The 55,451-nt window shown below is 70.8% G+C and carries 57 protein-coding genes and 2 pseudogenes (2 of these 59 cut by a window edge); 20 read left to right on the forward strand and 39 right to left on the reverse strand.

The window, feature by feature from the left end; all coding sequences use genetic code 11:
- On the reverse strand, positions 1-117 hold the 5' portion of the coding sequence (locus tag ABZ801_RS20085) for a hypothetical protein (RefSeq protein ID WP_360699626.1). Its footprint begins 51 nt before the window's first position; 117 of the gene's 168 nt are visible here — the first part of the coding sequence; its start codon is at positions 115-117; the stop codon falls past the left edge of the window.
- 80 nt (positions 118-197) lie between these two features.
- The gene (locus ABZ801_RS20090; RefSeq protein WP_360699628.1) at positions 198-503 is read right to left on the reverse strand and encodes a DUF6204 family protein; all 306 of its coding nucleotides are present in this window, start codon (positions 501-503) and stop codon (positions 198-200) included.
- Between the two features lie 1,214 nt (positions 504-1,717).
- On the opposite strand from ABZ801_RS20090, the gene ABZ801_RS20095 reads away from it, so the two are divergent.
- From ABZ801_RS20095 to ABZ801_RS20105, 3 genes are read left to right on the forward strand one after another with little or no spacing between them, the layout of a single operon-like run.
- Positions 1,718-2,944, forward strand: a complete 1,227-nt coding sequence (locus tag ABZ801_RS20095) for a cysteine desulfurase-like protein (RefSeq protein WP_360699630.1) — start codon at positions 1,718-1,720, stop codon at positions 2,942-2,944.
- Positions 2,941-3,450 carry an organomercurial lyase gene (gene merB / locus ABZ801_RS20100; RefSeq protein ID WP_360699632.1) on the forward strand — a complete coding sequence of 170 codons (510 nt, stop codon included), beginning with the start codon at positions 2,941-2,943 and terminating at the stop codon, positions 3,448-3,450. Before ABZ801_RS20095 ends, merB begins: the two co-directional genes overlap by 4 nt.
- 4 nt (positions 3,451-3,454) lie before the next feature.
- A complete protein-coding gene (locus tag ABZ801_RS20105) occupies positions 3,455-3,646 on the forward strand; it encodes a hypothetical protein (protein WP_360699634.1) in 192 nt (63 codons plus the stop codon).
- A 324-nt stretch (positions 3,647-3,970) separates the two neighbouring features.
- Here ABZ801_RS20105 and ABZ801_RS20110 read toward each other — a convergent pair whose 3' ends face one another.
- Positions 3,971-4,468 carry a GNAT family N-acetyltransferase gene (locus ABZ801_RS20110; RefSeq protein WP_360699636.1) on the reverse strand — a complete coding sequence of 166 codons (498 nt, stop codon included), beginning with the start codon at positions 4,466-4,468 and terminating at the stop codon, positions 3,971-3,973.
- A gap of 186 nt (positions 4,469-4,654) precedes the next feature.
- Here ABZ801_RS20110 and ABZ801_RS20115 point away from each other — a divergent pair, with 186 nt between their 5' ends.
- A complete protein-coding gene (locus tag ABZ801_RS20115) occupies positions 4,655-5,605 on the forward strand; it encodes a MerR family transcriptional regulator (protein WP_360699638.1) in 951 nt (316 codons plus the stop codon).
- A 55-nt stretch (positions 5,606-5,660) separates the two neighbouring features.
- Here ABZ801_RS20115 and ABZ801_RS20120 read toward each other — a convergent pair whose 3' ends face one another.
- From ABZ801_RS20120 to ABZ801_RS20135, 4 genes are all read right to left on the reverse strand, one after another.
- Positions 5,661-6,056, reverse strand: a complete 396-nt coding sequence (locus ABZ801_RS20120) for a hypothetical protein (RefSeq protein ID WP_360699640.1) — start codon at positions 6,054-6,056, stop codon at positions 5,661-5,663.
- Between the two features lie 281 nt (positions 6,057-6,337).
- Positions 6,338-6,847, reverse strand: coding sequence for a hypothetical protein (locus ABZ801_RS20125; RefSeq protein WP_360699642.1), 510 nt, complete (start codon positions 6,845-6,847; stop codon positions 6,338-6,340).
- Between the two features lie 42 nt (positions 6,848-6,889).
- The gene (locus ABZ801_RS20130) at positions 6,890-7,129 is read right to left on the reverse strand and encodes a hypothetical protein (RefSeq protein WP_360699644.1); all 240 of its coding nucleotides are present in this window, start codon (positions 7,127-7,129) and stop codon (positions 6,890-6,892) included.
- A gap of 235 nt (positions 7,130-7,364) precedes the next feature.
- Positions 7,365-8,126 carry a class I SAM-dependent methyltransferase gene (locus ABZ801_RS20135; protein ID WP_360699646.1) on the reverse strand — a complete coding sequence of 254 codons (762 nt, stop codon included), beginning with the start codon at positions 8,124-8,126 and terminating at the stop codon, positions 7,365-7,367.
- Between the two features lie 633 nt (positions 8,127-8,759).
- On the opposite strand from ABZ801_RS20135, the gene ABZ801_RS20140 reads away from it, so the two are divergent.
- Positions 8,760-9,407, forward strand: a complete 648-nt coding sequence (locus tag ABZ801_RS20140; RefSeq protein ID WP_360699648.1) for a hypothetical protein — start codon at positions 8,760-8,762, stop codon at positions 9,405-9,407.
- Positions 9,404-9,829, forward strand: coding sequence for a DUF6210 family protein (locus ABZ801_RS20145; protein ID WP_360699650.1), 426 nt, complete (start codon positions 9,404-9,406; stop codon positions 9,827-9,829). Before ABZ801_RS20140 ends, ABZ801_RS20145 begins: the two co-directional genes overlap by 4 nt.
- A gap of 94 nt (positions 9,830-9,923) precedes the next feature.
- Here the strand turns inward: ABZ801_RS20145 and ABZ801_RS20150 are convergent, their stop codons facing one another.
- The 9 genes and pseudogenes from ABZ801_RS20150 to ABZ801_RS20190 form a co-directional block, all read right to left on the reverse strand.
- Positions 9,924-10,208, reverse strand: a complete 285-nt coding sequence (locus tag ABZ801_RS20150; RefSeq protein ID WP_360700387.1) for a hypothetical protein — start codon at positions 10,206-10,208, stop codon at positions 9,924-9,926.
- Positions 10,181-10,399, reverse strand: coding sequence for a biotin carboxylase N-terminal domain-containing protein (locus ABZ801_RS20155; RefSeq protein WP_360699652.1), 219 nt, complete (start codon positions 10,397-10,399; stop codon positions 10,181-10,183). The genes ABZ801_RS20150 and ABZ801_RS20155 overlap by 28 nt, the downstream gene beginning before the upstream one ends.
- Before the next feature lie 67 nt (positions 10,400-10,466).
- Positions 10,467-10,589: pseudogene (locus ABZ801_RS20160) on the reverse strand (SAM-dependent methyltransferase); the annotation flags it as partial.
- A 208-nt stretch (positions 10,590-10,797) separates the two neighbouring features.
- The gene (locus ABZ801_RS20165) at positions 10,798-11,583 is read right to left on the reverse strand and encodes an arginase family protein (RefSeq protein WP_360699654.1); all 786 of its coding nucleotides are present in this window, start codon (positions 11,581-11,583) and stop codon (positions 10,798-10,800) included.
- A 182-nt stretch (positions 11,584-11,765) separates the two neighbouring features.
- A complete protein-coding gene (locus tag ABZ801_RS20170; protein WP_360699656.1) occupies positions 11,766-12,119 on the reverse strand; it encodes a hypothetical protein in 354 nt (117 codons plus the stop codon).
- A gap of 252 nt (positions 12,120-12,371) precedes the next feature.
- On the reverse strand, positions 12,372-12,671 hold the full coding sequence (locus tag ABZ801_RS20175) for a hypothetical protein (RefSeq protein ID WP_360699658.1): 300 nt from the start codon (positions 12,669-12,671) through the stop codon (positions 12,372-12,374).
- Positions 12,668-13,135, reverse strand: coding sequence for a hypothetical protein (locus ABZ801_RS20180; protein WP_360699660.1), 468 nt, complete (start codon positions 13,133-13,135; stop codon positions 12,668-12,670). Before ABZ801_RS20180 ends, ABZ801_RS20175 begins: the two co-directional genes overlap by 4 nt.
- Positions 13,132-13,467 (reverse strand): hypothetical protein, encoded by a 336-nt coding sequence (locus tag ABZ801_RS20185; protein ID WP_360699662.1) that lies wholly within the window; start codon positions 13,465-13,467, stop codon positions 13,132-13,134. Before ABZ801_RS20185 ends, ABZ801_RS20180 begins: the two co-directional genes overlap by 4 nt.
- A 37-nt stretch (positions 13,468-13,504) precedes the next feature.
- Entirely contained in the window at positions 13,505-14,191 is a 687-nt protein-coding gene (locus tag ABZ801_RS20190) for a DJ-1/PfpI family protein (RefSeq protein ID WP_360699664.1), read from the reverse strand.
- 366 nt (positions 14,192-14,557) lie between these two features.
- Here ABZ801_RS20190 and ABZ801_RS20195 point away from each other — a divergent pair, with 366 nt between their 5' ends.
- On the forward strand, positions 14,558-14,926 hold the full coding sequence (locus ABZ801_RS20195; RefSeq protein ID WP_360699666.1) for a hypothetical protein: 369 nt from the start codon (positions 14,558-14,560) through the stop codon (positions 14,924-14,926).
- A 555-nt stretch (positions 14,927-15,481) separates the two neighbouring features.
- Here the strand turns inward: ABZ801_RS20195 and ABZ801_RS20200 are convergent.
- The 6 genes from ABZ801_RS20200 to ABZ801_RS20225 form a co-directional block, all read right to left on the reverse strand.
- Entirely contained in the window at positions 15,482-16,519 is a 1,038-nt protein-coding gene (locus ABZ801_RS20200; protein WP_360699668.1) for a hypothetical protein, read from the reverse strand.
- 469 nt (positions 16,520-16,988) lie between these two features.
- Complete coding sequence (locus tag ABZ801_RS20205; RefSeq protein ID WP_344939926.1) at positions 16,989-17,249, reverse strand: DUF4235 domain-containing protein; 261 nt, start codon at positions 17,247-17,249, stop codon at positions 16,989-16,991.
- The gene (locus ABZ801_RS20210) at positions 17,246-17,707 is read right to left on the reverse strand and encodes a DUF3618 domain-containing protein (RefSeq protein ID WP_360699670.1); all 462 of its coding nucleotides are present in this window, start codon (positions 17,705-17,707) and stop codon (positions 17,246-17,248) included. Before ABZ801_RS20210 ends, ABZ801_RS20205 begins: the two co-directional genes overlap by 4 nt.
- The gene (locus tag ABZ801_RS20215) at positions 17,704-18,168 is read right to left on the reverse strand and encodes a phage holin family protein (RefSeq protein ID WP_360699672.1); all 465 of its coding nucleotides are present in this window, start codon (positions 18,166-18,168) and stop codon (positions 17,704-17,706) included. The genes ABZ801_RS20210 and ABZ801_RS20215 overlap by 4 nt, the downstream gene beginning before the upstream one ends.
- A 1,075-nt stretch (positions 18,169-19,243) precedes the next feature.
- Positions 19,244-20,260, reverse strand: a complete 1,017-nt coding sequence (locus ABZ801_RS20220) for an alpha/beta hydrolase family protein (RefSeq protein WP_360699674.1) — start codon at positions 20,258-20,260, stop codon at positions 19,244-19,246.
- Positions 20,253-20,501 (reverse strand): hypothetical protein, encoded by a 249-nt coding sequence (locus ABZ801_RS20225; protein ID WP_360699677.1) that lies wholly within the window; start codon positions 20,499-20,501, stop codon positions 20,253-20,255. The genes ABZ801_RS20220 and ABZ801_RS20225 overlap by 8 nt, the downstream gene beginning before the upstream one ends.
- A gap of 85 nt (positions 20,502-20,586) precedes the next feature.
- Here ABZ801_RS20225 and ABZ801_RS20230 point away from each other — a divergent pair, with 85 nt between their 5' ends.
- Positions 20,587-21,186, forward strand: a complete 600-nt coding sequence (locus ABZ801_RS20230; RefSeq protein WP_360699680.1) for a TetR family transcriptional regulator C-terminal domain-containing protein — start codon at positions 20,587-20,589, stop codon at positions 21,184-21,186.
- 756 nt (positions 21,187-21,942) lie between these two features.
- On the forward strand, positions 21,943-22,305 hold the full coding sequence (locus tag ABZ801_RS20235; RefSeq protein WP_360699682.1) for a hypothetical protein: 363 nt from the start codon (positions 21,943-21,945) through the stop codon (positions 22,303-22,305).
- Positions 22,306-22,634: 329 nt separating this feature from the next.
- Here the strand turns inward: ABZ801_RS20235 and ABZ801_RS20240 are convergent, their stop codons facing one another.
- On the reverse strand, positions 22,635-23,168 hold the full coding sequence (locus ABZ801_RS20240; protein WP_360699685.1) for a hypothetical protein: 534 nt from the start codon (positions 23,166-23,168) through the stop codon (positions 22,635-22,637).
- An 85-nt stretch (positions 23,169-23,253) separates the two neighbouring features.
- On the opposite strand from ABZ801_RS20240, the gene ABZ801_RS20245 reads away from it, so the two are divergent.
- Together ABZ801_RS20245 and fmdA are read left to right on the forward strand one after the other, a co-directional pair.
- Positions 23,254-23,532, forward strand: a complete 279-nt coding sequence (locus ABZ801_RS20245) for an FmdB family zinc ribbon protein (protein ID WP_360699687.1) — start codon at positions 23,254-23,256, stop codon at positions 23,530-23,532.
- A 96-nt stretch (positions 23,533-23,628) separates the two neighbouring features.
- Positions 23,629-24,873, forward strand: coding sequence for a formamidase (fmdA, locus tag ABZ801_RS20250; protein WP_344939950.1), 1,245 nt, complete (start codon positions 23,629-23,631; stop codon positions 24,871-24,873).
- 81 nt (positions 24,874-24,954) lie between these two features.
- Here the strand turns inward: fmdA and ABZ801_RS20255 are convergent, their stop codons facing one another.
- Both ABZ801_RS20255 and ABZ801_RS20260 read right to left on the reverse strand, forming a co-directional pair.
- Positions 24,955-26,097 carry an alpha/beta hydrolase gene (locus tag ABZ801_RS20255; protein ID WP_360699689.1) on the reverse strand — a complete coding sequence of 381 codons (1,143 nt, stop codon included), beginning with the start codon at positions 26,095-26,097 and terminating at the stop codon, positions 24,955-24,957.
- Positions 26,094-26,471 carry a DUF6069 family protein gene (locus ABZ801_RS20260; protein ID WP_360699691.1) on the reverse strand — a complete coding sequence of 126 codons (378 nt, stop codon included), beginning with the start codon at positions 26,469-26,471 and terminating at the stop codon, positions 26,094-26,096. Before ABZ801_RS20260 ends, ABZ801_RS20255 begins: the two co-directional genes overlap by 4 nt.
- A gap of 131 nt (positions 26,472-26,602) precedes the next feature.
- Here ABZ801_RS20260 and ABZ801_RS20265 point away from each other — a divergent pair, with 131 nt between their 5' ends.
- Together ABZ801_RS20265 and ABZ801_RS20270 are read left to right on the forward strand one after the other, a co-directional pair.
- On the forward strand, positions 26,603-27,733 hold the full coding sequence (locus tag ABZ801_RS20265; RefSeq protein ID WP_360699694.1) for a histidine kinase: 1,131 nt from the start codon (positions 26,603-26,605) through the stop codon (positions 27,731-27,733).
- Positions 27,721-28,374, forward strand: a complete 654-nt coding sequence (locus tag ABZ801_RS20270; protein WP_360699696.1) for a response regulator transcription factor — start codon at positions 27,721-27,723, stop codon at positions 28,372-28,374. Before ABZ801_RS20265 ends, ABZ801_RS20270 begins: the two co-directional genes overlap by 13 nt.
- Before the next feature lie 31 nt (positions 28,375-28,405).
- On the opposite strand, the gene ABZ801_RS20275 is transcribed toward ABZ801_RS20270, so the two are convergent.
- The 5 genes from ABZ801_RS20275 to ABZ801_RS20295 all read right to left on the reverse strand — a co-directional run bounded on the left by ABZ801_RS20275 (position 28,406) and on the right by ABZ801_RS20295 (position 35,218).
- Complete coding sequence (locus ABZ801_RS20275) at positions 28,406-30,274, reverse strand: ATP-binding cassette domain-containing protein (protein WP_360699699.1); 1,869 nt, start codon at positions 30,272-30,274, stop codon at positions 28,406-28,408.
- Entirely contained in the window at positions 30,271-31,254 is a 984-nt protein-coding gene (locus tag ABZ801_RS20280; protein ID WP_360699702.1) for a Nif11-like leader peptide family natural product precursor, read from the reverse strand. Before ABZ801_RS20280 ends, ABZ801_RS20275 begins: the two co-directional genes overlap by 4 nt.
- 5 nt (positions 31,255-31,259) lie before the next feature.
- Positions 31,260-34,478: a type 2 lanthipeptide synthetase LanM family protein gene (locus tag ABZ801_RS20285; protein ID WP_360699705.1), complete on the reverse strand. Its 3,219-nt coding sequence runs from the start codon at positions 34,476-34,478 to the stop codon at positions 31,260-31,262.
- Positions 34,479-34,559: 81 nt separating this feature from the next.
- The gene (locus ABZ801_RS20290; protein ID WP_344939977.1) at positions 34,560-34,799 is read right to left on the reverse strand and encodes a cinnamycin family lantibiotic; all 240 of its coding nucleotides are present in this window, start codon (positions 34,797-34,799) and stop codon (positions 34,560-34,562) included.
- A gap of 35 nt (positions 34,800-34,834) precedes the next feature.
- Complete coding sequence (locus tag ABZ801_RS20295) at positions 34,835-35,218, reverse strand: DurN family substrate-assisted peptide maturase (RefSeq protein WP_344939979.1); 384 nt, start codon at positions 35,216-35,218, stop codon at positions 34,835-34,837.
- 343 nt (positions 35,219-35,561) lie between these two features.
- On the opposite strand from ABZ801_RS20295, the gene ABZ801_RS20300 reads away from it, so the two are divergent.
- Positions 35,562-36,833 (forward strand): cytochrome P450, encoded by a 1,272-nt coding sequence (locus tag ABZ801_RS20300; RefSeq protein ID WP_360699709.1) that lies wholly within the window; start codon positions 35,562-35,564, stop codon positions 36,831-36,833.
- Between the two features lie 75 nt (positions 36,834-36,908).
- On the opposite strand, the gene ABZ801_RS20305 is transcribed toward ABZ801_RS20300, so the two are convergent.
- Positions 36,909-37,832 carry a DoxX family membrane protein gene (locus ABZ801_RS20305; protein WP_360699712.1) on the reverse strand — a complete coding sequence of 308 codons (924 nt, stop codon included), beginning with the start codon at positions 37,830-37,832 and terminating at the stop codon, positions 36,909-36,911.
- A gap of 1,117 nt (positions 37,833-38,949) precedes the next feature.
- Between ABZ801_RS20305 and ABZ801_RS20310 the strand changes: the two are divergent.
- Positions 38,950-39,630: pseudogene (locus ABZ801_RS20310) on the forward strand (glycoside hydrolase family 11 protein); the annotation flags it as partial.
- A 736-nt stretch (positions 39,631-40,366) separates the two neighbouring features.
- On the opposite strand, the gene ABZ801_RS20315 reads toward ABZ801_RS20310, so the two are convergent.
- A complete protein-coding gene (locus ABZ801_RS20315; RefSeq protein WP_360699715.1) occupies positions 40,367-42,259 on the reverse strand; it encodes a glycerophosphodiester phosphodiesterase family protein in 1,893 nt (630 codons plus the stop codon).
- Positions 42,260-43,426: 1,167 nt separating this feature from the next.
- On the opposite strand from ABZ801_RS20315, the gene ABZ801_RS20320 reads away from it, so the two are divergent.
- From ABZ801_RS20320 to ABZ801_RS20330, 3 genes are all read left to right on the forward strand, one after another.
- Positions 43,427-44,617: an FAD-dependent oxidoreductase gene (locus ABZ801_RS20320; protein ID WP_360699718.1), complete on the forward strand. Its 1,191-nt coding sequence runs from the start codon at positions 43,427-43,429 to the stop codon at positions 44,615-44,617.
- Between the two features lie 89 nt (positions 44,618-44,706).
- Positions 44,707-45,240, forward strand: a complete 534-nt coding sequence (locus tag ABZ801_RS20325; protein ID WP_344939993.1) for a DUF4396 domain-containing protein — start codon at positions 44,707-44,709, stop codon at positions 45,238-45,240.
- Positions 45,241-45,515: 275 nt separating this feature from the next.
- Positions 45,516-47,120 carry an adenylate/guanylate cyclase domain-containing protein gene (locus ABZ801_RS20330; RefSeq protein ID WP_360699721.1) on the forward strand — a complete coding sequence of 535 codons (1,605 nt, stop codon included), beginning with the start codon at positions 45,516-45,518 and terminating at the stop codon, positions 47,118-47,120.
- A gap of 58 nt (positions 47,121-47,178) precedes the next feature.
- Here the strand turns inward: ABZ801_RS20330 and ABZ801_RS20335 are convergent, their stop codons facing one another.
- From ABZ801_RS20335 to gdhA, 4 genes are all read right to left on the reverse strand, one after another.
- Complete coding sequence (locus ABZ801_RS20335) at positions 47,179-48,189, reverse strand: SDR family oxidoreductase (RefSeq protein WP_360699724.1); 1,011 nt, start codon at positions 48,187-48,189, stop codon at positions 47,179-47,181.
- A gap of 210 nt (positions 48,190-48,399) precedes the next feature.
- The gene (locus ABZ801_RS20340) at positions 48,400-48,981 is read right to left on the reverse strand and encodes a TMEM165/GDT1 family protein (RefSeq protein ID WP_360699727.1); all 582 of its coding nucleotides are present in this window, start codon (positions 48,979-48,981) and stop codon (positions 48,400-48,402) included.
- A gap of 364 nt (positions 48,982-49,345) precedes the next feature.
- A complete protein-coding gene (locus tag ABZ801_RS20345; RefSeq protein WP_360699730.1) occupies positions 49,346-49,795 on the reverse strand; it encodes a nuclear transport factor 2 family protein in 450 nt (149 codons plus the stop codon).
- Between the two features lie 164 nt (positions 49,796-49,959).
- Positions 49,960-51,336, reverse strand: coding sequence for an NADP-specific glutamate dehydrogenase (gdhA, locus tag ABZ801_RS20350; protein ID WP_344940007.1), 1,377 nt, complete (start codon positions 51,334-51,336; stop codon positions 49,960-49,962).
- Between the two features lie 226 nt (positions 51,337-51,562).
- On the opposite strand from gdhA, the gene ABZ801_RS20355 reads away from it, so the two are divergent.
- On the forward strand, positions 51,563-52,345 hold the full coding sequence (locus ABZ801_RS20355; RefSeq protein WP_360699734.1) for a cytochrome P450: 783 nt from the start codon (positions 51,563-51,565) through the stop codon (positions 52,343-52,345).
- Between the two features lie 416 nt (positions 52,346-52,761).
- Entirely contained in the window at positions 52,762-53,514 is a 753-nt protein-coding gene (locus ABZ801_RS20360; RefSeq protein WP_360699737.1) for a hypothetical protein, read from the forward strand.
- Between the two features lie 22 nt (positions 53,515-53,536).
- Here ABZ801_RS20360 and ABZ801_RS20365 read toward each other — a convergent pair whose 3' ends face one another.
- From ABZ801_RS20365 to ABZ801_RS20375, 3 genes are all read right to left on the reverse strand, one after another.
- Positions 53,537-54,250, reverse strand: coding sequence for a sulfotransferase family protein (locus ABZ801_RS20365; protein ID WP_360699740.1), 714 nt, complete (start codon positions 54,248-54,250; stop codon positions 53,537-53,539).
- A gap of 89 nt (positions 54,251-54,339) precedes the next feature.
- Positions 54,340-55,251, reverse strand: a complete 912-nt coding sequence (locus ABZ801_RS20370; protein ID WP_360699743.1) for a sulfotransferase — start codon at positions 55,249-55,251, stop codon at positions 54,340-54,342.
- A gap of 92 nt (positions 55,252-55,343) precedes the next feature.
- Positions 55,344-55,451, reverse strand: the 3' portion of a protein-coding gene (locus ABZ801_RS20375; protein ID WP_360699746.1) for an AMP-binding protein. The gene runs 1,518 nt beyond the window's last position; only the last 108 of its 1,626 coding nucleotides appear in the window; its start codon lies beyond the right edge, outside the window; the stop codon is at positions 55,344-55,346.

The raw sequence follows: 55,451 nt of genomic DNA on the forward strand, positions 1-55,451 counted from the left end.
CCGGTCGAAGTCGTGCTGGGTAGCGTCACACCAGTGCATCAGGTCCGCCAGCAGTACCTGCAGGTTCTCGCTCGGGCTCGTTCTCCATCCGTCGGCCGAGAGCGTGTAGGCCTGCATAGCCTCACCTGCACGCTCCGCACTTCGGTCGATTGTCGCCACGGTGTCAGCCCTTTCATCATCACGCGGGGTCCTTGTCATCACCGCCGCCGACCTTTCCGGCGGATCTTGATGTCGCGCATGTCCGTCACCGCCACACGGAGGATCCGGTACGGGTACCCGTGTGCGTCCAGCGCCGCGATGGCCCGCTGGGTGGCCTCCTGATCGCCGTCTTCGGGGTCCGCGGGCACCTGGCAACGGAAGGTGAAGGCCGAAAGACTGCTGTCGCAGGTGAAGGTCCCGGCCTCGGTGAAGGCGGCCCCGAAGGAATCGGCCGCGGTGCGCAGGGCTGCACGGTCGGCATCACTCAGCCCAGCGAACGTGCCCCGAATCGTCACCCTGAACACGGCTGCTCCTCTCGTACGGCATAGGCAGGAAAGCGATCACGCACGGCAACGACTCGTCCGGGGAGCGCGGCGGCGAGCGCCTCAGCCATGCGTGAGCATAACGAACCCCAAACTTGCAGTGCATCTCATTTTTAGAGCGGAGTTCAGATACACAGGGACCTCCTGACCGCCTCGGTCACGCCGCCCCTGGCAAGTCCGCGCCGCGTGAGAACGGCCTTCGAGTGGACTGCCTCCCCGGTCAAGCACGCCAGCGGCCGCACGTTTCGTCCGGGCCTGCACCTGCGCGAATCCCTCCCCGACGAGCGGTCATCGCGTTGGCCTCTGGGGCGCTGGCGTGGTATGTCGCCAGGAGGTTGGAGTTTGTGGCCGGTGCGTGAGCCTTGGGGCGTTCCTGTGACAAGCCAATGGAAACCAACTCTCGCGGCACTACCTGGCGACCTGGTGCAGCACCTCAACGATGACCAGCAAGCGTGGCCACGAATGCGCTGCCCATAGGAGTGTGGACGTCGGCGGACGAGCTTCGCTGCGATCGCTACGTTCAGCGCCGTCCGTCCTGACGCCGGTGCTAGCGCCTGCCCCGCCCGCCCGTCCGCTCGCCGCTGGGCGAGGCTCCGCCGGGTCACCAGACGCGATGTCGTCCTCACCGTCGCGTCGACCACGGCGGGCAACCTGGAGGTCGCCACGCCTTCCACTTCCTGGCACCGCTGGCCACGAGACCAGCGATTTGCCCGATGAGACAGTGTCGGTACTACTCCTGGTGACCGTCCTGCGTTCCCAATCACCCAGGCACGCACACCCGCGTGCCGACCACCATCCACGCCGACACCCACCCCCGCCGTCCCCGCCTCCGGCCCCCTCTTCGCCGTCCGTTTCCTCTACCCCGCCGCCACGCTCACCAGGCAGGCCACGTGGTCGTGCGCGTCCGACTGCGGTGCGGCCACTGCCGCTGGCACGCACACGTTCAAGGAGCCCGACCGCCGCGCGCGCTGGTCACTTCCGTTGCGTCGCGCACAGCCTCGTTTTTAGGAGAGCGGTCGGTGCCGTTGGCGGCGTTTACAGCGGTCGGTCATTGCTTCTGCGGGCGGCAATGGCTCGGCTTGGTGGCTGCGCCCTGCGTTGGGGGCCTGGACGCGGTCCGCGGCGCCGTGTCGACTACGGTGACCAGCACCGAGACCATGTGCCGCGATGCGGCCCGACCGTTGACGGAGCCTCGCATGACCTCCCCTGGATCCACCGGTTTCGACGTCGCGGCGCTGCGGGCGCAGTTCCCGTCCCTGGCGTCCGGGATCGCGCACTTCGACGGTCCGGGCGGCACCCAGACCCCGCGGCCGGTCGCCGACGCGATCACCGCCACCCTCACCGGGCCGTTGTCGAACCGCGGCCGCGGCGCCGCGTCGGAGGTCAACGCCGAGTCCGCGGTCGCCGCGTTCCGGCAGGCCTACGGCGACCTGCTCGGCGTTCCCGCCCGCGGAATCGTCCACGGCCGCAGCGCCACCCAGCTCACGTTCGACTTCTCCCGCGCGATCGCCAAGCAGTGGCGCCCCGGTGACGAGGTCGTCGTGTCCCGGCTCGACCACGACGCCAACGTCCGGCCCTGGGTGCGGGCGGCCGAGGCCACCGGCGCCGTCGTGCGGTGGATCGACATCGACCCCGCCACCGCGGAGATCGACCCCGCGTCCGTCGAGGCCGCCATCACCGAGCGGACCCGGCTGGTCGCCGTCACGGCCGCGTCGAACCTGCTCGGCACCAAGCCTTCGGTGCGGGCGATCGCGGACGCGGCGCACGCCGTCGGCGCGTTGGTCTACGTCGACGGCGTGCACTACACCGCGCACCAGTTCGTGGACGTCCCGGCGCTGGGCGCGGACCTGTTCGTCTGCTCCCCGTACAAGTTCCTCGGCCCGCACTGCGGAGTCCTGGCCGCCGACCCCGAGCTGCTGGAGACCCTGCACCCGGACAAGCTGGTGCCGTCGACCGACGTCGTCCCCGAACGCTTCGAGCTCGGCACCCTGCCGTACGAGATCCTCGCCGGCGCCACCGCCGCCGTCGACTTCCTCGCCGGCATCGCGCCCGGCGGAGGCGCGACCCGGCGGGAGCGGCTGCGCGCGTCGCTGCACGCCGTCGAAGAGCACGAGTTGCGGCTGCGCGGCCTGCTGGAGGACGGCCTGGCGGCGCTCGGCGCCGACGTCGTCGTCCACTCCCGTGCCGCCGACCGCACGCCGACCCTGCTGGTCACCCTTCCCGGACGCAAGACCTGGGACGCCTACGAGTTCCTCCTCGGCCGTGACGTCCTGGCTCCTGCCGGGTCCTTCTACGCCTACGAGCCGTTCCGCCGCCTGAACCTCGATGACGAGCACGCGCTGCGGCTCGGCCTGGCCCCCTACAACGACGACACGGAAGTCGCCCGCGTCCTCGACGGCCTGGCCGCGTTCCTCGCCCGATGACCGCCCTCTCGCGTGACCGCACCGGCGGCTTCGATGTGGAACGGCTTCGGCTGGCCGTCTACCGCGCCTTCGCCGACGACGGTCGCGTCCCCGCCTCGGACGGCCTGGCCGAGCGGATGGGGATGGCGGAGGGCGAGGTCAGGACGGGGCTGCGGCAGTTGGCTTCGGCGCGTCACCTCGTCCTGGACGACCAGGACCGGATCCTCATGGCGCACCCGTTCTCCGCGGTCCCGATGGGTTTCTCGGTGATGGGCGAGCGAACCCTGTGGTGGGGCGGCTGCGCCTGGGACTCGTTCGCCCTCCCGCACCTGCTCGGCGTCGAGCAGGGGGTCCTGGTCGCGACCAGGTGCCGATGCTGCGACCGGCCGCACGCGTGGAACGTCAGCGACCAGGCGCCCCCGCCCGGCGACCAGGTCGCCCACTTCCTCGTGCCACGCAGCGGATCTGGGACGACGTCGTCTACGCCTGCGACAACCAGCGGATCTTCTGCTCACCCGAGTGCGTGAACCGGTGGCTGGCCGACACGGCAACGAGCGCGGCTACGTCATGACCCTCGACATGCTGTGGCACCTGGCCGCGCGCTGGTACGAAGGCCGTATGGACTACGGCTACGTCCGCCGGGAACCGGCGACGGCGGCTCAGTACTTCCGCGAGGTGGGGCTGTCCGGGCAGTTCTGGGGACTGCCGGCTTCTCGCCCGTGAACGGCCGGGCTCGGGAGCCTGCCGTGCACATCTCCGGCCCGTGGGCGGGCCATGCCTGGGCCGCGGCTGAGCTGTGCGGCTCGCCGCGGCCGGGCGCCTCGCTGTAGGTACAACGATGCCGTGGGCGGGGACGGGCAGAGTCAATCGGCCGCCCGGACGACCCTCGCCGAGGCGCGGGCGTCGACCGATCGGCCACCGGGTGTCTCGCCCGGCCCCTCCTGCGGCCTCTCGAAACGCTTCAGGCGGTACCGAGCGGTTGGCCCATCCGACGCGAGCCTTCTGACGGTGCGGGGGCGGGTGCGGGAGCCTTGGCCTGCTCCGGGCTCACCCGACAGCGTCGAGGTTCACCCACGCCGTAACCGTGTCGTCTTCGCGGACGAGGTCCACGCCGAGTGTCGTGAGAAGCCTGTGGACGGCCGTGTTGTCCGGCGTAGTGCTCACGAAGATCGATTCGAGGCCGTCCGCACGCGCGACGGTCAGCAACTGCTTCAGCACCGCACCGCCGACGCCGGCACCGCGATGGGAACGTCCGATCCACACCCCGGCCTCGGCCGCCCTCTTCGCATCCTCCACCGGGCACAACCGGGCGGCTCCCACCACCGTCGTCCCCACGACGATGGCGTACGTGGTCTCGCCCGGGGGAACCGCCAACGTCCTCGACCGGTGGAACCGCAGGAAGGCGCTGCGGCGCTCGGGCGTCCATCCCGGCGGGCCCGCCACGGGCGGCATCACCTCAAGCGGGTCCGCGTCCGCGACCGCCGCGTCCAGCAATTGCCGCAGTAGTTGCTCGTCGAGCCGCCGAAGTGTGACATCAGAACGCATGACTTGATCCTTTCACCCGCATGGCAGCGTTCTCGAGAGGTTTTTGTCGTCGCCCCGAGTAAGGTCGCGATCCTGCGACCGTTCCTCGTCGAGGCGTCGAATTCCGAGTTGTTCCGTTGCGCGTCGCGTCGGCTTTGGGAACGGGAGATTGAGTTTCCAGCGGCTGGAAGGTGCATAGTCGTCCTCATGAGCACCAGCGCGGAACTGTTCACGATCGGGCAGCTGGCGGATCGGTGCGGCGTGTCGGCACGGACGATCCGGTTCTGGTCGGATGCCGGCCTGGTGCCGCCCGCGGGCAGGTCCGCCGGGGGATATCGCCTGTACGACGCCGAGGCGGTGGCCCGGCTCGATCTCGTCCTGACGCTGCGGGAGCTGGGACTCGGGCTGGACGTGGTACGGGCGCTGCTGACCCGGGCCGTCACCGTCGCGGAGGTGGCGTCCACGCAGGTCGCCGCGCTGGACGCGGAGATCCGGATCCTGCGGCAGCGTCGCGCGGTGCTCAGCACCGTCGCCCAACGAGCGGGCACGATCGAGGAGACACTGCTCATGCACAGACTGGCCCGGCTGTCCGCGCAGGAACGGCAGCAGATCATCGACGAGTTCGTTCAGAGCGTCGTCGAGGGCGTCGATCCCGACGCACCCGCGACGGGCATCGCGCGGAGCATGCGGAAGATGCCCGCGGAACTGCCCGATGACCCGGCCCCCGAACAGGTCGACGCGTGGATCGAACTCGGGGAGCTCGTCGCGGACGAGGACTTCCGCGACCGGGTTCGTGCCATGGCGGTCGCCGGCGCGGGGGCCGACGAACTGGAGTTCGGCCCCGACTACTACGCGGTCGTGGAGCACGCGGGACGGGCCCTGGCCGAGGGGACGGCGCCAGACTCGGCCCAGGGAAAAGCCGTTCTGGATCGCATCGTCCCGCCGGACACCCCGGCCGCACACCGGGCAAGAATGCTGGAGCAACTCGAGACGGTCGTCGACGCCCGGATAGAGCGGTACTGGCAGCTGCTTTCGATCATCAACGGCCGGCTGCCGCAGCCGCCGGCCGTTCCCAGCTTCGAGTGGTTGATCGCCGCTCTTCGCACGGACAACGGTACTCGGCCGTCCTCCCAGTGGGAGACCGAAGTCTCCGCGTGACCGTCCGCGCAGTGGGGCCACGCACGTCATACGACGCGAGAGGACGGACACATGGTCACAACCCCGGCCGATCGCAGGACCCATCGGCTGGGCCGCCCCACATCACCCACAACCCGATCAGGATCAGCAGCGTGGCGATCCCGGCCAGCGTGATCAGGCTGGGCACGACGTCACCGAGGTGGCGCAGGTTCCTGGAACGAGCGATCCACCTGTGGGACGCCGCGGCCATCGCTCCGGTCAGCACGCCGACCGTCGGCATCACGAACAGGCCGGCGACGCCCAGAAAGTTCACGGCGAAGCGTCCGCCGGCATCCAGGTCCTCCTCGCAGCCCGACCATGCCGCCGCCATCCCGAGGTAGGCGGCGACGGCACCGCCGATCCCCAGCACGAGGCACAGCACCACGAATCGCCCAGCCCATCTGCGCCTGGAAGTCCCGCGGTCATTGATCACCTCGTCCTCCTTCCAGAGCGGTGGTCGCGACAGCGCCAAATCCCGAATCGGTATCCGTCATATGGCCTGCTCGTTCATCTCGGCGCGTGAATGCCGCCGCCGAGGAGGCGCCTTCACCGAATCCGGATGACGACAAACGCCTCATGCTCGCCTCAAGCGGCCCGCCGAGAATAGGAGGAGGTGATGACGGATCACCTACAGATGACTTACGACCCGCTTAGCGGCGCGAATGTCGCAGGCCGCACGCGATTACGCTTGATCGGCTCCCGCCGCCTGACCGGTCAGGGGACGACGCGGTAGTGGGTGGTCAGCCGCTGCCCGTCGAAAAGGTGGAACGCCACCGCGGGCGGTGCCTGGTGGTCGACGACGGAGTCGCCGTGTTCCCATGGCAGCACGAGCGTGGAGACGACACCGGGCGCGACCAGGAGCGGCCGCCCCGCGAAGACGGTGGACGCCGGTGTGTGCGCGTGCCCGCACAGCACCGCCACGACCTGCGGGTGGCGCGCGAGGACGGCTGCGAGCCGCCGCTCGCCGAACTGCCGGATCCCGTCGACGTAGGGGCTGCCCAGGCGCACCGGCGGATGGTGGAAGCACACGAAGGCCGGTGTGCCGGCGTCTTCGGCGAGCGCGGCGTCCAGCCAGGCGAGCGTCTCGTCGGCGAGCCGCCCGTCGTCGCGGCCGGGGACGGTGGAGTCGCACAGCGCGAAGACCGCTCCCTCCGTCCGGTGAATCTGGTTGACGGGGGCATCGCCGCCGGCCTCGTCACCGGGTTCGTCGGCGCGGCCGCGCACCTGGCCGCCGCCCAGCGCGCCACCGACCGACCACCACGCTGGTCAAGAAGCGACGCCGGGCTTACGTTTGGCGTCGGTGAAGTAGGGCGCGTCCTGCCAGGACGCCACGGCGGCCTCGGCCAGGGAACCGAGCATCCGGTAGGCGCCCCAGATGCGCCCGGTGGCCGCGCGGGGCGGGGACCTGGTGCTACGCGCCGACGCGGTCGGCTGCGCGGGCGGCACCAGCGACGACGCAACGACGGGGGCGCCCTGGTGGAGGCCGTGCTGACACCCAACCCTCACGGTGAACGGGTCCCCGACGACCAGGACTTACCGGCTCTGACTTGACCTCAGCCGCCGCCCGTCCGGGACCGGGATCACGCCGCGCCCTCCTTGGGCGTCGCCACGCCCTCCTTGGGCGTCGCCACGCTGGCCGGCCGCCGTCGGCGCCCGGCAGCAACGGCCTCCCTGGGTTCGGTCACGACCACAGGCCGCACATTCTGCCGGGGCCAGGGGCGGTCGACGGTACCGCCGCAGATCAGGACGGCTTTCTGGCCTCGATGAGGAACCGGGACGAATGAGCGACGAACAGTCCGTCCTTCTGGATCTGTTCGTGCAGCTCGCGCAGCCGGTCGCGGTAGCGGTCGACGGAGAAGTCCGGGACGGTCCAGATCACCTTGCGCAGGAAGTAGACGACCGCACCGATGTCGAAGAACTCCATCCGCAGCCGCTCCATGCGCAGGTCGACGATCCGCAGGCCGGCGGCCCGGGCCTCGGCGCTCTCGTCATCGGGGTGGCGTTTGCGCCGCACGTCCTCCGGCTGCGGCCCGAGGAAGTACTCGACCAGTTCGAAGACGGTGGCGGGCCCGACATGCTGGGCGAAGTACGTTCCGCCGGGCCGCAGGACCCGGGCGATCTCGGCCCACCACACGGTCGCGGGATGACGGCTTACGACCAGGTCGAACGCCTCGTCGGCGAACGGCAGCGGCGGCTCCTCCGAGGTCTCGACGACCACCGCGCCCCGAGGGTGCAGCAGCCTGGTGGCCCTGGCGACGTTCGGCGGCCAGGACTCGGTGGCGACCATGGTCGGCGGCAGCTTCGGCGCACCCGCCAGCACCTCCCCGCCGCCGGTCTGGACGTCCAGCGCGGCGGCGGCCTCGGCGAGCCGTTCGCTCATCAGCCGCTGGTATCCCCACGACGGGCGCTGTTCGGTCGCCCGGCCGTCCAGCCAGGAGAAGTCCCACCCTTCGACCGGCGCCGCCTCGGCCTCGGCCACCAGTTCATCAAAATCGCGCATCACACCGGCATTCTCGCGCCCCACCCCCTTGGGGATCCACTGATTTTGGCGGCGGACACGCCACGAGCTCAGAGCGGGATGCCCCACGCCCGGCTGCTGAGCGGATTGCACCTTTCCTCTGAGTTGAGCCCCTGACACTGGAGCGAATCCACCGGGTACGCGCTTCCCCGCTTGCATATCACTTACATCGCCCATAAGACGACTACATGCCCTCCAAGCCTCGAACGAAATGAACCTGCACCCAAATAGTCACGCATATTGCGTCACCTCAGGCTGATGTCGGAGGCAACGCCGGGATCGTGCCACGGCAGGGGTTCCAGAAACCGGAAACGATCTCCTTGGGCACGCCGCCCCTGCCTGCTACTCGTGGTGCAGGTCATGGCCCCGTCGCCACCACCACAGTCCCGACAAGATCACCGCCGCTCCCCCCCCGCGACCAGACCGAATCACACGTCCAGGACGGGCACTCCTCAGCGCACCGGGGGTTGGTCGGCGCCGCCGCACGGGGCGGAAAGACTTTGACAGCGTGGTTCGTGCTTTGCCACTCTCGGCCCCATGCTGAGACGGCCGGTCCGCGACGTGGATGCCAGTGACAAGAGGCAGACCGGTTGCGGTGCCAGTTTCGCGATCGTCAGCGTGGACTTCGAACCCGCCGAGACCTACGAGTTCGTCGACACCGCGCCCGAGCGGATCCCCGGCAGGTCGCCGGCGGTGACCGATGAGGAGCGCTGGGCGGACATCCTGCGTTTTCACGCCGAGGACGTCCGCCACTTCAAAGACGTTTTCGCCGACGCCATGCGGGCGGAACTGGGGGAGGCCGCGGTCCGGGTGGTCCTGACGCGCTTCGTCCACCACACGATCGACAGCAGCGACCGAGGCTTCACCGCGGCCGCCCGCCGGGCGGTGCGCGAACTGCATCGCAGAGTGCCGCTCGAACTCACCGAGCCGGTGCGCGGCGTGCGCGCCCGGGATTCCGGCACCTACTTTCGCGGCGACTCCTACTTCTCCGAGATCACCGTCGACTTCGAACCGGCGGAGAACTACGAGTTCGTGAGGCGGGCCGATGCGAGGCGGGTGTACGCGGACGTCGTGGACGAGGGGATCCGAACCGAGATCGGCACCCCGCCCGTCCGGGTCGTCCTCACCCGCGTCAGCCGCCAGAACGTGGACGAACGCAGGTTCGGGGACGTCGTCGTCCTCGCGGTGCGGCAACTGCGTAAGCACCTGCGAGAAAGGGCAGCGGACGCCGGGGTGATCCCATCTATGGAAGACGGTGTGCCATGAGTCTTCGCCGTTATGTCTTCCTGGGCCCCGACGGCACAGCCGACGTCTGGCTGTACGTGGTCGTCGAAGCGCCGACAGGCGTCTTCTATCAGCAGCAGTACGGCGGTACGGCCTGTCGGCAGGGCCAGGTGGAGGGCTATCTGGTGCCCGTATACGGGCTCGACGCCCTGAATGCCCTGCGGACATTGTTCGAGCGGCACTTCCGCGGCGCCGGTACCTGGAATCATTCATGGTCGGCACAGGAGCGCGACCGGCTCCGGGACGGTGTGGAAGGCGTCACCTTCTGGGCATGTGACGGATGGACCGAGGAACCCCGCTCCTTGAAGCTGGACGAGAGCCGCATGGCGGAAGCCGATGAGGCCTGGATACCGGTGCTGACCCCGGACGGTCCAGGCGTGTTGCTGTGGTTCAACTCGGACTGAGCGCCCGCTACCCGCTCCTGATGACTGCGAGCCAACTCCCCCGTACTCGAACCCGTTGCGCCAGTTCCATCACGGCTCGGCAACCAGCCGGCAGTCACCACGAAGCGATGACTGCCGAGTGGCTGCGGGCCGCGAGCACCCGTGTTTCAGCAGGTACAAGACCCCCGCAACAACACCGAACCCAAAAACCGCGTCGCCACCCACTGCGCCGCCCCATCCGGCTGCACCGCCACCACCGGCGCCGCCTACCCCTCAGCGGATGCTTCAGCGAGGACGGCCCGCTGCCCTGGTAGCGGTCAGGCGACCCCTGCCCCAGACCCCCTCCCCCGCTGCCCGCGGCCGCCTTGACGATCACCGGGTAGCCGACGGACCGCGCCACCTCCTGGGCGTCGTCGAGGTCGGCAGCGTGCCGTCGCTGCCGGGCAGCACCGGCAGCCCCGCGTCGGCCAGCAGGCCGCGCACCCGGGCCTTGTCGCCCGCGACCTCCATGACCTCGGGCGGCGGGCCGATGAACGCGATGCCGTGCTCGGCGCAGATCCGGGCGAAGTCGGGGCCCTCCGACAGGACCACGCAGCCTAATCACCGCACAAAAACGATCCCGAGCCGCCGCACCCGCCGCGGCCCCACGACCGCCCGGCGGGAGGTCGGCAAGGTCATGGCTGACCACGAGGAGCATGGCGCCGGGGGCGACCGCATCCAGCAGGCCGCGCAGTGCCGCGTGGTCCGGCCGGCGCGGCAGCGAAAAGTACTGGCCGTTCACCCCCGCCACACAGCACCACGCCGACAAACAAGCGCGACGTTGCAGGACCGGGGCGGCTCTGGGATGCCGGGACCGCCGTCGCGGCCTTCCGAAGGGCGTGCAGTTCGGCGGTCTGCTCGGCGAGGGTGGCGGTGTAGAGCGGCCGGGATGCTGCAGGACCGGGGGGCTCGTGCTTGTGGCCATGCCGGTCGGCATTGGGCCCGGCCGATCAGGCGCTCTGACTTCGAGCCTCGTGTCCACTGATCAACTGGCGCAGCAGGTCGCTGCGACCCTGTTGGACGCTGTCTTGGGTTGTCGGCTGCCATGGGCAGGCGATGTCGAGCGCGGTGACCCGTCCCGTCTCCAGGATCCGGTGCACCGCCGCGATCACCTGGGCGGCCGGTGGGCCGCCGGGTGCCGGGAACAGCAGGGCGGGCAGGTCGTCGGGATCGGTCACGTCGACATCGACGTGCACGATCAGGGGGCCGTCCGGCAGTGAGGCGACATCCAGGTCGGCGACGCCGCTGCGCCGTATCGCGCTGGTCCGCAGGTACTCCGCCTCCGGCGGGTCCAGGTCACGGGCGTCCACCAGGACGGTGCGGTCCTCGGCCACCGGGTGCAGGCCGAGCGGGCGGGCCAGCAGATCGGGGTGTGCGCCCAGGAGGAGCCGCAGCGCCAGTCCGCCGAGGTAGCCGGAGGTCGTCGTGTCGAGGGTGTGCACGTCGCCATGCGCGTCGAACCAGACGATGCCGGGGTGGACACCGGCCCGCTGAGCCCCGGCCAGCACGGCCATCCCGATGAGACAGTCGCCGGACAGCACGGTGGTCGGGCCACCGGCGCTGACGGACGCGGCGATCTCGTCCGCGGCGGCGTCGTCGAGCGCGGCCAGCCGGCGCCAGATGTCACCGTCCGGCAATTCCGGATCCACCACCTGCAGGTCATCGGCGAACGGCAGCGGGATGTACCCGTCGCTCAACCGCTCGTCCTGGTGATACGGAACGACGATCATGCCCATCGCGCCAGCCTAGGCGACCGGTGGCCCCGTGCGCATCCCCGCGTATGGGCTGGTAGCTACGTGGCAAGGCCCCAGGGCACGGGCGAAGGTCCGTTTGTCCCACCTAGGCAGGCACCTCTTCGCGCGAGAGGCGTCCGTGCGCACGATCGCGCTCGATCAGGTGGTCGGCGCCACAGCCTTGATCACCGGCGGCCCGCCCAGCAGCCACTGCGCCTCGGCGGCCCGCGTCCGCCACCGCCCGGCCGTCGCGGCGTCGGCCTTGTGAAGTCTCCAGCCGCCGCCCCTCGTAGGCCCGCTCGACCTTGGCACGTTCCTGCTCGTTCAGCCGCCGCACGCCCGGCGCGGAAGCGCCGCTCGTGCCGCTCGACGACCGTCTTGTCCTCCAGCAGCCCGATGCGGGTCGACGACAGCGCCGAGATCAGCACCTGGCGGGCGTGCCCGTCGGTGTTGTCCAGGGTCAGCGCGAAGCCCTGGTCGTCGCCGTGCGCGGCGAAGGCGCGCACGGCGACGTAGGCGCGCATGTACGTCTCGATCATCCGGCGGATGTCGGCGTCGGGCCGCCATCGCCGCCTACGCGCCGAAGCTTTCGGCGGGTACTTCGAGCCCGGTGAAATCTCCGCTTTCCTGTGCTTCTCCACTGACCGTTGCAACGTGCCCGTCAACACGTCGACGTGCCGTGCTTGGTCGTTCACTCGCAACAGTGCCCTCGGTGGAGAACCGGCGCACGGCCTCGTGATGGTGTGCGCCGGGGCGGCGGGGCGGTGCGAGGGTTCGACACCGCTGCGGGGTTACCTACGTGCGGCAGCCCCGGAGTCGCGCTGTGCCGCGCGGCGGTGCGGGGCCCGTAGCCGATGCACCGCGAGGAGACCGCCGACGCCGGGTAGAAGGGCGATCGCCTTTGTCACGGTCGTGGCCTGCTTGAGGCGCCAGGTCGCGAGTACGACGAAAAGATAGGCGCAACCGTGGGCGGGCCCCGTCAGGGACGAGATGGGCTTGAGGTGCGCGGTGGCCAGGTTCGCCAGCAGGACGATCAGTGAGACCAGCTCGGCGTGTGCGGCGACGCGCAGCGGACGAAGGTTCACGATCACGCTCCGGTGGTGGAGCCGGGCCGGATGATCATCAGAACGGTCACCGTGGCCCACAGCAGGTTGAAGACTCCGGTGAGCATGGCGAGACGGCCGGCCGCCGGGACGTCGGGACGGGGGCCGCCGTCCCGCAGGGCGGTGAGTTCCCGATCCTGGGTGGGCAGGATCATCAGCGCCAGGACGGCGGCGGCCGCGGCGGTCAGGATCATCGACGCGGTCAGCCATCCGCTGCCCAGGACACCGAGGCTGCTGGCCGTGGCGAACCCGAAGACGGGCACGGCGATACCGACGCCCGCGTACACGCGGCAGATGCGGTGCAGCGTCCGCACTGTGGTGAGCGCGTCCGGGTCACCGGGACCGTGATGGGCGCGACGCAGGGCCGGAGGGAACATGCTGGCGGCGACGGTGACCGGCCCGATGGTCACGATGGCGGCCAGGACATGCAGGGAGAGGAAGAGTTTCGTCACGGTCGGCGCTCCGAACCCGTCCGCGCGGCTCGGCGGTGCCCGGTGACCTTGGAGCCGGGCAGGCGCCCCGCCCTGGAGGTGCCGGTCATCGTGTCGCCGTCGACTGCCACGGTGAAGGCGAGGTTCAGGCGCAGGGGCTTCGTGATGGCTTGCTTCCAGGTGAGCCGGTCGCCGTCGAGGACGATGTCCGTCAACGGCACCGTCTCTGCCGCGCCGTGGGCAAAACCGGTCAGGACCCCGTCCTGGTTCCGGAGTTCGGCCACAGCTTCGATCTTGCCGATGGGGGTGGAGACGATCAGGTCCCAGGTGCCTTCAACGGAGTTGCTTGGCATGTGAAGCTCTTTCCTACGGCGTCGTGGAAGGGTGTGGTCACAGAGCGGCGGGCGCAGGTCCGTGGTGGCGCCAGACGGTGCCGCGACGCTCGTGGGCGAACAGCTCCTCGACGGCGTGGGCGATCCGGGGCCCGATCTCGCGCTCCAGCAGGTACAGGCCCAGATCAAGCCCCGAGGTGACGCCGGCGCCGGTGACGAGGTCGCCGTCGTCGACGACACGGGCGCGGACCGCGTGCACGCCGGTGGCCTCGAGCAGGTCCAGGCCGAGATGATGCGTGGTGGCATGGCGGCCTTCCAGCAGACCGGCCATGGCCAGCACGAGGGAGCCGCCGCACACCGCGGCGACGGTCACCTCCGGACGATCCATCGCCGCTTTCAGCAGCGTGGGCAACTCGGTGGTCAAGGTACGGCCCAGGAGTACGGGGATGGGCTCGTCCTGCGCCCTCTGCCCCGCGTCCACCTCGTCGGGGACTTCACCGGGCTCCCCCACGCGGCCCGAGGCACCGGGGACCAGGACCAGGTCCGCCTTTTCGGGGTCCAGGGCGGCCGTGGCGCGCAGCGCCAGGCCACCGGTGCCGCTCACCACCTCGCGTGGTCCCTCGGCGGAGACCAGTTGCACACTGAACGCCTCTCCGGAGGCGGTGCCTCCCGCGTACAGCACTTCGTAGGGGGCGATGACGTCCAGCGGATCGAAGCCGTCGAACAGGACTATCTGGCTGCGCATGCAATGCCCTTCACTTACGGGAATGGCCGGGTCCGCACCCCGGCGTCTCCCGAAGGTATTGGGGGTGCCGCAGCGGCTCCCAGTGGCGTGACTGCCATCTTTCAACGGGAAATCGCCATCGTGGGCAGACGCCGGATGACCTGGCAAGAAGGTCGTCATCTGGCTCAGACGATCCGGGTTCTACTGGAGCGGAGGGGTAGCCTTCCGCCATCCACGTCGTCGCGGTACGCGCGCTGAACCAGCGATTATGTTCGTCCTGTCCCAGCCCGTATGAGGGTCTTCATCCGCCACTGGCCGCCCGAGGCGCTCCCCCGGCCACCAGATCGGGTCGGCGTGTCCGTAGCCTGCCGTCGCTCGTGCCCAAGCATGGAACGTCGCCGCGTCCGCTCCCTGGACGCGGTGACGTTCCGGCCGGCAGGTGGACCGGAGGTCTGCAACGGCCACCGCATCGTTCCCTTTCGGCCGGAGACGCGCGCCACGCAGAAGACCGTCTGCCCGAACGGCGGGCGCACCACCCGCTCGACGGCGCGGGTGACCGGGATCACCGTCCAGCCGCAGGTCAGGGCAGCCGATGCCGTCGAGGCGCACCGCAGCCACCCGGCACGTGCCGCCCGCCGCGTCCCCGGCGGGCAGGCGGAACCGGACCCGGCCGCGGGCGGCGCGGCCTGCGCCAGCTCGGTCAGGGACGGGCACGGGCCGGTCAGCAGCGCGTACAACGCCGGCCCAGCAGGTTGATGGGTTTTGCGCACCTGGGCATCAGGCCCACCTCGCGTCCCGGCGAATGACGCGCTGATCACCAACCGGTACGCCCGGACGCAATCCACCACCTCGCCGGCCCGGCGACCAACGAGAATTTCGCGCTACATCTCCCCCGGCCGCTACACAACGCAAGACCGGCTGACACCACGACGACACCCGTCGGGAACGCATGTGGCAATCAGCCGAAGCCACGCCTCCGGCACCGGCGAGCCCCTCTGAGCGGAAAGGCACACTCGACAAGAATCCCGCCGCGCACGCGCGCCCCCTCACTCCCGGCGGGATCGGCGTGGATGAGTTCGACAAGCCGGACGTCTTCCGCACAGCGTTGCAGGTTCGGCTCGCGTGCTCCGCGCCGCGACCTGATGGTCACGCCCGGCGCGGAGCAGTTCCCACCACCGAAGCAACCGCGAACTTCTGCAACCGGCTCTTTGGCCTCGTCAACGCGATTCCCGACGTCGGCCGGTTCCAGCGGGGGCCCGATGTCCCCGAGCCCCATACCACCACGTCGGTCGGGCCGATGCCCGCCGAAGGTCAGGGGCGGGCGGCTCGGCGCCAGGCGGACAGCAGCCGGGCGGCCGATCCACCCACCGGTCCGACGGCATCGGCCAGTGTGCGCGCGTCCGGCAGCCGGGCCTGCTCCACGGCGGGTACGGCCCCCTCGGCCGAGGTGATCGTCGAGGAGCAGACGGCCAGCAGATAGTCGGGCACACGCAGAGCCGGGTCGAGGCACCCGACGACCGGAGTGCCGACCGCGACGACGAGCGGGAAGACGGTGCCGGGTATGCCGATGGCCGCCTCGGCGCGAGCCGCCGCCTCCACGGACGGCACGTCGCTGATCTCGTAGCGGTCCCACAACGCCGGGTTCTCGCGAGGGTGCAGTCCCACGATGATCCGCTTCCCGGCCGCCTGCAGCCGGGCGGCCGCGTCCAGCAGCAACTGGGTGCCGGGCGCCGCGCCGCCGGTCTGATCCGGATAGGTGACGCTGGTGAGCACGAGCACGGTGTCCGGCTGCGGGTGGCGTGCCGGAAGGACATCGGTCTGCGGCGAGCCCACCACCTGGATCGGGCGGTGCAGGCCCAGGTACCCGGCGAACGCGCGCGCCTCGGCTGGGGACGACGAGGTGATCGCGCGTAGCCGGTGGCGCAGTTCGCGGGCCCGTGGCGCCTCGACCGGGTTCAGGTAGGCCAGCGAGCTCGCCGCCAGGCGCAGCCGGGGGAAGCGCGCGGCCATGTCGGCCGGCCAGTCCGAGGCTCCGGTGACCACGAGCAGGTCGGCCCGAGGAGCGGTCTGCGGGGTCGCGACCGGTACCGATTCACCGGGCGCGATCTGCGAGTAGTCGGGTACCAGCTGGGTCAGCCGGTAGCCGCGGCGCGCGGCCTCGGCCAGCAGTGGCCTGACGTGATAGGTGCCCCACGGCTCGTTCGTGGCCACCAGCACCCGCAACGGATCGTCATCGTGGCCGCCAGGGCTGGCGGTCGCCGCCGTGCCGGTCGCCGCGAGCGCGGCGGTGGCCGCCGCGCCTAGGACCAGCCCGCGGCGGGTGACCCGCACCACGGCATCGTCGTTCATGCTGCGAAGGCTAGCGTTCGTGATCAACGGTGAGGTGAAGTTCCGGCTGCCGGCCACAAACCAGCATGTAGACGCCCACATCGGTGCTCGTGCCGGCCTGCGGCGGCCTCCTGCGGCCCATGGCCCTGGGCCGCGGCGCTCAAGCATCCGCACCGCAGGGCTTACGAACGCTGTCGGTCGGCCCGCCCAGCATGCACCGGACCCGGCACCTACCCCTGCGACGACGCCCGCACCGTACGGACGTCCTGGACGATTCGGACGACCCCGCGCAGTGCCGGCCAACACTCAGATCAGAGGTTGGCCGGTGGACCGGAGCGCGTCCCGCACGCCATGCCCGTTGTCGTCGAGGCCGCCGGATCGCAGAGTTCAACGCACGGTTCCCGGGATACCGGGCCCGGCGAAGGTTGTGGCCGCCCGGTGACCGGGGCACCGCAGACCTCCGGTCACCGGGCGGGGCATCAAGAACCCGTCACGAACGCCTTCGGCCATCGTGACGGCGAAGCAGGTAACCGTGGTTGAGGGCGGCCTTGACACCGCCGACGATCGCGCCCTGCAGCGCGGCCGCGGCCACGATCTCGACCCAGCCGCGGTCCATGTCCCCGGCGTCGGGAGCGTCCCGCTGGCCGGAGACGAGCCGCCAGGCCCGCTTGAACACCGCACCGGCGATCAGACCACCGGCCAGCCCCAGAGCCGCCGACACCGGACGGGACATCGAATCGGCCCGGCTCATGACCGGCTCCCGCGACGCCACAGCCACACTCCGGCCCCCGCGCACACCGCGACCGCCGCGACCAGCGCCTCCGGCCGCTCCCCGACCGTCTGCGCGGTCTTCCGGCTGGTACGCGCCGTCGTCCGGCGAACCGGCTCGGGGATCGCCTGGGCGGCCTTGGCCACCGGCACGGCCACCTGCTGACGCGCCTGCGGCGCCTTGTGACGGACCGTCCGGGTCAGTGAGCCGAACGTGCCGGCGGCCTGCTCCCGCAGCTGTTCGGCCTTGTCCCGGGCGCGGGCCGGCACATCGACTTTGCGCATCAGAGCGTCGACCGTTTCACTCAGCCCTTGGCGGGTCTGCTCGATGTCCGCCTCCAGCGTCTGACGGTCCTTGCTCCGGCCCGCGCCTCGGTTGGGGGTCGCCTTCTCGGTCGCCTGCCCGCGGGCAGCGCTCGCCCGAGAGTTGCCGTGACTCATCGGGAATGCCTCCGGTGTAGATGATCTTTGATCTCGTGCACGTCCTCACGTACCGATGCGGCAGCCGCGGCAGGCGCCGGGGGCGTCGCCCGGTCCAGCCTGTTGCGGCCGGTCAGGGCCAGCACCCCGGCCAGGGCCAGCAGCACCACCCCGACGACCAGCGCCGCCGCCCACACCGGCCACACCACCGCCAGCCCGGCGACCGCCGCGCCGACCAGCGCACCGCCTGCGTAGAAGGCGACGGCACCCGCTCCACCGAACAGACCGGCGCTCTTCCCCGCGTTCCTGGCCTTGCCGGCCATCTCAATCCTGGCCAGCTCCATCTCCTGCCGCACCAGTTCGCCGATCTGCCGTCCCGCCTGCGCGACCAGCTCTCCGGCCGAGGCATCCGCCGACGCGCCGTCAAGCGACGCGTCGGCCGGCCGGTGGCCGGGACGCTGGTCGCCCCTCACGCTCACCATGCCTGCACCACTTTTCCTTCGCTTGGGGGTTTGCTTTTCTGCTGTTGGTGCGGCGGGGTACCCGGTGAGCAGGCGAGCTAACACAGAACGTCATCTGCGATTGGCGGCCGAGCGCCGGCGTTCACCAGATGACGAGACGAGCGGTGACTCTGGCCCAGCCGGTCACGCTCGCTGCCAGCGAGATGACGCTCGCAGGGATGTCGATGACGATGACGTGCGGGCTTTTGGACCACCGCCGCCCTCCCCCGCCACGAATCGGTGTGCGCTGCGTCGCCAACTCAACCCGGCACCTGGTGGCCCAGGGCGTTGTTGACGGCAGGCAGGGACGGTCATCGCCGTCGCCTCGGCCAAGGACGGGCGGGCAAGACAAAGATGAACCTTTCGGCCCACGCGGCCCACCTACTGCGGACAACCGAACGAGACGGGCCGGTGGCGCCGGTCGACCTCCCCGCCGTCAACCACGAACACGCCGTTCGCGATGAACACCATGGGACGTCCCACCCGGGCCGTGGAAGAGTCCTGCGCGGACTGGACTGCCACGCGAACGAACTGGACAGGCGCCACTGCGCCCCTCGGTGACCGGCTCAACACCAGGCGAAACAACGTCCAGTAACACGGGGATCACAGCCGTCCTGACAGCCCGCCCGGCCTGTACGCCGCGATCGGGTGGCGGCCGCCCTGGCGCTGCTCGTCGGCGGAATCGCGATCCTGGGCTCGTTCGCCGCCCTGCGGCTGCTCACCCTAGGCGCGGAGGGCCGTGGTCGCACCGGTCGCGGCGCCCGCGTGGAGGCCCGCCCGGGCGCGGCGGCGGTCCGGCTGGCGCGCCTGCACCTGACCCGTTCACCAACCGGCTGGTCACCAAGTTCGGGCTGCCGGTCACCGGCTGGCGCGGCCGCCCCCACCGGCCACGCGGACCCTCTTGGCGGCTGCACATCTTCATCATGCTTGGCCTCACCAGGCCCGGTTCCGCGCCGAGTCGCATCACCGCCATCGACAGGGCCCTGAGCAGCAGGTGAGTTCCCGTCCGATCAGGATGCTCGGACGGGAACTGTGTTCGGCCGCGTGCGGGTCGTCCTCAGAGCAGGTCGGTGAGGACGGCAGCCAGGGGCTGCGGGTCCTTGGGCCCCAGGTGGGGTGCTGCCAGCGAACGGACGTCGAAGCGGTTGCCGGGTGTGGCCTCGTCCGCTTCTTTGATCATTCGGTTCTGCAGGGCGAGAGGGATCGCCCGGTCGCGGGTGTAGCGAACGTAGCTGCGCGGGATCCGGCCCCAGGCCGCCGGGGTGCCGCGGGCGTCGTCGGTGACCACCGTGGTCGACTCGTCCGGCTCGAAGGTGTTCAGCGCGGCGAGGAAGGAGGCGTCGTCGTAGTCCGCAGCCAAGACGGCCTTGGCGGCGGCGAGGAAACCAGGGTCGGCGGAACGCCAGTTGGTGCGGCTGACACCGAGCCGCTCAGGCGTCGGGACGCTGGGGATCAGGGGGAGCAATGTGGTGGAGGCCTGCGGAGTCTGGAAGCAGTCGGCGACGCTGCGTAGCCGGACGCAGCAGAACGCTGACAGGTACACCAGCCGCGCGATCAGATGGGGGACCTCGTCGCCCACGCGAGTGATCGTGGCGCCTCCCATGCTGTGACCGACCAGAATGACCGGTCCATGGCGCGCCGCGCCGCGTACGGTGCCCACGACATGGCGGACGTTGTCGGCGAGGGTCGTCCGGGCCAGCACAGGGGACGGGGCGGCGGCGAAGGCGGCCAAATCCTGCGGAGCCTGGTAGGACGCCGGGAAATTGCCGTCCGGGCCGTGCCCTGGCAGATCCACCGCCAGCGCGCGATGGCCCGCCTGGGACAGGGCGGCCCCCAGCGGGGCGAACGAGGCGGCGTTCCCGTTGGCGCCGTGCACGAGCACGAAGGTCGGCTGGTCGCTGCGGCCGGGCAGGCGGGTCGCCGCGTTCGACGCACCCGCCGTGATCGCGCTCGCGCCGCCCGCCGCGCCCAGGATGGCCGCGGCTCGCAGCAGGCGGCGACGGCCGGGCCTGCCAGGCGGGACGTGCTGATCGAACGGACGGCCGGTGTGCGGAGCGCTCGACGTGTCAGACATGCGTCCGCCTCTGGGTACCGCGCCTGACCAGGGCCCAGACGAGCAGCGCCAGACCGGCGGCGCCGACCACCAGGTCCGTCCAATGGGGAAGCCCCGCGGCGCGGAGCAGACCGGCCACACCGAAGCTGGTGTCCGCCAGCGCCTGCGTGACGGCCGACCCGAATCCCTGGACGAACAGGACGGTGCCGAGTATCCAGCGGGCGCTCTGCCAGCCGGCGTCGCCCTTCCGATTCTTGCCCATACGCGTCTCCTTCGACGACGTTCCGATGCGCCTGTATCGGAACCTAGCATCGTTCCGATACAAGCGCATCACTTAGACTCGGGGCGTGCCCAGACAGGTGGATCACGACAGCCGGCGCCGGCAGATCGCCCAGGCGGTCTTCGAGCTCATCAGCGAGCAGGGGATGGAGGGCGCCACCCTGCGGGACGCCGCGGCGCGGGCCGGTGTCTCCATGGGGGCCGTCCAGCGATGCTTCTCCACCAAGGAGGAGATGGTCGCCTTCGTGATGGACTACATGAACCGGCGGATCACCGAACGCGTCCAGGCGCGGATCTCCGGTTCCGCGGAGCCCGAGTCGGCCATGACGATGCTGGAGGAGACGCTCGTCGGGATCGTGCCGCTGGACGAGCCGAGCCTGGCCGAGACCAAGGTCTGGCTGGCCTTCACCGCCCAGGCGGCCGTCAACCCCAAACTCGCCGCCGTCCAGCGCGAGCATTACGCGGGCCTGACGGAGCTGCTCACCCTGCTCATCCGCGTCGCCCAGGACGCCGGGCACGCCCGCCCCGGCCTGGACCCCGCCCAGGAGGCGGACTCATTGATCACCTTCACGGACGGCCTGAACGTCCAGATCCTGGTCGGACGGCACACACCGGAGTCCGCTCTGACCGCCCTGAACCGCCGGATCACCGCACTGCGCACAAACTGATCCCGCAGGTCATCACCGCGAGGAACCAGCCGACCCAACAGCCCACTCTCGCACGACGTGAGCCCACACCGTGTCGTCCTAGGACCATGCGCCGTCCACCTGCGTGCAGCTACCTGTAGCCCGAGCCGAATCCGCCGAAATGGGTCCCGCCTTGACAGTGACACACCCGACCCGGCAGATGATCGGGCGGCACAGGCATTCCAAGAGCACGGTAGATGGTGCCTGCCTGGACGAAGGCGAAGGCGACCCCGAAACGGAAGCCACGCCCACACCACCGCAGGCCGATCAACCCCCGACCCAGGGCAGCGCGGGCAGTGTCAGATGGCCGCAGTTGTGCCCCAGTGCTGAGGCAGAACGTGTCAGCGGCTGGGCATCCCGCCAGGATGAACAGGGCTGGAGGGTGAACATGCTGGTGGTGGACAGGGCGGCGCCGAAACGAAAACGCGCCCGCACCGCCCCAGGCCGAACCACCCCAGGCCTGAGGTGGCGCGGCGCAGGGGCGATGTCGGACAGCCACAGTGATGCTGCGGTTGCTGGTGTGGAAGCTGGCAACTGCTGGAACATCCGGCCAGAGGTGAACACGGCTTGCACGGTGAAGGTGCTGGTGGCGGTGGTATTGGGTAGGGCGGGGTCACGGTCGGGGGGCGGTCGGTCCGTTGCGCGCCGTCCTCGCGGGAGAAACGAGCACGGCAGGGTTCGGCGGGCGGAGAGTGGGCAGTGCACACGGGCACAATCTGGTAGCTGGAAGGAGACGTTGTGAAGTGGATCATCTCTGCTGTCGTGCTCGCCGCGACGGCCACGTTCGCGACCGGCGGTGCCGCGCACGCGAGCGCCGGCAAGGAGCCCGTCAGCCGGGAGCAGTACCGGACGCTCATCAACCAGTGCCGGTATGCGGAGACCAAGGCCGCTCGCCAGGACTGCCGTGCGGAGGCCCGGAAGACCTACACGATCGGTGCCTGGAACCCCACTCTCAACTGCCGCACGTATTCGAGCGTGACCGTGTGCGGCAAGCTCCACCTCAGCGACCGCCAGCGGGCCTGTGTGCGCGACTTCATACAGCGCGGCCTGACCTACGACCGCTCCGAGGTGGAGTGCTACGCCTTCCTCAAGCACAACTAGCCCGGCGCACTTTGGTCACCCCAAACGCACCAGGCACAGCGCGTTCCCCTCGACCCACGTCATAAGCTTCCCGCACGCGATAGCGCTGCACGGCGTCAAGGCTGCGCTCGCCCAAGGCGGTCTCACCCTCGACGACATCTCGCCGTCGGCGGGGCGCGGCGTGAAGGCACGGCAGGTGACGCCGCAACTGCCGACGTCCATCCCCGGCACGAGTTCAACCGGCCGCGGGGGGGACGGTCCCGCCAGATCGGCAGATGTTTCCAGGGACACGACCGCGGCGTCGGTCTAGCCGGCCCCCAGGTGTACGGTGTACGTCCTGATCGCGATCGTCATCGGCATCGTGCTCGGCTGGCGGTGACCGGACCTCGGCCAGGCCTTGGAACCGATCGGACGATCTTCATCCCACGATGAAGATGCTCATCGGCCCCATCGTCTTCCTGACGATCATCGGTGGCATCGGCGGCGAGCTCGTTTGAGCGAGCATCGCTACCGGCCTTCCCAACCGCCATCATCTGATTAGCCCCGGCTGGCGGATTCGCGCCGAGGCGGAAGCCGAGCCTGGTGGTTTCCCGCCTTCCGCTGTTCGAGCGACCGTGCGCTCGCGGCTGGTCTCGGCGGGCGGCGGCAGGCAGCGGCAGGCGGGCGTGTTCGTTTCCTTCGCCGTTCCGGACCCCGGGGCGGCCGACGGTCGTGTGCACCATCATCTGCGGCACTGCACCGGCCGCGCCGGGTTTGATCGACCTGCCGTGGGCGATCGTCAGGCCGGGAGGCGGGCAGCGCACGACACGGTCGCCGTTCTCCCTGGCGCTGGCGGCACGCTCTGTCAGCGCGTGCGTACGACCGCCCGTCACCCGATCACTCATTTTCCCCATGATTTACCCAGATAGCGGACACTCGACGCATATCGGGGAATGGCGTGGTGTGGAGGGCCCTCCCGCGGAGGTGGTCATGGCGACCTATGAATACGCGTGTCCCGGCTGCGGCGCCTTTGAGGTGCGGCTGGCTCTCGGCACCGCGCCGGCGGTCCACGACTGTCCCGTGTGCGGGCGCGGATGCCGGCGTTTGTTCTCGGCACCGGCATTGACGCGCACGACCAGGACCGCACGGGAGAGCCGTGAACGCGAGGAACGGGGCCGGGAGGCGCCGGACGTGGTGTCCGAAGTGCCGCCTCGCCGGCGGACCGCCTCTAGGCCCCACCCGGCGTCGGCTCAACTGCCTCGGCAATAGGACGAGCCGTCGTCGTGAAGCACCGCCGACCCGGGGTCCGAGCCAGCGGTGAACCCCCTCCCAACCGGAAATCGAGCGAACGCAGGGGGAATGACGATGCCTGACGTCATATTCCATGTTGACCAGTCGAAGTCGATGCGCGATCAAAAGATCCCCGGGCACAACAGGTGGCACCCGGACATTCCAGCCGCCAATTCGGTGCGGCCCGGTGACGAGTTCAGGATCGAGTGCCGGGACTGGACCGACTGCCAGATCGGCGACAACAACTCCGCCAACGATGTACGCGACGTCGACCTGAGGCAGTGCCACATGCTGAGCGGCCCGATCCGCGTCCAGGGCGCCGAACCCGGTGACCTGCTCATCGTCGACATCCTCGACCTCGGGCCCATCCAGCACACGGGTCAGGTCGCGGGTGAGGGCTGGGGCTACACCGGCGTGTTCGCCAAGTCGAACGGAGGGTCGTTCCTGACCGACTACTACCCGGACGCCCTCAAGGCGGTCTGGAACTTCCACGGGCAGCAGGCCACCTCACGGCACCTGCCCGGCGTCCGGTACACCGGCATCACCCATCCCGGACTGTTCGGCACCGCCCCGTCGGCGGATCTGCTGGACCGGTGGAACCGCCGGGAACAAGCCCTGATCGACACGGATCCCGACCGGGTGCCGCCTCTGGCGCTGCCTCCCGAGCCCGGCGGCGCGCTCGCGGGCCACGCGTCCGGAGACGACGCCGAGCGCATCGCGCGGGAAGGCGCGCGTACCGTGCCGCCACGCGAGCACGGCGGCAACCAGGACATCAAGAACTTCAGCCGCGGTTCGCGCGTGTTCCTGCCGGTCTTCGTTGAGGGCGCCAACCTCTCCGTGGGCGACCTGCACTTCAGCCAGGGCGACGGGGAGATCACCTTCTGCGGCGCGATCGAGATGGGCGGGTTCATCGACTTCCACGTCGACCTGATCAAGGACGGCATGGCGAAGTACGGCGTCACCACCAACCCGGTCTTCATGCCGGGCAACGTCGAACCCAGGTACTCGGAGTTCATCAGCTTCGTCGGCATCTCAGTGGACCCCCACGACGACACGAACCTCTACATGGACGCGACGACGGCCTACCGGCGGGCCTGCCTCAACGGCATCGAGTACCTGAAGAAGTTCGGCTACACGGGCGAGCAGGCGTACCTGCTGCTCGGCTCGGCGCCCGTCGAAGGCAGGATCAGCGGAATCGTCGACATCCCGAACGCCTGCTGCACGCTGTACCTGCCCACGGCGATCTTCGATTTCGACGTGCGCCCCACCGCGGACGGTCCGCGGACCGCCGACCGCGGGCAGTGCGCCGTCACCTCCTGACAACCGCGATCAGCAAGACCGCGCACCGACCCGTGGCCGCATGGGACGCCCCCGACCGGCCTGGGCGTGCGCCCGCCGTTGTCAGCCGACCTCGCGGTCCGGTGCGGATTCGTCCGCCGGGGAAGCGGACGACAGGACCCGGGCGGTGAAGGCGTCGATGGCGTTGACGACGGCGTCGAAACGCAGCGAGTGGAACAGGTCGAAGGCGTGCTGCCCTCCGGGCAGTTCGGCGTAGACGACAGGCTGGGTCGACAGCTCGCGCAGGCGTTCGGCGAAGAGCCGGGCGCCTTCGACCGGGGCGACGGTGTCGTGGTCCCCGTGGGCGACGAAGAACGGCGGTGCGTCCGGCCGGACATGGGCGAGAGGCGAGGTCTGCGGGCCCATGCCGTAGTAGGGGCCGTAGTAGCCGCCGAGGCCGATCACCGCCGCGACGGAGGTGTCGACGTCCTCGAAGCCGGGCTGGAAAGCGGGGTCGTTGGGAGTGAAGGCGGCCATGGCCGACAGGTGAGCGCCGGCCGAGCTGCCGGCCAGGACGATTCGGTCGGGGTCGGCGCCGTAGGCGGGGCCGTGCCGGCGAACCCAGGCGATCACTCTCTTGGCGTCCACCAGGTGGTCGTGGAAGGTCGCCTGAGGCCGCAGACGGTAGTTCGCGCTGACGCACACCCAGCCCTGGTCGGCCAGACGGTACAGCAGGGGCAGGGATTGGCTGTTCTTCCGTCCTGCCGTGTAGCCGCCGCCATGCAGATGGATCAGCACAGGGGCTCCGGTGGGCCGCGAGCGGTGGCGGTAGAGGTCCAGCAGGTTGCGCCTGCCGGCCGGGCCGTAGGGCAGGTCGGGAATCCGTTCCACAGCACGGCGGCGGCGGAGGAAGGGGCTGAGCAGGATGCGCCCGTACGGAAGGCGGCGCGAGACGGGCATCGGCCCCATGGCGCGCTGCACGGCAGGGAGCGCCTGGCGTCCGCGCCTGGCTATCAGGCCCAGCCCCGTCATGGTGACGGCCGCCGCCACGACGGGGACGGGCGAGGCGAGGTCGCCTTGGACGAGGGCCAGGACGGTGGCGGCCAGCAGCCAGGCGATCGCGACGAAGGGCAGTTCATTGAGGGCCACGCCGAGGCGGAAGCTGAGCATGGCCATCGGTCGGGGCCGTCCCGGCGCGGCCAGCGCGAACAGAGTGCAGATCGCGAGGAGGACCAGGGTGGTCAGGTACCCGTAGGGCAGGTTCACCGGCGCACCAGCCCGAGGTAGAGCACGGCGGCGACGACCAGATGCAGCAGGACCAGCACCAGCGCCGCGGCGCCTCCCACGGCGTTGCCGGCGGGGCCCGTGAGGGACAGGGCGAGCACGGCCAGAGCAATGATCGTCCAGACACGGCCGGGCCGGGACGTCCATCGCTCCAGAACGGCCAGGAGCGCCCAGCCCGCGAGGCCGGCGAGCAGGCTCGCCACCGCGACCGATGCCGGACCGATCGTTTGCGTGCCGCCGCCCGTCCGCACGGCCGGCGCGGTTCCCGCCAGAGGCACCGCCAGGGTCCACACCGCCAGGGCGGCTGCGGGCGCCCCGGCCACGGTCAGCAGGGATCTGTTGACAGAGGTGTTCATGCCGGTCAGCCTCGCCCGGTTGCCCGGGCCGCCACATCAGGCGGGTGGTCGCGTGCTGTCCTGCACCGGAGGGAGCCGGGTCCGACTTTGGTAGGTGACGGCTCTGCCGCACCGCAGGCTAGCTTGGGCCGGTGAGTGAGATCCGAGCCCCGCGTCCGGTCGCTGTGGCGAGCGTGATCCTCGGGATGGGCGCGCTGACGGCCACGTCGCTGTGGGGGCAGGCGGGCGGGTCCCTGCTGGGACTGGATGTCGCGGTCGCGGCGGTAAGCCTGCTCGCGGCGCTCGCCCAGCTGTGGTGGCCGGTCTCCGGGGCGCTCGCCGCCACCCTCCTCGCCGCGGCCTCCCCGGCAGCCAGCCCGGCGGCGACGCTGGGGGCGCTGCAGGCGGCCCAGCACAGACGGTTGCCGGTCGCGGCGGCCGTGGCCGCGGCGGGCATCGCGGCACACCTCGTCCAAGGACTGTGGCGACCGCCCCCTGGCATCTCTCTTGGCTGGTGGCTGCTGCTCATCTGCGCCGCGTACGGTGCGCTGCTCGGCTGGGGCGCGCTGGCCCGCTCCCGCCGTGCCCTGCTCATCTCACTGCGCGAGCGCGCTCACCGGGCCGAGGCCGAGCAGGGCAGGCGGATCGCCGAGGCCCGCATGGCCGAACGGCGCAGGCTCGCCCGGGAGATGCACGACGTGCTGGCCCACCGGCTGACGCTGGTCGCCACCCATGCCGGAGCGCTGGAGTACCGTCCGGACTCCTCCCCCGAACAGCTCGCCCGGGCCGCCGGGGTGGTGCGCACCGGAGTGCACCAGGCGCTGGAAGAGCTGCGGCAGGTGATCGGCCTGCTGCGCGAGGAGGACGACGGGCACGACGAGCCGGCACCCCAGCCCACGCTGGCCGACCTGCCCCGGCTGGTCACCGAGGCGCGCCAGGCAGGTCAGCCGGTGCAACTGCGCGACGAGGTCGCCGACCCCGCCGCCCTCCCCGCAGGCGCCGCCCGGACCGTCTACCGCGTCGCGCAGGAGGCGCTGACCAACGCGCGCAAGCACGCCCCCAACCAGCCGGTCCAGGTGCTGCTGCGCGGTGGTCCCGGCACGCGCCTGCTGATCGACATCCGCAACCCGCTGCCCGCGGCGCAGCAGGCCCCCGCCGCGCCGGGCGGCGGCCTCGGCCTGGTGGGGCTCACCGAACGGGTACGGCTGGCCGGCGGGCAGCTGGACCATCAGATCACCGGCGGGCAGTTCCGGCTCCGCGCCTGGCTACCATGGCCCGGGTGATCCGCGTGCTGCTGGTCGACGACGACGCGCTGGTCCGCGCCGGACTGTCCATGATGCTGGACGGCGCCGCCGGGATCACCGTGGTCGGCGAGGCCGCCGACGGCCAGGAGGCCATCACCGCCACCGACGCCCACGCCCCCGACGTCGTCCTCATGGACCTGCGGATGCCCTGCGTGGACGGCATCACCGCCACCCGCCGGCTGCGCGCCCGCTCCCGCCCGCCCGAGGTGATCGTGCTGACCACCTTCGACACCGACGAGAACATCCTGCACGCGCTGCGCGCCGGCGCAGGCGGGTTCCTGCTCAAGGAGACCCCGCCCGCGCAGATCGTGGACGCGGTGATCCGGGTCGCCGCGGGCGACCCGATCCTGTCCCCCGCCGTCACCCGGCGGCTCATGGACCGCACCATCGCACAGGCGGGCGCCTACGAACGGGCTCGCACCATGCTGGCCGCCCTCACCCCTCGCGAACACGAGGTGGCCCTGGCGATCGCCCGCGGCCGCACGAACGCGGACATCGCCGCCGAGCTCGCCATGGGCGTCACGACGGTGAAGGCGCATGTGTCCAGCATCCTCACCAAGCTAGACCTGGACAACCGCACCCAGATCGCCCTGCTCGCCCACGACGCCGGCCTCCCCTGACCACCCCTCCCCTACCCTCGGACGTCTGGGGTCAGGTGGGGCGGGAGAAACGGCGGGCGGCCAGGAGCAGGCCGAGCAGGGCACCGGCGGTGATGAGTCCCCATTCGGCGAGGATCGGGGGATGCCAGTGTCCCCAGGTCAGCTGCTGGAAAAGCTGAGCCGGCGGGTCAGGCAGATAGGCCGCGACGGTGCGGCGCATGCCGTCGACCGCATAGCTGAGCGGGTTGACCAGTGCGAGGGTCGCCATCCAGGTAGGCATGGCGGCGAGCGGGAACATCGCGCCGGACAGGAAGATCAGCGGCGCCATGACCACGGTCAGTGCGGTCCCGAAGGTCTGCGGCCGGCCGACCAGGGTGGCCGCCAGCACTCCGAAGGCCGTCATGGCGAGCGTGGTCAGGGCGAGCTCGATCAGGAGCAGCGTGTACAGGCCGACGTCGAAGGGGATGCCGATCGGGGTGGCGGCGGTGAGGAGGATCGCCGCCTGGCAGGTGGCGACGGTGGTTCCGCCCAGGCACTTGCCCATCAGCAGCGTGCCGCGCCGGACCGGGCTGACGAGCATCTCGCGGAGGAAGCCGTTCTGGCGCTCCCACAGCACCGAGGACCCGACGGAGACGGCCGGGCCCTGCGCCGCCATGATCAGGATGCCGGAGAACAGGAAGAGCTGGTAGGCGGGTCCGCCGGACGCGGGCAGGAGACCGGCCACGCCGGCTCCGAAGACGAACAGGAAGAGCAGCGGCTGCAACAGCGAGACGGCGGTTCCGGTGCGGTCGCGAGCGAAGTGCAGCAGTTCGCGCCGCCAGATCATGCGCAGGGCGCGCAGTTCCGCGCGCAGGCCCCGGGAAACGGGAACGGCCGGTGGCGGCGTGACGGACGGCGGCTCCCCGGCCGGATGCCCGGGGTCGGGTGGCGGGCTGTCGGGTTCGGCGGGGACGCCGTCGCGGATCCGGTGCCCGGTGTGGTGGAGGAACACGTCATCGAGGCTGGGCGGGACTACCTTCGCCTCATAGACGAGGATGTCCAGTTCGGTGAAAACCTGCCGCAGGACCCGCGTGCTGTCGGTGGCGCGCAGCGACAACCCGCGCGGCCCGGCGGTCGCGGCCAGGCCGAGCCGGTCGCGCAGCAGCCGCGCCGCCGCCGCGTCGTCGGCGGTGCGCAGATCGATCCGGTCGGCGCCGAGGACCGACTTCAGCTCGCCGGGACTGCCCTCGGCGACGATGCGTCCCTCGTCGATGATCGCGATGCGGTCGCACTGGTCGGCCTCGTCCAGGTAGTGCGTGGTCAGGAACAGCGTGACCCGCTCGCTGCGGCAGACCTGCCGCAGGTACCGCCAGACCTGGGCGCGCGCCTGCGGGTCCAGGCCGATGGTGGGCTCGTCCAGGAAGAGGACCTGGGGACGGTGCAGCAGCGCGCGGGCGATCTCCAGCCGCCGCCGCATGCCGCCGGAGTAGGTGCGCACCAGCCGGTCGCGGTGAGCGGTCAGCCCGACGAGGGCCAGGGTCTGCTCGATGCGGGCGGGCACCTCGGCCACGGGAACGTCGTACAGGTCGGCGTGGAAACGCAGGTTCTCGGCGGCGGTGAGGTCGCCGTCCAGGGTGGTCTCCTGGAAGACCAGGCCGAGGCTGCGGCGGGCGCCGGCGGGGTCGGTGCGGGTGTCGTGGCCGGCGATCTCGATCCGGCCCGACGTGGGCACGGACAGCGTGCAGAGCATCGCGATCGTCGTTGTCTTGCCCGCGCCGTTGGGGCCGAGGAACCCGAAGCTCTCACCCGGGGCCACGGTCAGGTCGATCCCGTCGACCGCGGTGACGTCCGCGTACCGCTTGCGCAGACCGACCGCCCTGATCGCCGGGACGGCGGGCCCGGTTCGGGTGGACGCCGGCGCCGGGCCCGGCCGCAGGCTCACGACCGTTCCGCCAGACGCTCGGCCCAGTGCTCCGGCACGACGAACCCGAAGCTCCACCGGTGGCGCTCGGTCGGGTTGACGATGCAGTGCCACAGCAACCGGTCCGGCTCCTGTTCGATCTTGAAGAACCGCACCATCCGGGGACGTTCCCGTAGGGTGACCAGCTGGCCGGTGGCGGGGTTCTGGTAGCGGAAGAAGGACGTGTGCTCCGGGTCGGCGAAGTCCCCGTCGAAGTCGACGATGTACATGCGCCAGCCCGGCTGGTCCTCGTTGGTGTGCCAGAGCCGGTAGGAGGACGGCGGGTACCACATGCTGCCCGAGAAGCGGACGTCGTCGCCGAAGACCTTCTCCAGCGCGGCCACGACGCGGGTCTTGGCCGCCAGATAGCCGTCGTAGCCGGGGTGGGCGACGTGCTCGTCAAGGTTGACCAGGTGGAAGTCGCGCCTGGTGTCCCCGGTGGTGTCGGTGGTCTCGGCGGCGGCCCGGTCGCGCCAGGCCCGGTACGCGGGGCTGGACGGCGCCAGCGAGGTCGAGCGCAGGTCCTCCTCACGGAACGCGTCGTGGAAACGGGCCAGGTCGACCGTGGAGGGTTTGATCTTGAGCCGCGGCAGCTCGTCGATGATCTCGGCGAACCCGGGGAGCTCACTCATGTCGTACTCGTGGTGGTAGACCTCGCCCGCCCGCGGTTTCGCACGTTCCGCGGCCTGGGAGGACTCTCCGGCCTCCGGTGCCTGCGCGGCCTCCGGTGCCTGCGCGGCCTCCGGTGCCTGCGTGGCCTCCGGCGCCTGCGTGGCCTCCGGCGCGTCCGCATGGCCGGCCTGGGAGGACGCCACCATGAGGTCGCGGACGGTGAAGTCGTAGCCGCCGGCACGGGCGAGCCGGATCACCTCCGCGACCCCGGTCAGGGCCTTCATCTGCTGCCGGACCTGCGGGTCCTCCACGGCAAGGCGCAGGAACCGGGTGCAGGACTCAACGGACATCGTGTTCACTCCTTGGATGGGCTGGGCGGGCCCGGCGGGTCGAGGAGCAGGGCCGACGGGGTGCTCTCGGGCCGGGCCAGACGCAGGAAGTGCATTCCGAAACCCGCCAGGCCCAGCATCAGGCCGGGGAAGAATCCCGACTCCGGGCCCGGCCGCGCGTCCTCCAGGTTCCGCCACTGGGCCTGGGCCTGGACGTTGGCCTCCATCCGGAAGGCGGGTTCGTCGCTCAGCTCGGCGAAACGCAGGAACAACTCGGCGTTGCCCGAACGGCCGTGGCAGAGCGAGTCGTTCATCAGGCGCGGGAAGCCGCGCATCGTGGCGGTGAGCGCCTGGCGGGCCTCGTGGAGCATGGTGTCGTCGTCCTTGCCGAGCAGGGCCCAGCTGTGGATGCGGGTCATGCCGATGCCGGCTGCGCCGTTGCACCAGGCGTTGGCGTAGTGGCGCCCGTTGCGGAACCGGCCGCCCGCGATGCGCCTCAGGTCGTACCAGTCCTGTTCGTCCTGGTCGAAGTGGCGGGCCTCGTAGGCGAAGGCGCGCCGGCCGGCGTCGACGTAGCCGGCGCGGTCGTCCCGGCACCCCAGCATGATCAGCGCCCAGCCGATGCCGCCGGCGCCGTGGGACAGGCCGGTCAGGTTGGCCGCCACCGTGTCCGGGTCGGGGTTGGGCCAGGAAAGGGTGTCGCCGTCGGCCTGCGCATGGCGCAGCAGGTGCGCGGCGCATCGGTGCGCGTGGTCCAGGCCGTGGCCTCCGGTGGCGTCGGCGAGCCCGAGCAGCACCGGGATGAGCCCGGCGACACCGTGGAAGACGTCGAAGTGCCGATCCCGCTCGATCAGCTCGGCGGCCTCGTCGCCGAGCTGGACGGCACGGTCGAGCAGCGCGCGGTCGTCCCACAGGTGGTGCAGGTGCGTGAGGACGTAGATCAGCCCGCCGAGCCCGGCGAAGGCGCCGATGCGGCCGCGGTCGCGGGTGTCGAGGGCGTGCGCGAGGGCACGCTCGGCGGCTCGGCGGAACTCCGGCCGCGGGTCCGCCTCGTTGAGGTGGGCGAGGAAGAACGCGATGCCGGCCGACCCGGTGTACAGATCGCCCTCGATGTCGATCTCGGCCTTGCCGTCGCCGGTGATGACGTAGGAGGTCCAGGGCGCACGGCCGGGCTCGCGCAGCATCCGGAACAGCCGCAGCCCGACGGCGCTCGCCTGCTCGACGCAGGTGGCCGCGAAGTCGGGGCTCGTGACGTCGCCGCCAGACAGGCCCGCGGCGATGTACTGGTCCTGCTGGGCCCGGTTGCGCGCCGACAGCCGCCGGATCCGCGCGGCGGCGTGGTCGAGCGGGGTCGCCGCCAGCGTGGCCGCGACCTCGTCGCGGTGGTCGTGGACGAGCCGGTCACCGCCCGCGTCCACGGTGAACATCGGCACGTCCAGCCGCCACATCGACGCCAGCTCCCAGGGCGGCAGCACGCCGTCGGCGTCCCAGTTGCGCGGGAACGTGCGCACCGTGTTGACGAGCAGGTCGACCTCGAGCGGTTCCATCAGGCACTTGGGGTGGCGCGCGGCCACCAGCAGTTGCGCGTAGACCTGCGTGCTCCAGTTGATGAAGCGCACGCGCGTCCCGGCGAACAGGCCGGTCACGCACTCGATGGCACGCTCGGGCGCCTCCTGGAACCACCGGTACACGCGGTCGAAGCCGGCCCTGATCGCGTCGGTGAAGTCCTCGGCGCGGGTCAGCTCGTCGCCGACGAAGACGCGGTTGGGCGCTCCCGGCTCGACCCGCACGCCCGTGCGGTGCGTCACGGCCGCCGCGAAGGAGATCCGGCGGTCGTTGACCTGCGGTACCGGCATCGGCAGCTGGTAGGAGGCGCCGCCGGAGTAGCCGCTGAGCCTGATGCCCGTGTCGTCCACGGACGCCGCCGTGGGCCATTCGATCAGACCGGTCTTGAACACCGAGTCCATCAGCGTGCCGGACGGCCGCGGCTGCCCCTTGGGCAGGGCGCCGAGCACGGTCTCGCAGTCGCAGATGAACGCGTGACCATCGGCGACCAGGACGTTCTCGAAGTGCAGGTCGCCCCCGCCGAGGATGTAGAAGATCGCCAGGTAGCCGCCGAGCTCGGCGTACACGTGCTCGGCCTGCGCGCGCGTCTCGACCCGGTTGCGCCCGGACGGGATCAGCGCCTCGTAGCCGTACCCGTCCCTGGGCAGCACCGTCCGGGGCGCGTAGCCGAGGACGTCCTCGTCGCGCAGCCGGGCCAGCAGCTCCTGCAGCGCGGCCTCGCCCCGGACACAGCGCGGCTTGTAGACGAACGACTCCTCGGCGCCGTCCGCCAGCGTGACGTCCACGATCGCCACGCTGCGGGCGCCGGCGTGCATGTCGGAGCGGCCCAGGCGCACCGTGCGCACCCTGGTGATCGGCCGCCCGAAGAACGCCTCGGCCACGGCGCCGGCGTCGGCGCGCAGCCGGGCGATCATCTCTCGGCCGTGCCCGGCGAGCAGTTCGGTGACGTGGGCCAGCCACCGTCCGAGGACCGGGAACTCCAGGAAGAAGCGGTGGTAGGACGCCGTGTCGGCGAACGTCTTGTCGAGGTAGGCGAGGTAGTCCTCTTGGGGCGCGTGTTCCGGGTCGATGCCGTGCAGCGCGCAGTACGCCTTGGCGTCGGCCTCCACCGCCCAGGCGAGCGCCAGTTCGAAGCGGCCGAGCAGGTGGGCCTGGAAGTCGTCGACCACCTGCGGGTCGACGACGAGGGCCGGGCGGCCGGGCTCCTCCGCCAGCGCCCCGCCCAGCCGCCGGCCCAGCTCGGTCAGGAACGGCTCGCAGGCGATGGCGAGCCGCCCGTAGTAGGTGTCGAACCCGCGCCAGCTCTCCTCCGCCGCCCGGTCGGCGGCCCGCTCCAGCCCCCGCAGCGCCGCCTCGTACGTCGGCAGCCATTCACGCTGCAGGTCCGTGAGGACTCGGCCGAGGTCGTCGTCGCGGCCGGTGAGCGTCAGCTCGTGCCGGCGGTACTCGGTCAGGAGCTCGGTCAGGGAGTCTCGGGTGTGCCGCGCCGCTCCCGGCCGCCGCGTGCTCTCCTTGTGGAAGCGCCCGGCCAGCCTGTCCGCCAGCCGGCCGATCCGCCACCGGTCGAACTCCGTCAGCGGCGGCGCTCCGTCGGCCGCCCCCAGGGCGGAGACGACCTGGGACTGTTCGGAAAGGTTCGCGGCGCGGGCCGCGATGTCCAGGGGGAAGGGTGGGGTCACTCCGGGGTTCCTCGCTCTGTCGGTCCGGACGGGCCGGTGGGCCGACCGCGTCGGCCCACCGGCTGCTCGTCACATCGGCGGCTACTTGGTGCCGCCGTCGCAGACGATCGTGAACGGACCCGCGCTGCAGCTCGTGGCGCAGGCGTAGACCTCGACGGCGGCCACGCCCTCGGTCCAGAAGCCGAGGGCCTCCTCGTCCAGCGGCTCCACGGACACGGGAACGGTGCCGGCGGACACCCCGAACGCCTCGGGAGTCGCCAGTACCTCGGCACGGACCTCCGCGTCCGCGGCGGCGTGACGCAGTACGGTGCTCGGTGACATCGCCTTTCTCCTTTGCTGTGATGAACCCTGCCGGGCTACTCGACCAGTTCAGTCGCCAGCCGAATGCCGAGCTGCCGTTCGGCATTCCTGATTTCGGCTATGGCGGCGTCCATGTTGGATTTGTCGTTCTGCCAGGCGATCAGCTCCTCTTCCTCGGCGGAGATTCCGTCCCGGATCCAGAAGGATTCGAGCCATTCCTTGGTGGCCTGGGGGTGCAGGTCCGTCACCGGCGTGACCCGCGCCAGCAGCGGTTCCTCATGGAGCGAGAGAGCGAGCCGGAGCACTTCCTGCAGCCTGCCGTCCGGCGGCAGCAGCGAGCACAGCAACATCAGATGCTGGATCTGGCGGACCGTTTCGATCGCCCGGTGGGTGGTCAGGTCGCTCGGCGGTTTCGGCCCGGTGCCCTTGAGTCGTCCCATTCAGCTTCCCCTCGTCGGGCGGCTCCGGCTCCGCGAACATCCGGAGCCGGGCACCGCGGACTTCTGCGCGTTCTCCAACCAACCGGGAAAGATTACGTCTAGCAATCTTGCCGCCGCATAGAGTTAAGCAAGACGATGCTCTTGGCGCACCAAAAGAAAGGTCAAGGGTTCGTAGATCAACACCGGGAAATATCCCATACGTAGCGATATCGACAGAGCGGACAGCCGGGGCCGGCTTGCCGACCGGATCGATCGATGCTGCAATCTGCTGGGACTTCCACGCACCACGGGAAACGGAAGTCAGCGAAGTCCCCCATATTCCGGTATTTGTGGAGGGATCGGGATGACTACCCCTGTCACCGTCGATCTGATGGATCCCGAACTGCTGCGCGACCCGTTCCACGGCTACTCGCGGCTGCGCGAGCAGTCGCCCATGGCGCAGGTCGTCTACGGCGACCGAGGGTCGTCCCTGTGGATCGTCACGCGATACGCGGACGTCCGGCTGGTGCTGAGCGACCGCAGGTTCGTCAACAACCCGGGCAACGTGCCGGGCATGCGGATCCAGGACCCGCGCACGGAGATCTTCCGGAAGATGAGCATCGACGACGAGTACGCGCCGTATCTGCTGCGGAGCGTGCTGGACGCCGACGGCGACGAGCACCTCAGGCTCCGCCGGCTCGTCTCGCGCGCGTTCACCGCGCGCCGCGTCGCCGCGTTGCTGCCCCGGGTCAGGGAGATCACCGAGCAGTTGCTCGACCGGCTTCCCGAGCGGGCGTCCCCGCGGGACGGGTCGGTGGACCTCCTCGAGCACTTCGCCTATCCACTGCCGATCACGGTCATCTGCGAGCTGGTCGGCATCCCCGAGGAGGATCGCGGGCGGTGGCTCGGGTGGAGCCGCGCCCTGATGAGATCGCACGAGACCGAGCACTTCACCGCGGCGATCCGCGGCATCGTCGACCACGTCGAGGCGCTCGTCGCACGCCGCCGGGACGAGCCCGCCGACGACCTGCTGACCGCGCTGATCGGCGTCCACGACGAGGACGGCGCCGTCCTCAGCGAGTTCGAGCTGATCACCATGGTGCTGACCATCGTGCTGGCCGGGCACGAGACCACCGCCCACCTGATCGGCAACGGCACGGTGGCGCTGCTGACCCATCCCGACCAGCTCGAACTGCTGCGCACCGACCCGGCCGCGTTGCTGCCGCGCGCCGTGCACGAGCTGATGCGCTGGTGCGGGCCCGTCCAGGGCGCCCGGTTCCGATACGCCGCCGAGGACGTCGAGATCGGCGGCAGGAAGCTGCGGAAGGGGGCGCCGGTGATGGCCAGCCTCGTCTCGGCCAACTTCGACCCGCGCCGCTTCGACGACCCGCACCGGCTCGACATCACCCGGCAACCGGACGGCCGCCGCGAAACCCACCTCGGATTCGGCCACGGCCTGCACTACTGCCTCGGCGCCGCCCTCGCCCGCCAGGAGGCCGAGGTCGCCTTCGCCGCACTCTTCGACCGCTATCCCGATCTGTGCCTGGCGGTCCCCTCGGAAGACTTGGAGCGCATCCCCATGCCCGGTGCCTGGCGGCTGTCCGCCCTTCCCGTCCGCCTCACCCCAACGCCCTGACATCCGCCCGGCCGGCGGCCATTCGCCGGTGAAGTCTCCACCGTCGGCGGAGCTTCCCCGCCCGCCAGCGGTGGCTCAGGGTTTCGAAGGCTTGCGTTTGCCGGCCACACGCACATCCCCGCCGACATCGTTGATGATGTCGGCCGCCAACCGGGGTGCGCCGGGGCTGCCCTCAGCGGGCGGTTCTCCCGTCGGCGCGGCCGAGCCCCCGCCGCTGGCTGTGGGAGCCCCCTCGTCCGGTACGTCCGGCGTCGAAGCGGTGCTTCCCTCGCGGTCGGCCTTCGTTTTCCGTCGGCGTCTGCCGCCTTTCGGTTCGGCGGGTGGCCGCACAGGCACGTCGGCGGCGTCGGCCGAGTCGGTCTGGCTCGCGGCGAGGTCTCTGCCGCTCCGGCCCATCGCGCCGCGCCGCCGTGTCGGCTCGACCGGGATGTCGGGCCGGGTCGTGCGGGCCGCCCCCTCCTGGGCCGTACCGCCGGAGCGGGCCGGGCCCGCCTCAAGAGCCTCGGGTTCGTCCGGCGACGGCCAGGGAACCGAAGGGTCCTCCGGCGGCGGCCAGGCCTCCTGCTCGGACCGGTCGGCCCGCGACGGGAACAGACGGCGGTCCAGCGTCAGCTGTCCGCCCGCCCCCGCCGCGAACAGCAGGCTCGCCAGCCCCAGCACCAGGACCAGTTCGAAGCCGTTCGCGACCTTGCCGTCATCCACCAGGAACAGGCCGTTGCCGGCATGTATGAAGACGAAGGCGCCCGCCATGTCGAGGAAGAGGACGGTTCCGGCGACTGGAAGTCCCAGGCCCGCGATGAGTGCGAGGCCGCCCAGCAGCTCGGCGAAGGTGGCGTAGATGGCGGCTGCCGTGGGCGCCGGCACCCCCAACTGGTCGAACGACCTGCCGGTGGCGGTGATGCCCACCTCGATCTTCTGCCAGCCGTGGGCGAGGAAGACGGCGCCGACCCCCAGACGGGCCAGCAGCGCGGCAATGTCGTAAACCGGCCGTGTACGCATGCCGTGGCATCCTTCCGTGGTCGTGTCCCACGGATGATCTGACGAACCAGGGCGAATCAACAACAATCCCCACAGAAGAAACCGCGCGGAACGCCTCGCCCCCCGCTCGGCGCATCGTCGCCAGCAACACCACGCCGCCACCAGGCGCGACCGCTGGCCCCACGCGAGCCCGCAGCAGGCTCAGCGTGGCTCACAAACTCGACCGCCCCACCCGCCCACCTCGCCCGCAGTAGCCGCCAGGCCAGCCGAACCCACCGTCCACAACCCGCGCCCACCTTCACCCCAGCTCAACCGCACCGCACCACCGGACTGGCCGCCACGCGCGAGGCGGCGTTCGAGGGGCGGCCGTTGCAATGCGGCACGACCGACACGATGCTGACGCCAGGCTCGCGGTCGACGCCGCTAACACTGGCGCTGCACGAGTCGCTTGCACCCGCCCGCGATTCGCCCCCAGGCCAACTGAAGCACGGCCTGCGACCCGGCCCGCGCACAGTCTTGACACGGCGAAAGTCGTGGCGAGCGCACCAGTGCGGTGACGCCCCGCAGGTCGGCCGCGCGCTGATCCCGCGCCCGAGAGCGCAGGCGCCATCGGGCGATGTCTCCGGCCGACATGGGACGAAACGCAACCGGGGGGCGCGGACGGGGGTCGTGGGGGCGCCGCGGGTGACCTAGGGACGAAATGGAGGCTTGTCGGCGTCCGGCGCAGCGGGGCGGGTTTGATTTCGGTCTCCCTTCGCCCCGCGCGGCGTGATCCGCACGGGCTATGGAAGTTTTCATCGCATCATCGTTGTTCGATCGGCCGGGAATGGTCGGTGACCAGGGGCGATGCTTTTGCGTGAGATCCCTGACCGCGAAAGTGCGCGTGAGCGTACGGGAATCGTTGACACTCGGTGGAGTCGGATGAACACTGTCGCCATCGACAGGTGTCAATCACTGTCGATCCGGGTCACCCGCACTCTCTGGTCCTCCCCTCCGGTCGTTGACCGCACGACAACCGGCAACCCCGCCGCGTTGTGCGACACCGACGCGCGGCCGTACTCGGGCCACCGGCCGCCTCGTCGGGTCGTACAACGCCGCCTGGCTTCGCTGCCAGGTTCCACGAGGAGGAAGCGCGCACATGATCAAGGCCCCCGCGCACCCGAAGAGCCGCAGACGCGCCCGCGCCAGGCTGCTCGTCAGCGGTGCCAGCGCCGTGGCGATGGTCGCGGCCACAACGCTCCTGCCCGGCACCGCCCACGCCGCCATCACCACCAACCAGACGGGCTGGAACAACGGCTACTTCTATTCGTTCTGGACCGACAGCCAGGGAACGGTCTCCATGGAACTGGGGTCCGGCGGCAACTACAGCACCTCGTGGCGCAACACGGGGAACTTCGTCGCCGGTAAGGGCTGGAACCCCGGCGGACGCAGGACGGTGAACTACTCGGGCAGCTTCAACCCGTCCGGCAACTCATATCTGACCCTCTACGGGTGGACGAGGAACCCGCTCGTGGAGTACTACATCGTCGACAACTGGGGCAGCTGGCGGCCCACCGGGACGTACAAGGGCACGATCACCAGCGACGGCGGTACGTACGACATCTACCAGACGATGCGCTACAACGCCCCCTCCATCGAGGGCACGAGGACCTTCCCGCAGTACTGGAGCGTCCGGCAGTCGAGGCGGACGGGCGGAACCATAACCTCGGGCAACCACTTCGACGCGTGGGCGCGCTACGGGATGAACCTGGGCAGCCACGATTACATGATCATGGCCACCGAGGGATACCAGAGCAGCGGGAGCTCCAACGTAACGGTGCGGTGACGCCCGTTCCTCTCCCGGCGGCGACTGCACGCGACCGGGTCTGCCCGGCAGTCTCCCGCAGCGCGGGCTGACCTCAGCACGCGTGAAACCGCACAGTGGCGCGGCGGCCATGGCCGTCGCGCCACACCGCTGCGACCGGCCGCTGCTCAACGGCATCGCCCTGCTCGACCGCGACGCCCTGACCGGTCCAGGCCTCAAGCGGCGGCGGGCTGCGGGTGGGGTGGTGGCCGCCACCGGCGGCTCCTCCTGTCCCCCGGCCCGTCCTGACGGGTCTGGACATCCCGTGGCTCGCTGGCCGGTACGTGACCGAGTTCGCCGGCCTGGACCCGCGCCGGGCGGCTCGGCTTCGGTCAGCGACACCGTCACGCCGGGGGCGCGGGCGCGTAGCGTGGCCAGCGCGGCGGCCGTCCTGGATGGTCGAGGCTGTTCGATCGGTGCACGCAGCGTGGGTCCGTGACTAGGTGACCGGTTGCCCGGCTGGTCGGCGCGCCTCCGTGGAAGGGGCCGTGCGCGGGGACGATGGCCGGCGTGGCTCGCTGCTCCGGCCGCCTGTGACTGGGTGCCTGACGCTGCTCAGCCTGGGGCGGTCCTGACCGAAGGCCGCCTCTGCCGGTCCGGGATGTTCGCCGAATGGATGGGACGTCTTCGTCGTCGCTGGCGTGGAGGTCGTCGTGCTGTGGGAAGGGCCGGGGGCCTGGTCGCCGTGACGGCCAGGCCCCCCGGGGAGGGGTCAGGACTGCTGGGAGCGGAGGGCGAGCGCGTCGGCGGCGATCACGGTGGCGTACCTGGCCGGAATGTGTTTGCCGGACTGGGCTGTGGCGTACTGGGCGACCTGGTCGTAGCGTCCGGCGGCCAGCTTGCTCGTCAGCGCCGACACCGCGCCCTGGTCGGCACCGGAGGTGATGATGAGGTGGCCGAGACCGGCGGGCGTGGCGGCGACGGTGAACGTGGACGTCGCCACGGCGGTGCCCTTGGGGCTGGTCGCCTCTACGCGCAGGGTGTGCTCGCCGAGGCTGAGGCCGGTCAGGTCGAGGGGCTTGCCGGGGGCTACGGGGGCGCCGTCCAGCTTGACCTGCACGTTGTCGGCGTTGGCGGCGGCGACGCCGACGACCGGCCGCTGGGCGCGGTCGAGGGTGGCGCCGTTCGCGGGTGAGGCGATGTCGACGGTCGGCTTGGGCCGCGCGCCGTGCAGCATGGCGTCGTTCCAGCCGGCCAGTTCGGCGGGCCGGTTGGTGATGATCCCGTCGACGCCGAGGGCGTCCAGGCTCTTCCAGGTGGCGGCGGAGTCGACCGTCCAGGCCATGACCGCGACGCCGGCGTTGTGCAGGTCGGTGACGACATCGGGCCTGGCCAGCAGCGGGCCGCTGCTGGGGTTGTAGGCGGTCAGGTGGAGCTCCTTGGCGATCGCCACCGGGTCGGCGTCGAGGCTGCTGCGCAGCAGGCCGAGGGGAAGCTCCGGAGCCAGTTCGTAGGTGTACTTGAGCGCGTCCACCTCGAAGCTCTGCACGAAGACCCGTTTGGTCATGTTCTGCTCGCGGATCACCTGGACGATCTTCGCGACCTGGTCCCGGGTGTGCGCGCCCTTGATCTCCAGCAGCAGGTCGCCGCCGCGGGTGCGCAGGTCGGCGAGCTGCTCGGCGAGCGTGGGCATCCGCACGCCGGTGTAGTGGGGTGAGAACCACGAGCCCGCGTCGAGCGCCTTGAGCTGGGCGGAGGTGAGGTTGCGGATGGAGCCGGTGCCGTCGGTGGTCCGGTCCACCGTCCCGTCGTGCAGGACGAACGGCACGCCGTCCTTGCTGGGCTGCACGTCGTTCTCGATGAAGTCGGCGCCCGCGCGGCGGCCGATCTCCTGGGCGACGAGCGTGTTCTCCGGCGCGGCCGAGGAGGCGCCGCGGTGGGCGATCACCGTGACGGGGCTGCCGGCCGGGCGCAGGTATCCGTTGCCGGGCAGTTCGGTGATCTTGACGTCGTCGAACGAGACGGTCGAGCCGTTGACGAACAGCGCCTGAACGCCGTCGGCCGAGCGCACCAGGCTCGTGGTGCGCATCATCTGCTGCCCGTCGAAGAACCAGCGCGCCTGGTTGCCGTGCACCTCGATGGACACCTTGATGTCGCGGCCGGTGCCGGCGGCGTAGGGCGCGGCGGCGGTGTCGGTGACGTTCCAGGAGCCCGCCGTCGTCATCTGGGCGAACTCCAGGCCGTTGCTCGCGGTGCTGCCGCTGCGCATGGTGGCGATCCACCACGGGCGGGCACCGTCGGCGGGGACGTCGAGGCCGAACGCCTCCCACCTGGTCGGCTCGGCGACCTTCTCGAAGCGGACGGTCGCGTCGAACCTGAAGTCGTCCAGGTGCCGACCAAAGGTGATCTTGTTGTTGCCGCTGGTGGCCGTCCCGACGAGCCTGCCGTCCTGGACCTTCCAGGTCCCGTCGACCACCCGCCAGCCTGCGGGCAGGGCGCTGCCGGAGAAGTCCTCGGAGACGATCACTTTCTCGCCCGCCGGGGCGGCGGACGAGGGGCCGGCGGCGGCGGACAGCGCGCCCGCCCCGAGCACCACCGCGCCGAGCGCGGCCACGGCCCGGCTCGCAGTGCGCCACAGCGTGTGCGGCAAAAGGTTGTTTGTCACAGGTGCGGACGGTAAGAGCGGCCCCGGAACCAGAGCCGGATATTCAGTTATCAATGTCCGAATAGTTGATGTTCGTGCGGTATTCGCGCCGACCGTTCACACCGAATTAATGCGGGCAGTGGCATGCCGACGAGTGCCCGTCATTTTTGTGTCAGGGTGGTTTGATAGGGGCGGCGGAGCAGGCCGCCCACTCCCCTACCAAGGGGTTCTCGATTCCGGAATAACCAAATAGTGGGCGGTGCCGCGGCTTACGCAATCGCTACAGCCATCCGTACAGCCGCCCTGCGCGGATGTCCCGCACCGCCAGCAGCTACCCGCGGCGCGCTCAGCGCTCCGTCGCTCCAGCTCAGCTGTGACGGCGCCGTCAGCGGGTCTGCCGACACCACCGGACGCGCCACCGGGCCGACGCCTCACCGATCGCGGTCAGCCGCGCCCCACCACATGCGGGAGAATTCTTCGCCAGCAGACGGGAAAGGAAAGGAGAACTCCCGGATAAACGCCACACCGGCAGTGACATCAATAGCTCTTCGGACGCAATGGCAACAAGATTCCCCGCTGTCATTTTCAGGTTGCGCTACTCCTGCCCGACCTGGCGACTCCACTGCTGATTGGCGGCCTGCCTATCGCCCTCCTCGTGGACGGACCGCCGTTAATTCACAGCAGCAGGTCGAAGTTGGCGTGCAGGCTGGTCAGCGGACTGTCGGGTCAGTTCGTCGGTGTGGTGAGGTCGGCTGCGGCGTCGAGGCAGATGTCGAATAGTGCTCGCCGGGTTTGGGTGGCGTTTTGAGTCCTTCGCGGCCCGTTTGACGACCTTCTCCGTCTGCGCGGCGGGCGCGGCCGCGGACCTGGGTCAGCAGCAGCCGCATCTCCTTGACGAGGCCACTGTCCACGAACGCCTGCTCCTCGTCCGTCCGTGGACGGTCTGGCGGGCGGCGTGACGCTGGATCCGTTTTGCGGACGCCGGCCCGGCGTCAGCCCTAGGGCGACCCGCGTCGGTGTCGAGACGCTCCGGACCCGGGTGAACGATCTGACGACGTCGTGCCTCGGTCCTTGGGAGCCGGCGACTCGGTCCCCGGTACTCCGATGGGGCAAGCGGTCATCCGAGGACGGGCGATATACCTTAGGGGGGTACCGTATGATGTCGACCGTCGTCCGGAAGGAGTGGAGATGGGAACGATCGAACGCGTCGTGGTCGCCGGGGCGTCGCTGGCGGGTCTGCGGGCCGTGAAGACCCTGAGGGAGGAGGGGTACAGCGGCGAGATCAGCCTGGTCGGCGCCGAGCCGCATCTGCCCTACAACCGGCCGCCGCTGTCCAAGAGCGTGCTGACGGGAGACGATGACGTCGCGCTGCCGGGCGGCGATGACCTCGACGTCCGCTGGCTCGGTGGGCGCCGTGCCGTGCGGCTGGACACCCGCGCCCGGACGGTCGGGCTGGACGACGGCACCGAACTGCCCTACGACGGGCTGGTGATCGCCACGGGCGCGCGCCCCCGCCGCCTTCCCGACGAGCAGATGAGCCTGCGCGGCGTCCACGTCCTACGCACGATCGACGACGCGAAGGCGCTGCGCGAGGCCCTGGCCGAGGGAGCCGAACGGGTGGTCGTCATCGGTGGCGGCTTCATCGGCGGCGAGGTGGCCTCCACCCTGCGCTCGCAGGGCCGCCAGGTCACCGTGGTCGATGCCGGGCAGGTTCCCATGGCCGGCACGATCGGCCGGCAGGCGGGCCGGTGGCTGGCCGGGCATCACGCCAGGCACGGCGTTGAGCTGGTCTCGGGTGTTCGGGTGGTCGCGTTGACCGGCGAAGACGGCCGGGTGCGCGCGGTGCGGCTGAGCGACGGCCGTGCGGTTCCGGCCGATCTGGTGGTCGTCGGCATGGGCGTGGTGCCCAACACCGAGTGGCTGGACGGCAGCGGCGTCCGGGTCGACGACGGCGTGGTCACCGGCGCGGACCTGTTCGCCGAGGGCGTCTCCGGCGTCGTCGCGGCGGGGGACGTCGCCCGCTGGCCGCACGGCCTGTTCGACGGCGAGCTGGTGCGCGTCGAGCACTGGGCGAACGCCAACGAGCAGGGCGCCGTCGCCGCCCGCAACCTGCTGCGCGGGGTCGGGGAGGCGGAGAGGTTCGAGGCCGTCCCCGCGCTCGGGACGCGGGTGCACGGTACGCGGGTACAGTGGGCCGGCTTCCCGCGGTTGGCGAACGAGAGCGGCCTCGTCTCCGGCGACATCGACGAGGGCAAGTTCGCCCTCGCGTTCACCCGGGAGGGAGTCCTCGTGGGGGCGGTCGCGGTCGACCTCCCCAAGGAGATGATCCGGTTGCGTAAGGCCATCGCCGCCCGTGAGCGGCTCTCCGTGACCATCTGATCCCGAAAATCTGTCACGGCATGCGTGGCCACGACGTCTCCCTGCAGAAGGGCGCGTCGGCCCGTCCCCCTACGAAATGAAGGTTTGTGATGACGACACCTGAGCGGCACATGCCCCACCATGGCGAGGGCGAGAACCACGGCGGCCACCACCACGGTGACCACGGAGGTGATGGCCACGGCGGGCCGGCGAGCTGGGGAATGGCGGCCCAGGCCACGGCGCACTGCCTGACCGGATGCGCGATCGGCGAGGTGCTGGGCATGGTGATCGGCACCGCCCTCGGGCTGCACGGCCTGGCCACGGTGGTGCTCGCCGTCGCCTTGGCGTTCGTCTTCGGATACGCGCTGACCATGCGCGGAGTCCTGCGCGCCGGGGTGGGCCTCAGGGCGGCGCTGGGCGTCGCCCTGGCCGCCGACACGGTGTCGATCGCCGTGATGGAGATCCTGGACAACGGCGTCATGCTCGCCGTGCCCGGTGCGATGGACGCGGGCCTGGACAGTTTCCTGTTCTGGGGTTCGCTGGCCTTCTCCCTGGTGGTGGCCTTCCTCCTGACCACGCCGATCAACAAGTGGATGATCGGCAGGGGCAAGGGCCACGCCGTCGTCCACCAGTACCACCACTGACCTGTCCCCCGGCGTCAGGGCGCGCGGCGGCACTGGCCGTCGCCCCCGGGCGCCGCCATGGTGTTCATCGGCGGCGTCAACCTCGCACTCTGCCGATGGGCCTGGTGACGCGTTCCCGAGGCGGCGCCCGCCGCCGTGGCGGGTGGGCTGGCGCCGGACGGGCGAGCGACCGTTGCGCCCCGGTCCCGCCTCGCGTCCGGCGGGCCGCGCGGACGGATCGTCTTCCCGGTACCGGAGGGGTGGCGGACGGGAGTGCATGCGTACAGTCCCGGCGTATGGAGCAGATACGGCAAAGGCTGGCGCGGTTCATCGACGGACCACCCCGGGCGCCGCGCGCGGCCGTCGAGCGCCGCATCCGGCGGCTGGTGAGCGTCAGCGCGGTCCTGGCGAACGCGGTGGGTTCGCTGGTGGTGCTCGTGCTGGCGACGGTCGTGCTGCCGGATCCGGTGGAGATCCGTGGCCATCAACCGCTCCAGCGCGCCAACGTCGCCCTGTTCTTCGGTTACACGACCACCGCGATCGCCGTGGGCGTGGTCGTGGGGCTGCGGGTGTTCCGGCCGATGCGGCGGCTGTTCGGCACCGAGCGGCCGCTCACCGAGGCCGAGCAGCGGCTGGTGCTGCGGGCGCCGCTGCTGCTCATGAAGGTCCACGGGGTGCTGTGGGGCGTCGCGGCCGTCGGGTGGGCGGGGATCAACCTGGTGTTCTCGCCGCTCATGGCGCTCAAGCTCGGCCTGACCGTGCTGCTCGGCGGGCTGGCCACCTGCATGATCGTCTATCTGGTGTCGGAGCGGCTGTTCCGCCCGGCGGCGGCGATCGCGCTGACCACCCGCGTCCCGGCCGGGTCGCGCGTGCCGGGCGTCGTCACCCGGTCGGTGCTCGCCTGGGGCCTGGGCACGGCGGTGCCGGTGCTGGGGATCGTGTTCATGAGCGTGGCGTCGCTGACCGTCGCGGACGTGTCGAGCCGCCAGCTCAGCTGGACGATGGTCGCGCTGGGCGGCGCCGCCCTGGCCGTCGGGCTCGCCGTCACCTACCTGGCGGCCCGCGCGATGGCCGACCCGATCGGTTCGGTGCGTCTGGCCATGGCCCAGGTGGAACGGCAGAACCTGCTCACCGAGGTGCCCGTCTACGACGGCAGCGAGATCGGGCGGCTCCAGGCCGGGTTCAACCAGATGGTCGCCGGGCTGCGCGAGCGTCAGCGGCTGCGGGACCTGTTCGGCTGGCAGGTCGGCGAGGACGTCGCGCGGCTGGCCCTGGAACGCGGTGTGACGCTGGGCGGGGAGGTCCGCGACGTGGCGGTGATCTTCGTGGACCTCGTCGGGTCCACCCGGCTGGCCGCGACCCGCCCGCCCGGGGAGGTCGTCGCGCTGCTCAACGAGTTCTTCGCGGTGGTCGTCGAAGTCGTCAACCGGCACGGCGGCTGGATCAACAAGTTCGAGGGCGACGCCGCGCTGGCGATCTTCGGCGCGCCGCTGGACCTGCCGGACGCGACCGGACGCGCCCTGGCCGCCGCGCGCGAGCTGGCGTCCCGCCTGGCCGCCGAGGTGCCGCAGGTCACGGCCGCCGTCGGCGTGTCCGCCGGGCCGGCCGTGGCCGGGCACATCGGCGCGGAGAAGCGGTTCGAGTACACCGTCATCGGCGACCCGGTGAACGAGGCCGCCCGGCTCACCGAGCTGGCCAAGAAGACCCCGGGCCGCGTGCTGGCGTCCGGGACCGCGCTGGACGCCGCCGGGCCGGACGAGGCATCCCGCTGGGAGGGTGCGGGCGAGGTCGTCGTCCGGGGCCGTCTGCGGCCGACCCGCCTGGCCGCGCCCCGTCCGGATCCCAGCGTGCCCGGCCCCCGGCCGGAGGCGCCCGGCGAAGACCCCTCAGGAGGCCGATGACGGCACGGGCAGGGCGTCGTGCAAGGCGGCCGGTCCGGAGGATGGAAGCGGGCCGAGATCAGCGCCTCCACCAACAGACTCCTGCCGCCGCCAGGGCGCCTCCCGCTGCCCCCAGTGCCAGGCGGTGCTGGGCTGCCCATGTCTGCGGGCTCCGCTGATGCGCGCGACCGTCGAAGACGCCGTGGGCGCCGAAGTCCTTTCCGTCCTTGCCGTCCGCCGGCTCCCACAGGTTCGCCGGCTGGTCGGGATCGCGGGGCTCCCCGGTCTGCTGGGAGTCGTATCCCGTGCGGGCCAGGTAGCGGTCCAGCAGCCCGGGAACCAGCCGGTTGGCCAGCAGGGTCCCCACCGTGCTGGCTCCGACCCAGTACTCGCGGCGCCGGGGGTGCTCGGCCGCGTAGACCAGAGCCCGGGCGGCCACCTCCGGCTGGTAGATCGGCGGCACCGGCTGCGCGTGCCGCGGCAGCCGGGACAGCAGCCAGCTGAACTGCGGAGAGTTGACCGCCGGCAGATGCACCATGGTCATCTGGACGCCCGACCTGTCGTGCATCAGTTCGCAGCGCAGCGACTCGTAGAACCCCTGGATGGCGTGTTTGGCTCCGCAGTAGGCCGACTGCAGGGGAATGCCCCGTTTGGCCAGCGCCGACCCCGTCTGCACGATCACTCCGCGACCGCGCGGCCGCATCCGGTCCAACGCGGCCCTCGTGCCGTGCACGAAGCCCAGATAGGTGACCTCCGTGGCCCGGCGGAACTCCTCGGGCTCGATGTCCCAGAACTCGGCGAAGACCGAACTGAACGCGACGTTCACCCAGACGTCGATCGGGCCGAGTTCCCGTTCGATCCTGTCGGCCGCCCGGTCGACCTGGTCGAAGTGCGCCATGTCCACCGTGAGCGGCAGCGGCCGGCCGCCCGCGTCGCGCACCTCCTCCGCCGCCGCCTGCAGCCCGGTCTCGCCGCGGGCCAGCAGCGCGACGCGGGCGCGCCGCGTTCCGAACAGCCGTGCGGTCGCGCGACCGACTCCGCCGCTGGCCCCCGTGACCACGACCACTCGGTCAGCGAACGCGTCTGCCATTGCAACCCCCTCCTGCCCAGGCGCCACGTGCCGTGCCTCGTCTACCCGGGAGCGCACTGGTGAACCGCGTCGCCACACGGGGCACCAGCGGCGTAGATCTTCCAGTGCCCGGTCCCTGTGCCGGCGTTCGGTCGTCGACACCTGCCGCCCAGCGCCGGCGTCACGCACAGGGGGACGCCACGGCCGCTCTCCTCGGGGGCGGTTCCGTGATCAGCTGAACGCCTCGATGAGGGTCCAGATCGCCAGGCCCGCCATGCACAGGCCGCCGATGCGCTGGACGGTCTTCAGCGGAACCTTCTTGGCGATGAAACGGCCCGCCAGCAGCGCCAGGGCCGACACCGACATCAGGGCGGCCGCCGCCCCGATCGCGGTGGGCAGCCATGGGTTGGTGGAGGCGAGGTTGGCGGTGGTGATCTGCGTCAGGTCGCCCCATTCGCTGACGAAGACGGCCGTGAAGGCGGCGGCGTAGGCGGGCCAGAAACGGGTGATCTTGCCGCCCGCCCGGTCGTCGTCCTCCTCGTCGTCACCCGAGCGGAACAGGACGACGGCGCCGAACGCGAAGAGCGCCGCCGAGACGAGCTTGACGGCCATGGCCGGCAGCAGGCCGATGAGGCTGCCGGCGCCCACCGCGATCGTGACGTGCACGATGAACGCGGTGGAGGTGCCGAACCACACGTACAGCGGGCGCATGCGCGTGCCCATGGCCAGCGAGGCGAACATCGTCTTGTCGGGGAGCTCGGCGAGAAAGATCAGCCCGAAGGCGGTGATGAACGCCAGAGGATCGAATGTCATGCCCGGGGGCGCCTTCCACTGGGGCCGGGCCGCGAACCTCGGCGACGCCCTGGGAGGCGACGGACGAACCACTCGGCCCGGCACGACGGTACAGCCCGCATGGTGGTGCGGGCAGGTCATGCCTTGCCGAAGGTCTCGTCCGCCCCGCGCGTCAGCGCGGTGGCTCGGTGGCCGGGACATCCTCGGATGTCCAGTGTGTCGACCAGCGATGTCGCAGGACTACTCCCCTTCGCCGACAGGGAGTTTACAGGGGGGCCGGCCGCGCCGGAACGTCACGGGAGCGGGGACGCCGGAGCCGGTCCGTCCGGCTCCGCACGCCGGCGGCCTCGCGAGCGGCCGTGGGCGGCTCATCGGCCGGGCGCCCTCATTGTCCGTGCCGCTCGGCATCGAACGCCTGGGCGACGGCGAGGCTGTCCTCGTACACGTGGTGACGGGTGACGAGGCCGTGCTCGACCGTGAGGTGCAGGGCGAACCGGGCGCGGTAGGCGCGGCCGGTCGACCGGGCCGTCTGGCGGATCTCACCGAGCACCACCGCCTCGTCGCCGTCGACGAGGATCCGCTCGATCTCGGTGCCCGCCTGGTCGGGCACGTGGTGCTCGGCGAGCTGCCGGAAGTGGGCGGCGGCGTCGGCGCGGGTGGAACGGTGGCGGATCCACGGGGTGGCGGCGCGCCCGTGCTCGGCCTGCGGCCAGTTCACCTTCCAGTCCACCCGCTCGGCGTACAGCTCGGCCACGCCCTCGGGGTCTCCCGCACCGATCCGGCGCAACAGTTCCTCCACCACCGCCCGGGTCGTCGCGGATGTGGCTGTGGGCATGGCGAATCCTCCTGGTCTGACGCCGCCGCCTCGTGGTGGGGCGGACGAACGCCATCCTGGCGGCGCCGCCGCGCCGGGACGATTACCCGGCAGGTAACCACCCGCGTGATCGGGATGTCCCGGCGGCCGCCGCGAAGACCGCTACCCGGCGTGGTCGCGTTCGGTCAGGTGAGTCCCTGGGCGAGGATGGCGTCGGAGACGCGTTCGAAGCCCGCGATGTTGGCGCCCTTGACGTAGTCGCCCGGGGAGCCATAACGCTCCGCGGTCTCGTGGCACTTGTCGTGGACGGCCTTCATGATGCGGGTGAGCTCGGCCTCGACCTTCTCGAACGTCCAGCTCACGCGGGCCGCGTTCTGCGCCATCTCCAGCCCGCTGACCGCGACGCCGCCCGCGTTGGCGGCCTTGCCGGGCCCGAACGCCACGCCCGCCTCCTGGAAGAGACGCACCGCGTCCGGCGTGGTCGGCATGTTCGCGCCCTCCGACACGGCCTTGACGCCATTGCGGATGAGCGTGACCGCGTCGTCGGAGTTCAGCTCGTTCTCGGTGGCCGACGGGAAGGCGATGTCGGCGGGCACCTCCCAGACACGGCCGCCCGGCACGTAGCGGGCGGACGGGCCGCGCAGCTCGGCGTAGTCGCCGACCCGTCCCCGCCGGACCTGCTTGACCTCCTTGAGCAGGGCGAGGTCGATGCCCTTCTCGTCGACGACGTAGCCGTCGGAGTCGGAGACGGTGACGACGTTGGCGCCCATCGCCTGCGCCTTCTCCACCGTGTAGATCGAGACGTTGCCGGAGCCGGACACCACGACCTGCTGGCCCTCCAGGTCCTCGCCGCGCAGCCTGAGCATCTCGGCGGTGAACAGCACGCTGCCGTACCCGGTGGCCTCGGGGCGGCCCGCCGAGCCGCCCCAGCCGATGCCCTTACCGGTGAGAACGCCGGCCTCCCAGCGGTTGACCAGTCGCCGGTACTGCCCGAACAGGTAACCGATCTCGCGGGCGCCGACGCCGATGTCGCCGGCCGGGACGTCGGTGTGCTCGCCCAGGTGACGGTGCAGCTCGGTCATGAACGACTGGCAGAACCGCATCACCTCGTCGTCCGAGCGGCCGCGCGGGTCGAAGTCGCTGCCGCCCTTGCCGCCGCCGATGTTCAGCCCGGTGAGCGCGTTCTTGAAGATCTGCTCGAAGCCGAGGAACTTGATGACGCCGAGGTTGACCGTCGGGTGGAACCGCAGCCCGCCCTTGTACGGGCCGAGCGCGCCGTTGAACTCGACCCGGAAGCCGCGGTTCACATGGATCTCGCCCTTGTCGTCCTGCCACGGCACCCGGAAGATGATCTGGCGTTCCGGCTCGGTGATCCGCTCAATGATCTTGGCGTCGAGAAGCTCCGGACGCCGGTCCAGCACCGGTGCGAGGGTCTCCAGGACCTCTTTCACCGCCTGGTGGAACTCCGGTTCGCCCGGGTTGCGGCGCAGGATCCGGTCGAACGCCTCGTTCAGCACGGTCTCGGTGGCGGGCGAGGCGGACCTCCCGGGAGGCAGAGGCATGCATGCTCCTTCAAGCAGGTTCAGGGCGACCTATCGGACGATCGTGTCTAGTCACGCACCGTTATGGAGGATACGTTCGCCACCAACCGTTCCGGTTTCCAGGTCTCCCCCGGTGAGATCCGCCGGCCACGCCGCCGATGCCCTCGACGCCGCTCCGGGCACGGCCGGACGGTCGAAGGAGCGACCGCGGAGTGGCACGCGAAGGAGCGCGGAGAGGAGAGCGCCGATGAGTCACCCCCGGATCCACTTCGACCCGTTCGGCGAGCCCCGTCCGGCGGGCACCACCCACCCGATGCTGGACGAGCTCCGTGAGCGGTGCCCGGCGTTCCACAGCGGGGCCGGGCACGGATTCTGGGTGCTGACCAGGCACGAGGACATCGTCGCCGCCTACCAGGACGCCGGGTCCCACTCCAGCCGGGCGATCTCCGTCATCGACCCGGATCCGCCCTACCAGTGGATCCCGATCATGCTGGATCCGCCGCTGCACACCACCTGGCGCAGGCTGCTGCGGCCGCTGTTCACCTCCGCCCGCGCCGCCGCGATGCGGGACGCCGTCCGGCGGCGGTGCGTCGAACTGGTCGAGGGGATGGCCGCCAAGGGATCGTGCGACTTCGTCGCCGACTTCGCCCGCCGCTTCCCCACCACGGTGTTCCTGGAGTTCATGGGACTGCCCGCCCGCAGGCTGACCGCCGACGCCGACGTCCACGGCTGTCCCATGCGCGCCGGGGACATGGTGATGCTGCCGCTCATGATGGCCAACCGGGACCCCCGGGTGTTCCCCGACCCGCAGACCGTCGACTTCGACCGCGCGCCCAACCGGCACATCGCCTTCGGCGCGGGTCCGCACCGCTGCCTCGGCGCCCATCTGGCCCGCCTGCAGCTGCGCATCGCCCTGGAGGAATGGCACCGCCGCATCCCCGACTACCGCATTCCGGACGGCGCCCGGCCCACGGAACACGCCGGCCTCGTCCTCGGCCTGGACACCCTGCCCCTGACCTGGCCGACCTGAGCACGGGGTCGTGAGCGGGGCTTTCACCGGCGGGGGCGCCCCGCAGAGCGGGCCGCGGGGCTCGCGGCAGCGGCGGGTCGGCGCGGACGTCACGGTAACGCGAATCCCAGGGCCGTGGTGTTATTGAGTGGCCTCATGATTAGAAATCGATTAACTACGAGGCGCAATTCTTCGAGTACCTTGTCGAAGGTGACCGAACCAGAGTGTGGTCTGATCCGGGGTCGGGGCATGGGCGGCGCCCGCCGAAAGGGCAAGCCGGTCAAAACGGTCCTTGGTCGTGCAGTGGCGGCCAGAACATCCCATGGCGCCGATACCGCCGCCATGTTCAGAACGAGCGATTTCAACAGCGAAAACCGCAGACCGGCACGGACGAGAGGCAGCCGCCTGTCCGCGACCGCCGCGCCCGGGGTGCCGTCATGATGGACGACGTCCCGCCTCCGCCTCCTTACACCGCCATGGCCCCGGTCCGGCAAGAGATGAGCCGGCGTTCGGTGCCCGGTCTGGCACCCGCCGACTGGGGGCGCCTGGAGACGATGCGAGGGTTCATCGCCGCCCACACGACGGAAAGCGCGCTGCGGGCCGTTCTGCCACCGGACGCGCACGGCGACGCGACGGAATTGATCGCCCGGCACACTCGATTCGATCACGGGGCCCTGCTCGTCTTTCCCGGACGGATCGACAGGGCATTGACGGAACTGGAAGAGCGCGGACTGAAAGCGGCGCCGACCGTTCCCAGTACGGTGGTCCGCAGTCACCTGGCGAAGCGTTACGGGCTTCCCCGAGAGCAGTTGCCGGTCGTGATAACGCACGTGAAGACGTCGAGAGATCGGTCCATGGAACTGTTCCTGCTGCCGTCGCACGCCTCCGCGACCGGCGGCCGCATCGCCGAGGACGAGCGCTCCTGCCAGCACCAGACACACCTGGGCTTCCGCGTCGCCGAGCCCGGCGAACGCGTCCTCGACCAGATCTGGGATGCCGTCGCGAGACGCGCCGGGCTGACCGCGGACGGCGGCGGCTTCAACCCCCACCAGGGAAAGGCGGGATGCACCGTCCTGTATTTCCGGGGGGCCGGACGTCTGCCGGCCCCCTACCACTGGCCCAGGCGTATTGAAATCCTCGCCGACGGCCACCACCCATGGATTCTGCGCAGGCACCGCGGGGAAGTGTGAACGTCCCGGCGGAAGAGGGCGGTCAACGAACGGCGTCCCCGTGGGCTCCGACCATGGCACGTCCGGTCAGAATCCGCCGGCGGCGCCTCGACAGGCCGTCCTGGAAGGCCGCGGCCCGATTGAGGTGGGGGAATTCCTCGTCGGGCACCGGGACGCCCAGGAAGTCGCAGAGCGGCTCCCAGCCTTGGGCCGTGTCGAAGACGAGGAGCCGGTCGGCGGGCACATGGGCCCGCACTTCGGCGTTGTGGCGGTTGAAGACCTCGATCGCGTGCTCGCGGTCGGCGAACCGGTCGCCGAACGTCCCTTTCCAGATCACCTCTCGCGAGATCCGCCGACGCCGCCGCAGGCCGGGGTCCAGCAGGTCCTCCAGCCGCATCAGCATCCCCTCAGGGGTCAGCGGCGCCGGACGGGAGGATCTGTAAAGAGTGCGGGACATGCTGGCATACCAGCGATCCGGGGGACGTACGGTCAGAATGACCTTCGCATGCGGATAGGCCGCGACGAGTTCCCGCCAGTATGCGCAGACCGGCCAGTCCAGTGCGGCGCGGTAACCGGCCAGCACCACATCCCACGAGATCTGCTCGCCGTCCACCACGGCTTCCCAGCGTCGCAGCGACTCCTCGCTCTCGCCGAGTGAAGTCATGTGGTGGCATGGGCCGTATCCCAGGCGCGTCAACGCCTCTTTCAGCGAATAGCTGCCGGTCCGGCCGAAACCGGCCCCGATGATCTCCAGCATTCTGAACTCCTGTGACGACGCCACTCCCCCGTGGGTGTGGCGTAGCGAATCGCGGCGATGACGTGCCGGGGGTTTTCCGGTCGGCGGCCTCAGCCGTCCAGTGCGGCCAGGTCGTGGGCTTCTGTACCGCTTCCGGGCACCGAAGGGCCGACGCTGGGCCACAGCGTGGGGTCGATGTCGGGAAACTCGCTCAGCAGGCGGCTGATGTCCGGCGCGATGGCCTGACAGAACACCGCGCGAGTGGCTTCGTTGACGACGGGCTTCGGAGACGACCGCCCCACCTGTTGGTCGAAAGGGCGAACCGGATGCCACATGTCCGGGTCCACGCCGATGAACTCGAAGGTGCGCCGGGCCTGCCGCTCCGGTTCGGCGACGCACCGTTCGTACTGCAGGACCAGGATCCGGTCGCGGTCGAAGCTGTTCATCAGCATCCGCAGCTGCTGCCAGTACAGAGCCCTGTGGAACTGGTGTTCCATGACGGCCGCGAGGGAGTGCCCGGCTTCCAGGGCCCGGTGGAAGCCCAGGGCCGACGCCAGGCGTTCCAGCGGATCACGCAGCAGCACGAGCAGTCTGGCCTCCGGAGCGACCGCGCGCAGCATCGGCGGCGTCCAGAAGTCGTACATGTACCGAGGCGTCCACTCGCCGGCGATCGCACCGGGCGGACGGGGGAAGTAGCGGTGATATTCCGCCGGATCCACGTCTTCGACGCGGCCGTAGTGGTCGAAGAAGTGCACCTCTTTCGCTCCGTGAAGCGCTCGGGAATCGGCACCGGAATGGTCGGCGGCCGCCTGGGCGGCGCGTGGTGAGGCGATCGCGGGATGGGTGGTCAGCACCGACCACCACCATGTCGTGCCGGACTTCATCGTCCCGACCCCGACGAAGTCGGGCGGCCCCATCCGCCATCCGGGCGGTACCGGCGGTGGCGGCGCCGGTGGCGCCACGTCGTCGAGGAGCCGGAGCCGGTGCGCCGGTTCTTTTCGGTTCTGCGTTGTCGTGTCCACCTGTCCCCCCACAAAGCCGCTCGCCGTCCTGTTGGACGGCCACGTGAGCGAGTGATCGATCGGTCCTGGGGGGTTGTGGTGCGCGTCCCGGGTCATTCCAGGCGGTGCCGGAGCGCGTCGTAGCCTTCGGTCGGCAGGGCGCCGTTGATGACCTGACGACGAAGCTCCGCCTTACTGATCTTTCCCAGTGCGGTGCGGGG

It is taken from the genome of Actinomadura sp. NPDC047616 (genome assembly GCF_040642915.1).
GTDB classification, from domain to species: Bacteria; Actinomycetota; Actinomycetes; order Streptosporangiales; family Streptosporangiaceae; genus Spirillospora; species Spirillospora miaoliensis.

Coding starts and splice junctions, on each gene's coding strand:
- ABZ801_RS20225 (WP_360699677.1), bottom strand. CDS start 20,501: ATGGGCAAGAATCGGAAGGGCGACGCCGGCTGGCAGAGCGCCCGCTGG.
- ABZ801_RS20355 (WP_360699734.1), top strand. CDS start 51,563: ATGAGTCACCCCCGGATCCACTTCGACCCGTTCGGCGAGCCCCGTCCG.
- ABZ801_RS20365 (WP_360699740.1), bottom strand. CDS start 54,250: ATGCTGGAGATCATCGGGGCCGGTTTCGGCCGGACCGGCAGCTATTCG.
- ABZ801_RS20245 (WP_360699687.1), top strand. CDS start 23,254: ATGGCGACCTATGAATACGCGTGTCCCGGCTGCGGCGCCTTTGAGGTG.
- ABZ801_RS20360 (WP_360699737.1), top strand. CDS start 52,762: ATGATGGACGACGTCCCGCCTCCGCCTCCTTACACCGCCATGGCCCCG.
- merB (WP_360699632.1), top strand. CDS start 2,941: ATGACCGCCCTCTCGCGTGACCGCACCGGCGGCTTCGATGTGGAACGG.
- ABZ801_RS20260 (WP_360699691.1), bottom strand. CDS start 26,471: ATGAACACCTCTGTCAACAGATCCCTGCTGACCGTGGCCGGGGCGCCC.
- ABZ801_RS20330 (WP_360699721.1), top strand. CDS start 45,516: ATGGAGCAGATACGGCAAAGGCTGGCGCGGTTCATCGACGGACCACCC.
- fmdA (WP_344939950.1), top strand. CDS start 23,629: ATGCCTGACGTCATATTCCATGTTGACCAGTCGAAGTCGATGCGCGAT.
- ABZ801_RS20340 (WP_360699727.1), bottom strand. CDS start 48,981: ATGACATTCGATCCTCTGGCGTTCATCACCGCCTTCGGGCTGATCTTT.
- ABZ801_RS20165 (WP_360699654.1), bottom strand. CDS start 11,583: ATGGGCATGATCGTCGTTCCGTATCACCAGGACGAGCGGTTGAGCGAC.
- ABZ801_RS20295 (WP_344939979.1), bottom strand. CDS start 35,218: ATGGGACGACTCAAGGGCACCGGGCCGAAACCGCCGAGCGACCTGACC.
- ABZ801_RS20145 (WP_360699650.1), top strand. CDS start 9,404: ATGAGTCTTCGCCGTTATGTCTTCCTGGGCCCCGACGGCACAGCCGAC.
- ABZ801_RS20110 (WP_360699636.1), bottom strand. CDS start 4,468: ATGCGTTCTGATGTCACACTTCGGCGGCTCGACGAGCAACTACTGCGG.
- ABZ801_RS20345 (WP_360699730.1), bottom strand. CDS start 49,795: ATGCCCACAGCCACATCCGCGACGACCCGGGCGGTGGTGGAGGAACTG.
- ABZ801_RS20300 (WP_360699709.1), top strand. CDS start 35,562: ATGACTACCCCTGTCACCGTCGATCTGATGGATCCCGAACTGCTGCGC.
- ABZ801_RS20185 (WP_360699662.1), bottom strand. CDS start 13,467: ATGCCAAGCAACTCCGTTGAAGGCACCTGGGACCTGATCGTCTCCACC.
- ABZ801_RS20220 (WP_360699674.1), bottom strand. CDS start 20,260: ATGTCTGACACGTCGAGCGCTCCGCACACCGGCCGTCCGTTCGATCAG.
- ABZ801_RS20290 (WP_344939977.1), bottom strand. CDS start 34,799: ATGTCACCGAGCACCGTACTGCGTCACGCCGCCGCGGACGCGGAGGTC.
- ABZ801_RS20280 (WP_360699702.1), bottom strand. CDS start 31,254: ATGTCCGTTGAGTCCTGCACCCGGTTCCTGCGCCTTGCCGTGGAGGAC.
- ABZ801_RS20115 (WP_360699638.1), top strand. CDS start 4,655: ATGAGCACCAGCGCGGAACTGTTCACGATCGGGCAGCTGGCGGATCGG.
- ABZ801_RS20335 (WP_360699724.1), bottom strand. CDS start 48,189: ATGGCAGACGCGTTCGCTGACCGAGTGGTCGTGGTCACGGGGGCCAGC.
- ABZ801_RS20215 (WP_360699672.1), bottom strand. CDS start 18,168: ATGGTGAGCGTGAGGGGCGACCAGCGTCCCGGCCACCGGCCGGCCGAC.
- ABZ801_RS20170 (WP_360699656.1), bottom strand. CDS start 12,119: ATGATCGAGACGTACATGCGCGCCTACGTCGCCGTGCGCGCCTTCGCC.
- ABZ801_RS20200 (WP_360699668.1), bottom strand. CDS start 16,519: ATGAACGACGATGCCGTGGTGCGGGTCACCCGCCGCGGGCTGGTCCTA.
- ABZ801_RS20195 (WP_360699666.1), top strand. CDS start 14,558: ATGGAACGTCGCCGCGTCCGCTCCCTGGACGCGGTGACGTTCCGGCCG.
- ABZ801_RS20240 (WP_360699685.1), bottom strand. CDS start 23,168: ATGAGTGATCGGGTGACGGGCGGTCGTACGCACGCGCTGACAGAGCGT.
- ABZ801_RS20325 (WP_344939993.1), top strand. CDS start 44,707: ATGACGACACCTGAGCGGCACATGCCCCACCATGGCGAGGGCGAGAAC.
- ABZ801_RS20320 (WP_360699718.1), top strand. CDS start 43,427: ATGGGAACGATCGAACGCGTCGTGGTCGCCGGGGCGTCGCTGGCGGGT.
- gdhA (WP_344940007.1), bottom strand. CDS start 51,336: ATGCCTCTGCCTCCCGGGAGGTCCGCCTCGCCCGCCACCGAGACCGTG.
- ABZ801_RS20210 (WP_360699670.1), bottom strand. CDS start 17,707: ATGAGTCACGGCAACTCTCGGGCGAGCGCTGCCCGCGGGCAGGCGACC.
- ABZ801_RS20095 (WP_360699630.1), top strand. CDS start 1,718: ATGACCTCCCCTGGATCCACCGGTTTCGACGTCGCGGCGCTGCGGGCG.
- ABZ801_RS20270 (WP_360699696.1), top strand. CDS start 27,721: ATGGCCCGGGTGATCCGCGTGCTGCTGGTCGACGACGACGCGCTGGTC.
- ABZ801_RS20190 (WP_360699664.1), bottom strand. CDS start 14,191: ATGCGCAGCCAGATAGTCCTGTTCGACGGCTTCGATCCGCTGGACGTC.
- ABZ801_RS20205 (WP_344939926.1), bottom strand. CDS start 17,249: ATGAGCCGGGCCGATTCGATGTCCCGTCCGGTGTCGGCGGCTCTGGGG.
- ABZ801_RS20305 (WP_360699712.1), bottom strand. CDS start 37,832: ATGCGTACACGGCCGGTTTACGACATTGCCGCGCTGCTGGCCCGTCTG.